Raw genomic sequence first — 57671 nt, forward strand, 5'->3', positions numbered from 1 at the left:
CCCGCCAGGCGCATCTGGGCGTTGAGCAACTGCTGCTGAATGCTCAACACATCCAGGTAGTTGCCAAGGCCGCCGTGATAGCGCTGCATGGACAACTCATAAGCCTGCTGCGCGGTCTGGATCGCTTCTTTTTGTTGGGTTACTTGCCGGGCCAGCGATTGCAGCGCGCTGATTTGGGCTGCTACTTCGTGCATGGCGTTGACCAGCGACTGGTTGTATTGCGCTACCGCCAGATCATATTGGGCGTCTTTGGCCGACAAATTGGCGCGCAAGCGGCCGCCATCAAAGATCGGCAAAGTCAGTGCCGGACCAAGTTGACCGTAACGGCTATCCCACTCGGCCAGATTGCCCAGACCCAATGAGGCCAGACCAATCGCGGCGGTCAGGTTGAAATCGGGATAGAACTTGGTTTGCGCAGTTTTGATCTCTTTGCTGGCACTTTCGACGCGCCATTTGGCTGCGACGATATCGGCACGACGGCCTACCAGCTCAGCGGGCAGCACGCTCGGCAATGCCAGTGCCGACGGTTGCAGCACTTGCGGGCGTGCCAGTTGCTGACCCCGATCCGGGCCTGCGCCTAGCAATGCCGCCAGCGCCAGTTGGCTGTCGTCAATTTGCTGCTGGGTGGATTCCAGTTGCTGGCGCGCGGCTGGCAACGCGGATTGCGCCTGCTTGAGTTGCACCTGGCTATCAATCCCCGCATCTACACGCTGTTGCACCAGCTTGAGCTGGTCTTGTGCGCGTTGCAGGTCAGCCTTGGCGATGTCTTGCAATTGCCAGGCGTAACCGAGCTGTGCGTAAGTGCGGGCCAGGTTGCCAGACAAGGTAATGCGGGCTTGCTGGCCATCGATCTCGGTGGCACGGCTTTGGCCGACTGCGGCTTCCCACGCGGCGCGCTGCCCGCCCCACAGATCAAAGTCGTAGCTGAACTTGAGCGAAACCATCTTGAGCGCGGCGTAACCATCGCCGAACGGCGCAGGCAATACCGTGCCCGGAATACGGATGCCCGAATACGCGGCAGCGGCATCGACACGCGGCATACGCGCGGCATCGGCTTGGCCAGCTTGCGCCAGTGCGACACGGGTACGGGCGTCGGCAACTTCCAGCGTCGGATTATTCTTGAGCGCTTCATCAATCAGTGACGACAGCTGCGCGTCACCCAGTGCGGTCCACCAGTTCTGCTGTGGCCAGACGCTGGCATCGACGCGCGCGCCACTCAGCGACTTGCTGGCGCCCAGCGTGTTGGCATCTAGCACCTTGCCTTGCGGGCTCAATCCTTCCCAATTGGCACAACCCGCCAGCAGCGCCGTGACCAGCACGCTAAGCAGCAGTTGGCTTTTACGCGGCGATACTTGCCGCCGCAAAGTTTTTGTTATCACTGCGGGGTCTCCAGGGTATTACGGACACGTTTCAGTAGAGAAATCAGGGTGTCTTGCTCGTCTTGTGAAAGATCGATCAACGCTTGTTCCATCGAGTCTTCACCGCAGGTTTGCATGGTTGCCCACAGTGCCAGACCAGCTTCGGTCAGCGTGATTTGCAAGGCGCGGCGGTCTTCCAGGTGCGGTTGGCGGCGCAGATAACCTTTCTCTTCCAGCTTGTCCAAAAGCCGCGTCATGGCACCCGCATCGTGGTCTATGGCCCGGGCCAGCTCGGTCGCGGTTTGCGCGCCGTGATAGGCCAAACGCTTGAGTACCAGAAACTGGCTCAGGTTCAGCTCAAGGCCACTGGCAGCAAGTTTGCGTTCAAACAGTTGAAACAGACCATCGCGAACCTGGCGGACCAGAACCCCGAGGTTTTCTTCGGGAGCTTGGATGTGAGACATGACAGAGCCTTGGTAAAGGGTAAATTTGTGGCGATATTAGGTTTCTTTTGTGATAGTTGTCAAAGCAAAGGTATGGATGCGAATAATCGATGTGGGCTAGGGTTTTTTCGATAAAACACTGATTTTGATTATCATTTTGAGATAACTAGCCGACCGGTCGGTTGATTGTTCGTTGCGCTAGACAAACAATTCGCGATTTACTCTCTAAATATCGAGATTTAGACCAAGGTCGAGTGCCGTCAGCTGTGCTGACTTGGGGCAGGGCGTGAGGGGCGTTAGTACCCCTCTGGGTGAGCCAACGGGATGCGCAAAACAAAAAGGCATACCGTGAGGTATGCCTTTTCAAGAATGTTGCAGCGCTACGAGATTAGCCGACTTGTTCGCCGCCCAGTGCTTCCAGCAATTCCGGCACCAGAGTGCGCAATTCGCCAACCAGCAACGCCAGACCCGAATCAAACAGCGCGGCGCGATCTTCAGCGTCAGCGTTCTTGAAGTCGTCTTGCAGCGCATCAAGCATGGCGACGCGCTTGAGTTCCATTTTCTCGGTCAGTTGCAGGGCAATACGGTCTTGCCAGGACAGGGCCATCTTGCTGACCAGCTTGCCGGACGACAAATGCTGCTGGATTTCCTCGCCCATCAAGGGTTGTTTGACCAAGCGGGCGATGGGGCCGTCTTCACCCGGTGCGCGTAGTTCTACATCCTGACCCAGATCGAACACGCCAGCGTCAGCCGATTCCAGCCACACGGTCATGGCGGTTTGCGGTGTGGTATTGGTCTGGATCAAACGGGTAGGCAGGCTGCCCAGGCTTTCGCGCAGCAGTGACAACAATTGTTCGGCTTTGCCCGCGCTGGCGCTTTCCACCAGGACCAGGTTATTACGTAGATCAATCAAGGCGCGTTGTGTACGCGAACGGGTAAAGGCGCGCGGCAACAATTCTTCGGTGACGCGCTCGCGCAGTTCCTTGATCTCGCGCTTGCCCACTTTGCGGTTTTCGCGGGCTTCGATTTCGGCAACGCGAGAGTCAGCCGTTTGCTTGATGACCGAGCCGGGCAGCAGCTTTTCTTCGGTCTTGAGCATGACCAGCACGGCATCCTGAAACGGATAAGCCATCACTTCGGGCATGTGCGCGGCAGGAGCGATCCAGCCTTGCGTCATCAAGTCCTGACTGCCGCAGCCAAAGAAAGGGCGCTTGGCCAGGCTGGCGCTGATGCCATCGGCGGTCAGCGTGTGATCAGGGGAAAGGCGGTAAATCTGGATATTGCGAAACCAGAGCATGGGTGCGGCGCTCGTTAGCTTTGATAAGGTGCGCGATTGTACCGGCTGCCCGACCTGACGCAAACCGCCATTTTTTGCCTTGGTGGCATTCGCCGCACCCGTAATGAAGGTGCTTGCCGCCAGACGGTAAAAGCGGCGAATATTCCACCTGAATGAGGTCCACCCGTTTCAGCCCTATTTCAGGAAGAAATCGATGCAAATTGCCTGCCCGCACTGCCATACCCAGAACCGGGTTGAACCCGAGCGTGTGGCCGATGGCCCGACCTGTGGCGCCTGCCATAAACCGTTATTTACCGGCGCACCTATCGCCGTCAATGCTGAGCAATTTGCCGTGCTGACCAAACAACTGAAGAACCCGGTAGTCGTGGATTGCTGGGCGACGTGGTGCGGCCCGTGCCAGGCATTTGCGCCGTCTTATACGGCTGCAGCGGAATACTTCAGCGGCAAAGCCACCTTTTTGAAGGTGGATACCGACCAGGAACAGGCGCTGGCCACCAGTTTGAAGATCCGCAGCATTCCGACCTTGCTGGTGTTCGAACGTGGCCAGGAACAGGCGCGGCAAAGTGGGGCGATGTCGCTGGGGCAATTCAAGGCGTGGCTGCTGGATTTTTTCTGAGCCCGGCTGACCACACAGGTTAAACTGCGGCCTTACCGGCAATCGCAATCGGGCAGGGCGTTATATGGCAACAAACGGGGCATCACCAGGTTCGAAATCCGCACCCAAAGTACAGATGTATTTGAGCGTGCCTTTCGCGCAAAAAGACGAGGCCAAGCAGTTGGGTGCACGTTGGGATGCGGCCAGCAAAAAGTGGTACGTGCCGCACGGCGTGGATATCAATCCATTCCAGGCTTGGTGGCCTGCTGATTTGCAGGATGCTCCGGTAGTTTCTGCGGTCGCTCCCGCTGCGCGTAAACCATCGCGGCCCGCCACACCGAAAACGACTGAACCCGCCACCGCTTTCACCAGCCGCTCGCAAGCCGTCATTGTGGAATATCCGGATGACGACCCGCCGTGGGAAGAATAAGCGGTTGGCAGATGGCATAAAAAAAGCCCGGTATAGACCGGGCTTTTTGCTGGCTGGCAGACGACGAATCAGTCAGGATTTCGCGCAACCCAACGCTGTAAAGCTTTGGGTGCTGGCGTAGGTTACGGTTGGCATGTAGTTGCCGACCACTGATTGCTCTTGCCCTGGCACTGTCACGTTCTGAATGGCGTTGGCAAATGATGGGTCTGGCAACATGTTGCGCAGAATCAGCAATCCGTCGTTGGGGTGACCTGCGCCATCGCCCGCGTCTGACAACTGGATCCAGCCAAAGCCGCAGGCGGTGGTGGCATTCGCGGGTCGATCAGCTGTGCGGCTGATCGCGATCACGTAATTGCCGTTCGCATCGACCGGTACCTGGGCGTCATACGCGCAGTCAGTGACTTTCTGCGTGTAGAACTCGTTGGTACATATCGACCAGTAGCGCACCTGCGCATCTGCAGCCACCTGGGCGTTCTGGTAAGTCGCCGGGGTTGTCGGCAACTTGCCGCGCAGGACGATCACGTCGCCGTAATCCCGGCTGATCATGCTTTCCAGATAAGCGTTATCCGGATTGCCGTACCAGTTCATGGTGTAGGTCGGTGTTCCGCCGCACGAGAAGAAGAACAGGCACTGCAGATTCCAGGTGCGATTGAACGGGAAGTGCCACACGCCCGGGTTCTGCGACGGGAAGCTATCCGCCACACCCGCCTGGTCGCGCAGCATGGTGTATTGCGCGGTGGTCAGCAGCGTGGGGGTGCTCAGGGTTGGCGCCGGATTGAGCTGCGCGCAGGCCGCATCGCCTTCCAGTGAACTACCATCGGCGTTTTGCAGAACTACATCGGGCAGGCCAGTCGCGCCGGTGATATCGGCACCGTTATCCGGGACATAAACCCGATACCACACTGTGACGGTCGGGTCCGGCGTACCGGTGTAGAGCGTGTTGGCGGCAGGCGTAGCGGGTGCGTTGCCAGCAACCACTTCAACCTGATAATCCCGCGCATCAGCGTAACGTGGATTGCCCGCAATGAACGGATTGGTTGAACCAACTTCGGGCTGGATGCTGTGATCACCCAGTACGTTGACAGGCTGGGCCAGCGAGTTGTAGCTGACGTACGAAATATAGCGGGAGTAGGGGAACTGGCCTTTGAGGAACACTCGGGCGCCAGCAGGGATCGTCAGTGTGGCTGACCAATACGCCGCGCCGGTATCTGGATAAGCAAAATTGCCGTTCGGATTATCGCGAGACAACGGGCCTTTCCACAAACAGGATTGCGTGGCGTGCTGCACGCTGAAAGACGCGGGCAATGGCGTCGGGGTTGGCGTGGGCACCGCAGTGGGTGCCGGGGTCGGCGTTGGGGTTGCGCTGGTTGAACTATCGCCGCCGCCACACGCGGAAAGAATCGCTGCTGATAGCGTAATTGCCAGGCCTTTGGAAATCAGACCAAGGGTTTGGGTACGAAAGACAGACACGGGCTCCTCCTTATATGGGTCGTGTATTACCGGTACTGTTCTGGTTTTGTGCAGGGTCGAACGGATAAAACGGGATATCGCGAGTTGCTATTCGCCAGATGGTGCGGTGGAAGAAACTCGCGAAGAAAACACGATGCCGCCAACAATGTAGTCGCGCAGATAGCGGTCCAGCCGGTCACGACTGGTGGTTTCCAGCGGCCACCAGGCTTCCAGCCCGGCGTCGGGAATCACGTTGAGTACGGTATTGAAGGCAAACAGGATTTTGACGCCAGCGGCCTCTTTGCCCAGTTCCGGCATGGCCGCCAGGGCCAGCGCCGACAAACGCAGCGAAGTCGGGCCCAGCCCTTCGGCCAGCAACTGGCGGCCACGCTGACCGCAGTCGCCCGCCATGCGTGCCATCAGTTGCACCTGGCAACGACCTTGTTCAGAGCTGACCATCCGCACGATTGGCCGGATCATCACTTCAGCCACGTCGGTGAGCGTGAGTTGGCCATCCGCATTGCGTGACTGAGTTGAGATGATCAGTCGATCCATCGACGCAACATAAGCCTGAGCCGATTGGCGTGCCGCTTCAGAGATCAGGTTCCAGACATCGCCAAAGTGGTAGTTGATGGCCGACTGGTTACCCACGCCTGCCTCGCGATTGATGCTGCGCACCGAAGCACCATCTAGCCCGCTTTCGGCAACCAGCCGGGTAGCAGCGTCGATCAACCGTTGGCGGGTACCGCTGCGGGTTTCTTCCGAGGTTTGTGAGGGGCTCATACCTGGCAACTTCCGGTTTCTAATACAAATGTATTAATACAATCGTATTAACCTGGATCATGTAGTCGCTATCAGGTGAACTACCAATAGAGCGGTTTCAAACTGGCAGACTCAACGCCAGAGCGGGGCGCGGTGCCATTTAGACATGAAAAAACCCCGGCTGGCCGGGGTTTTCAAGTGACACGCAGATGAGTGAAAAACGAGACAGATGTCCTCGTTTTAGCTGCGAGCCAAGGCAATCGGGCTGGTTTCCAGCCACTTCTTGACGCGATTGGCATCGCCGATACGGGTGTATTTGCCGTTGGAATCCATCAAGACCATCACCACCGGTGTACCACTGATGGTGGCTTCCATCACCAGGCAATGACCTGCTTCGTTGGTGAAACCGGTTTTGGTCAGGCCGATATCCCACTGATCTTCTTTCACCAGCGGATTGGTGTTGTGGAAAGCCATGGTGCGGCCATTCAGGTTCGACGTGAACTCATATTGCGATGAGGTCGTGAACTGATGGATTTCCGGATACTTGCGCGCGGCTTTAACCATTTGCACCAGATCGCGGGCGTTAGACACGTTTTGTGGTGTCAGACCGCTCGAATCATAAAAGCGTGTGTGGCCCATGCCCAGTTCGGTCGCTTTTTCGTTCATCTTCTGGATGAACAGATCGTGACCACCAGGGTAGGTACGAGCCAGCGCTGCGGCTGCGCGGTTTTCCGACGACATCAAGGCCAGCAACATGACTTCAGCGCGGGTCAGACGAGTGCCCACACGCAAACGCGAACTGCTGTTCTTGAGCGTATCCACATCATCATCAGAGATGGTGATGTATTCGTTCATCGGCAAATGGGCATCGAGCGTGACCATGGCGGTCATCAGCTTGGTGATCGAAGCGATCGGGCCGACGTCATCCGGATTCTTCTGGTAAATCACTTCACCGGAATTCTCGTTCAGAATCAAGACTGAAGCGGATGCCAGACCAGGATTATCCGCAGCAAAACCGGGCACGGCTACAGCGCGGGTAACACGCACGCTGCTGCGGGCATTGGCAATGGCAGTGCGTTTGACGCGGCCATTTTCAATGACGGTGACGGTACGGGCAGATTTGGTAGTGGCAACAGTCTTTGATTTGGCTGTCTTTTTGCTTGCAGTTTGCGAAGCGGCTTTATGCTTGTGGGAACTACTGGCGCTGGCGACTGGCGCAAATGCGATGCAAGCGCTAGTCAGCAGGGCGAAAAAGAGGGGAAATGCGGGACGCATCAATAATCTCCGAGGTGCGGCCATAATTATCAGAACGCTGTAATGTTAATTGAGAAATTACAAAATGTCATGCTAAATCAAGCAGTACGCGAACACTTGCAAAGTGCAACTTTAAAAGATTTCACCGACCTTGCAGGGGCTGGATGTTTTATGTATGTTGTGATGCACCAATTGCACATTTTATTGCGCCAGATCAGTGCGTCATCCCATCCCTTTTCGGAGTGAGAGATAGTGCCGGAATCCCCGCTGTACGAGAGTTTCTTCCAGCAACTAAACACTGCAGGCCAGCAGTGGTGGCAACAATGGGTCAACGCTGTTGCAGCGCCCCAGGATGACGCGCTGCCGCAAATTTTTCCCAAGTTACTCGCCGCGTTCCCTACTTCTTCGCCCGAATGGCAGGCCAGTCAGGCTGAGTACTATCAGCAACAACTCGATTTATGGCTGGGCCTGATCGGGGCCAAACCGGCCGCGTCGGTGATCACGCCAGACAAAGGCGACCGTCGTTTTAACTCCCCGGAATGGGAAGTTCCGCTGTTCTCCTGGATCAAGCAAAACTATCTACTGACCTCGCGCCATTTATTGCAGTGTGTGGACGCCACTGAAGCCGACGAATCCACGCGCGAAAAAGCCGGGTTCTTCGTCAAACAGTTTATTGATGCCATGAGCCCGGCCAATTTTGCGCTCACTAACCCGGAAGTCATGAAGCTGGCTGCCGAAACCAATGGTGAAAGTCTGCAAGAAGGCATGAAGCGCCTGCTGGAAGATATCGGCAAAGGCACCATCACCATGACCGACGAATCGCAGTTTGAGGTCGGGCGCAATCTGGCGGTGACTGCTGGCGCGGTAATCTTTGAAAACGACTTGTTCCAGCTACTGCAATACCAGCCATTGACCGCGCAGGTGAAGGAAGTTCCCTTGTTGATCGTGCCGCCGTGTGTCAACAAGTACTACATCATGGATTTGCAGCCCGAGAACTCCATGGTGCGCTGGTGCGTAGAGCAGGGGCACACTACTTTTCTGATCTCCTGGCGCTCGATTCCACCCCAGATGGGCCATCTGCAATGGGATGACTATATTGAGGACGGCATCATCAAGGCCGCCGAAGTGGTTCGCAAGATCAGCCGCCGCGAACAACTCAATGTGTTGTCGTTCTGCATTGGTGGCGGACTGGTCGCCACGTCTATTCCAGTCATGCAAAGTCGTGGGCAAGGTGACTGGTTCAAATCCATTACCCTGATGACTTCCATGCTCGACCACAGCGAGCCTGGCGATATCAAACACTATATAGACTGGAACCTGATCCGTTCGCGCGAGACCAAGCTGGCCGCAGGCGGCGTGGTGTCCGGCAAAGAACTGGCGCGCACGTTTTCGTCATTGCGCGCCAATGACCTGATCTGGAACTACGTGGTGAATAGCTATCTGAAAGGCAAAACCCCGCCGCCGTTCGATTTGCTCTACTGGAATAACGATTCGGCCAACCTTGCCTTGCCGATGCATACCTTCTTTCTGCGCAATATGTATCTGGAAAACAATCTGGCCAAGCCAGGTTCATTTGCGCTGTGCGGCGTGCCGATTGATCTGACTCAGGTGACCACGCCCACCTACATCTTCGCCGCGCGTGAAGACCATATCGTGCCGTGGACGTCGGCTTATCTGACCACGCGTTTGTTTAAAGGTCCGCTGCGATTTGTGCTCGGTGCGTCCGGCCATATCGCCGGTACCATCAATCACCCGGCGGCCAACAAACGCAACTATTGGGTTAACGAAGCACTCGAATCAGAACCACAAACCTGGTTCGACGGCGCTGAATCCCGTCCCGGGAGCTGGTGGCAGGATTGGGGCGTCTGGCTGGACCAGTTTGCCGGCAAAAAAGTGCCCGCACGCAAAACCTTAGGTGCGGCAGGTTTCAAACCACTGGAACCCGCACCTGGTCGCTACGTGAAAGAAAAGCTCGACTGATTGGTTGATAGAACTAACGATTAAAGCGGTTCTTGCTACGTTTCAGGTTTGACCTTGCGGGTTGATCGGCAGCGCCGGTTCGGGTCTCAAGGATGTTTTGCTGCAGTGCCATGCAGTAGCAGTGCCATAACGAGGAGACCGCATTAAGCAATGCGCTCCCGCTCACGGGCCGTGCACACCGCACGGACGGACTCTTGCATAGCTGGTTTGGAGATTGATGATGAGTGAAATCGTAATCGTTGCTGCCGGGCGCACGGCAATTGGCAGTTTTGGCGGCGCGCTGGCCAAAGTCAGTGCCCCGGAGCTGGGCGCTATTGTGATCAAAGGCTTGCTGGCCAGAAGCGGGCTGGCTGCAGATCAGGTAAGCGAAGTCATTCTGGGCAACGTCCTCACTGCGGGTTTAGGGCAGAACCCCGCCCGCCAGGCGCTGCGCCGGGCTGGTTTGCCCGATGCAGTACCCGGACTGACGATCAACCAGGTCTGTGGTTCCGGCCTGAAAGCGGTGGCTCTGGGTATGCAAGCCATTCTTTCGGGTGAGAGTGACGTGGTGATCGCCGGTGGCCAGGAAAACATGACTGCCGCACCGCACGTATTACCCGGCAGCCGCGATGGTTTTCGCATGGGTAACGCGCAGTTGATCGACAGTATGGTTTATGACGGCTTGACTGATGCTTACCAGCAATACCACATGGGCGTGACTGCCGAGAACATCGCCAAAAAGTACAGCATCAGCCGTACCGAACAAGATGAACTGGCCCTGGCGTCGCAGCAAAAAGCCGCTGCCGCGCAAGCAGCGGGTCGGTTTGCCGAAGAGATCATCCCGGTGCACATTCCGCAACGTAAAGGCGACCCGCTGGTGTTTGATCAGGACGAGTTCATCAAAGGCAATACCACGATGGAATCGCTGGGCAAGCTGCGCGCGGCGTTCGATAAAGAAGGCACGGTGACCGCGGGTAATGCGTCAGGCATCAATGACGGCGCCGCCGCCGTCATGCTGATGACCCGTGAAAAAGCCGACGCACTGGGCCTCAAAGTATTGGCCACCATTCGCGCTGCGGCCTCGGCCGGGGTTGACCCGAGCATTATGGGCATGGGTCCGGTCCCCGCCACCCAACGCGTCCTGGCGCGTACCGGCTGGACGCTGGACAGCTTTGATTTGCTGGAAGGCAACGAGGCCTTTGCCGCGCAAGCGCTGGGCGTGGCGCGAGAGCTGAAATGGGACTGGAACAAGGTTAACGTCAATGGCGGCGCCATTGCGCTGGGCCATCCGATTGGCGCATCTGGCTGCCGCATTCTGGTGACCTTGCTGCATGAAATGGCGCGGCGTGATGCCAAACGGGGCCTGGCCACTTTGTGTATTGGTGGCGGCATGGGGGTTGCGCTGGCTGTTGAACGCTAAAGTCTGACCGTGACCAGACGGATGCCAACACCTCGTTTGTCGGCTGCCGTCCAAATAAAAAAGCGCCGCCTTGCAACGGCGCTTTTTTATTCGCATAAACATGAGGTGCGCCCACTTTCCTGAAACCACGCCCGGTTAAAATCTGGCGGTTTTTAATGCCAATTGCATATCGACGGCAAGAGGGGTTGATGACACACTGCAGCAAAATCGTTTTGCCTTGAACGAATGCGTCGCGCGAACCCCTCTTGCTGGAGTAGCTCCCATGTCCGTATTGATCACCGCCGCCGAACTGGCGACCGAACTGGCTGACCCCAAGCTCATCGTTGTTGATTGCCGTCATGATCTGGCCAACCCGGCAGCGGGGCGCGAAGCCTATTTGCTGGATCACATACCGGGGGCGATTTTCCTGCATCTGGACGATGATCTTTCGGGCACCAAAAATGGCTCCAACGGCCGCCACCCTTTGCCGGACCCGGGCTGGCTGGCTGCACGCTTGGGCGCAGTAGGGATAAATAACGACAGCCGTGTGGTGGCGTACGACGCTTCTGGCGGCATCTACGCCGCGCGCTTGTGGTGGCTGCTGGGCTGGCTGGGTCACGACAACGTGCAGGTGCTTGATGGCGGTTACCAGGCATGGCAAGGATCGCGCCAGCGGATTTCCCATACTGAGCGGACATTGCCGGGCAGTTCATTCGCGCCACATGTGCGCAAAGAGCGCGTGGTGACAGCCGCCGACGTGATGAGAGATTTGCGTGAGTCGTCATTTCAGGTGGTCGATGCGCGCAGCCCGGAACGTTTTCGCGGCGAAGGCGAAACCATAGACCCGGTGGGCGGACACATTCCAGGCGCGATCAACCGCTTCTTTCAAAACAACCTGGCGCCGGGTGGCCGTTTCAAGGAAACGCAACAGCTCCAGCGCGAATGGCGCGATTTTCTGGGCGCTATTCCGTCGGCCGATGTGGTGCATCAATGCGGCTCCGGCGTGACCGCCTGCCACAACCTGCTGGCGCTGGCCGCAGCCGGGCAGAGCGGCGGGCGCTTATATGCCGGATCGTGGAGCGAGTGGTGTGCCGACCCGTTGCGACCAGTGGCGCGCTAGCGCAATCGCCATGCAAAACAAAGGGCTCGAGTGAGCCCTTTGTTTTATCCAAACCTTCAGCCTGTCTCAGCGCCGCAGCAACTCTTCCCACAACTTGCTCAAGCGTTTGAGCGATACCGGATAGGGCGTGCGCAGTTCCTGGGCAAACAAGCTGACGCGCCACTCTTCAATCATCCAGCGCATCGGCAATAGCTTGGCCGTATCGCGGCCTTCGCGTTGCCATTTTTCCAGTTCGCTCTGCCATTTATTCACAAACCCGGTGACTTCCGCCGCACGCTGGCCGTCACGCTGCGGGTTGGCGACGCGTTTGTCCAGGCGCAGTTTAATCGCTTTCAGGTAAACCGGCAGGCGCGGCAGTTGCTCCCACGGTGTGGCGGCCATAAAGCCATTGAATATCAGCTTATCCAGCTGTTCTTTTACGGCATTGCCCAGCGGGCCGGGTTTATTCACCAATGGCGCGATGGCACTGTATTCGTTGGTGATTTCGGTCAAGGCCCGAATGGCGCCGTCGCGCACCGACGGCAGCTTGGCGCGGGCGCGGGTTTTTTGTTCGTCAAAGGCTTTGCGTGAACGCGGCGGTTCGTCGTCACCCAGAAACGCCCGGTTGCAGATGCAATTGACCAGATCGTCCATCAACATGTCGGCGTTGCCCAACGCACGCAGTTGCAGTGCCAGTTGCTGGAAAGTCGGGACCGACTTTTGCAGCTGTTTGACGTGTTCTTTCAGCTCGATGCGCAGCAATTGCACGATGCCTTCACGGTGCGCGGCTGCGGCGGCGTGCTCGGTATCGAACAGCAGAATGGCGCAGCTATCCGGGCCATCCGGCACCAGCGCCGGAAAGCCGGTAATGCTGCGACCCTGACGCTTGAAGGTGAGCTTGGCGGGCAGATCGCCAAAGTCCCATTTCACGATGCCGGTTTTTTCGATCTCGCTGCCGCTGTCATCATCGCCGGATTCGCGGAAGGTAATCTGCGCCGCTTCACCTAATTGGGCGCGGATGGCGACCAGATCACGACCATTGGCCAGTTCTTGGCCGGCATCATCGACCACGCGGAAATTCATTTGCAAATGCAGCGGTAACTCGGTGCCCTGGAAGTCATTCTCGGATACCGGATGACCGATGCCGCGCGTGGCGGCGTGCGCCAGTTGCGGCAACAACGGCGCTTCGTGATCGGCTTTGTCCAGTTCGGTCAGCATGCGCGTGGCGAAGTCCGGCACCGGCACGCACAAGCGGCGAATCGACTTGGGCAGCGATTTGATCAGCAGCGTAACCTTTTCGCGCAGCATGCCAGGCACCAGCCAGTCGAATACGCTGGCGTTGACGCGGTTGAGCTGGTGCAAGGGCAGGGTGAGCGTTACACCGTCCAGCACGTGACCGGGTTCAAAGCGGTAGGACAGTGGCAGGCGCGCTTCAGCCAGCTTGAAATGCGTGGGGAATTGATCTGCTGTGACCATGCCCGCCGCACGGCTCATCAAATCTTCGCGATTCAAAAACAGGATTTTTGGATCGGTTTTTTCCGCGTCTTTGCGCCATGCTTCAAACCCGGCGCCGTTCACAATGCCGGGCGGGATGATGGTGTCAAAACAGCCAAACAGCACTTCGTCATCCACCAGGAAATCCTGGCGGCGCGCTTTGTGTTCCAGTTCTTCGATTTCCACCAGCAAATCAAAGTTGTGTTCGTGGTATTTGGCTTTGGTGTTGTAGTTAAAGCGCACCAGCGCCTCGCGGATGAAAATCTCACGCGCTTCCACCGGGTTGATCTTGCCGTAATGCACGCGGCGGCGCGCCACAATTGGCAAACCGTATAAAGTGACGCGCTCGGACGCGACCACTTGCGCCTGGTCTTTCTCCCAATGCGGATCAAAATACTGGCGATGCACCAGATGCATGGCCAGGCGCTCTACCCAGTCCGATTCAATGGTGGCCACGCAGCGGCCAAATAGCTTGGTGGTTTCGACCAGATCACCGGCCAGCACCCATTTAGGGCGGGCGCGTTTGAGGCCGGAGCCGGGGAAAATCTGGAACTTGATACTGCGCGCGCCCAAGTATTCATCGGCATCGGGTTGTTTCATACCGATATTGCCGAGCAAACCGGTCAACAGTGCTTTGTGAATCTGCTCGTAAGTGCCGGGCTTTTCATTCAGCCGCCATTCCATTTCCTCGGCGATGTCGGCCAACTGGCGGTGCAGATCACGCCATTCACGCAGACGCAGGTAAGACAAAAAGTGGTCATGGCACAGGTTGATCAACTGGCGGTTGGATTGCTTGTTGGCCAACGCTTCTTCAAAGAAGTGCCACAGCTTCAGATAAGACTGGAAGTCGGACTTCTCATCGACAAAGCGAATCTGCGCCCGGTCCGCCGCGTCGCGCGCATCAAACGGCCGTTCGCGCGGGTCTTGCAGGCTCAACGCGCTGGCGATAATCAGGATTTCTTTCAGGCAATGTTCTTGATGCCCGCCCAACAACATGCGGCCCAGCTTGGGATCGACCGGCAGGCGAGACAACTGGCGGCCAGTTTGGGTGAGGCGATCTTCTTCATCCACTGCGCCCAGTTCGCGTAGTTGCTGATAACCATCGGCAATCAATTTGCCTGATGGCGCTTCCAGGAAGGGGAACTCATCCACGCGCCCGAGTTTGAGCGCGGCCATCCGCAAAATGACGGCTGCCAGTGAAGAGCGGACGATTTCCGGGTCGGTAAATTCAGGGCGCCCGTTGAAATCCAGCTCGTCATACAGGCGTACGCAAATACCGGAAGACACCCGACCGCAGCGACCGGCGCGTTGGCGGGCCGAGGCCTGGGAGATCTTCTCTACCAGCAGTTGTTCGACCTTGGCGCGCGGCGAGTAGCGGTTAACCCGTGCATGGCCGGAATCAACCACGTAGCGAATGCCTGGCACCGTGAGCGATGTTTCGGCCACGTTGGTGGCCAGCACCACGCGGCGGCCGTTGGAGGCGCGGAAAATCTTCTGTTGTTCTTCGTTGGACAGCCGCGCCAGCAAGGGCAGCACTTCGGCGTCGCGCAATTTGGCTTTACGAAATTCTTCGGCGGTTTCGCGGATTTCGCGCTCGCCGGGCAAAAACACCAGCACATCGCCCGGACCATCGTGCCGCCACAATTCTTCTACGGCGTTGACGATGGCTTCTTCCATTTCGATTTCGGCATCGTCCTCATCGCGGCTGGTCAGCGGGCGATACCGCACTTCCACCGGAAAGGTGCGGCCAGAGACTTCAATGACTGGCGCGCCGGTAAAGTGACTGGAGAAGCGATCCGCATCAATAGTGGCGGAGGTGACGATAACTTTGAGGTCGGGGCGGCGCGGCAGTAGCTGCTTGAGATACCCAAGCAAGAAATCGATGTTCAAGCTGCGTTCGTGTGCTTCATCGATCAGGATGGTGTCGTAGTTGCTCAGCAGCGGGTCGGACAAGGTTTCGGCCAGCAAAATACCGTCGGTCATCAGCTTGATATAGCTGGCCTCAGATGTCTTGTCGGCAAAGCGCACCTTGTAGCCGACCACGGCGCCCAGATCGGTCTTCAGTTCTTGCGCAATGCGGGCGGCAACCGAACGTGCGGCCAGCCTGCGTGGTTGCGTATGACCGATCAACCCGGAAACGCCACGACCCAGTTCCAGGCAGATTTTCGGCAATTGGGTGGTTTTACCGGACCCCGTTTCACCACAGATGATCACGACCTGGTTTGCGGCGATTGCGGCGCGGATTTCGTCACGCTTCTGGTTGACCGGCAGACTCTCGTCGAACTCCGGCTTGGGCAGATTCTGTTCACGCAGCGCAAACTTGCGCACGCTGGTTTCAATGGCTTGCGTCAGCTCGGCGACGGATCGCTCCACCGGCTTGCCCTGTGCCGCACGGTGCGCCGCAGATTGCAGCTTGGGCTGCAATTGAAAGCGGTCACGAGCGAGGCAGTGGTCAAGCTGCGCGCTCAGTTGGGCAAGGATGTCGGAGGGCATAAACGAAACCGGGCGTAAAAACGCCCGATTCTAGCATGCCCACGCCGCGCGCCCGGCTGCACGTTTGCAGCGGGGCGCGGGCGGAGATCACTTGAGGATACTGCGCCGGTACATGTCAGTGGTTCACGCTGCCAGTCGTGCCAATTGCGTTCAGTTCTGCCAGAACGACATCGGACAAGCGCAAGTCACCCGCCTGCAGGTTTTCCCGCAGATGTTCAAGCGATGAGGTGCCTGGAATCAGCAACAGATTTGGCGAGCGATGGAGCAGCCAGGCCAATGCCACCTGCATCGGCGTTGCCTGAAGCGTTTGGGCAATTTGCGAGAGCGCCGATGACTGAATAGGCGTGAAGCCGCCGAGCGGGAAGAACGGCACGTAAGCAATGCCTTGCTCCGCCAGCGCATCAACCAGCGCGTCATCTGTGCGGTGCACCAGGTTGTATTGGTTTTGCACGCAGACAATCGGGGCAATGCGTTGCGCCTCGGCAATCTGGGTGGGCGTTGCGTTGCTTAGGCCGATATGGCGTACCAGCCCGCGTTGCTGTAACTCGGCCAGCGCAGTGACTTGCCGCTCGATTGATCCTTCTGCGGGCGCGTGGATGTCGCCCATGATGCGGATATTGACGATATCGAGCACATCCAGGCCAAGGTTGCGCAAGTTGTCATGCACGCCACGTTCCAGATCAGCGGGTTCCAGCGCTGCCAGCCACGCGCCTTTGTCGTCACGAATGGCGCCGAGTTTGGTGACGAGCACCAGATCATCGCGATACGGATGAAGCGCTTCGCGGATGATCTGGTTGGTAATGTGCGGGCCGTAGAAGTCGCTGGTATCGATGTGATTGACGCCCGAAACCACGGCTTCACGCAGCACGGCAACGGCTGCGGCACGATCCTTCGGTGGCCCGAAAACGCCAGGCCCGGCCAGTTGCATTGCACCGTAACCCATCCGGCGGACCGGGCGACCGGCAAGTTCAAATGTGTCTGCTGAAGTGAAGTTCGACATGCTGCTTTCCTTGAGGATTGGTGAAGCAAGTATGGGCGCAATTGTGCTGTTCGATAATCCGGTTTAAATTGCACGGGTTGTTTCAAAAAGTGAACAATTGTTATGGAGTTCAACGATCTCGCGGCATTTGTGGCGGTCGCCCAGGCGGGCGGTTTTCGCGATGCTGCGCGCATTAATGGTGTGTCGGCTTCGAGTCTCAGTATCGCCGTACGCCGCCTTGAAACCAGGCTCGGTTTACGGCTGCTGAACCGCACCACGCGAAGCGTCGCACCAACCGAAGCGGGGCTGCGACTGATGGAACGATTAACACCGTTATTCAGTGAGATGGAGGCGTCGCTTGACGTCTTGAACGGGTTTCGCGACAAACCGACGGGTGCGCTTAAGCTCAATGTGCCATCAAGCGCTGCGCACATCGTCTTGCCGGGCGTTATCGCCGCATTCCTGAAAATGTATCCGGATATTCGGGTTGAGGTGGTGGTCGAGGATGGCTTTGTGGACGTGCTGGCCGCTGGCTGCGACGCGGGCATCCGCTACGATGAGCGCCTCGAGCAGGACATGATCGCTGTGCCGATCGGCCCACGCGTACAGCGTTTCGCTACCGCTGCGGCACCAGAGTATCTCGATGTTCATGGCAGGCCCGAACATCCCCGTGATTTATTGGAGCATGCCTGCCTGCGCGGGCAGTTTGCCGGTGGCGCCAAACCGACATGGGATTTCGAACGCGACGGCGAGGTAGTGCGGCTGGACCCATCGGGGCCGCTATTGGTGCGGCCGAGCGCTGCTATCGACCTTGCGGTCAGCACCGCCTTGGCCGGGGTTGGCGTAATCCACTTGTTTGAGGAGATGCTGCGCCCGTATCTGGATAGTGGCGCGCTGGAACCGATTCTTGAACCCTGGTGGCAGCGCTTTTCCGGGCCGTTTCTGTATTACCCAGGCCGCCGCCATTTACCGGCACCGCTGCGCGCGTTTATTGATTTTCTGAAAACACGTGAGGAGACTGGGGCGTTGCTGCCGATGCGCTGAATCAACGGTGCGACCGAACGCATATGCACGCCGACCTGCCGGGAACTCAAGTGAGATGCCCGGAGTCTGCGCGGGAGTGTTGGGGAGTGTGTAACTTAGTGCAGAACCAGCAAGGTACGGCTTTTATCGTCGACGCCGATTTGCTGAATGCTGCAGGTGTGAGACTTCTGATCGCGGCTGTAGACCAGTTGGTGAGAAGCCTCCGGGCACGATTCAGCCAACAATTGTTCGCTATTGGCGGTGATCGCTTCCAGTGGACGGCCCAGCAAGTCGGTGGGTGGTGTGTTCAGCCGTTCGCACATCGGGTTGTTAACGAACTCGATAATGCCCTTGCGCACCAGCATGAACGGAACCGGCAAGGCATCGGCCACACCTTCAGATAACGGATCAGAAGACGCCATCATCGCCTCGGCGGCTTTTACGTGAGTAATGTCGATAGCAATCGACAATATATATACGTCGCCGTCGCGGACCAGTGGTTGCTTGGTGATATCGAACCAGTGGGTGCGCCCGTTAGGCAGTGTCCAGTGATCAACAATGCGCACGGTCTCGCCCAGTTCCAGTACGTCGGTATCGCCCAGCGTGAAGGGCAGGCGGGTGTCATGCACGGCCAGATGTGATTGCACCAGCAATTCGTGGCCCAGCGTGGTTTGCGTCGCCCGGTTCACCAGCAAGAAGCGGCCATGCTTGTCGCGCACAAAAATCAGGTTGGGGCTGGAATCAATGATCTGGTGCACAAACAGCTGCTGATTGAAGAGAGCTTCTTCAGTGGCCTTCATCTGTGTGATATCGCGGATCACCGCCAGGCATTCGCCAGCAGACAAAGGTAGCAGGCGGGCCTCAAAGACACGTTGGCTGTCTTCGGCGCCGTTACCCAGGCGGTATTCAAACTGTTGCAGTGTCTGGGCGCTTTGTACAGAAATGAGCGCTTCCAGATACTGGCGCGAGACGCGAGCTGGAAACAAACCGGACAAACGCTCGTTGCCGCCATGCGCGGTAGGGTGGTGCGTGGCGCCAGCCTGGTTGAGCGGCGTTACGGTACGGTTGGCGTAGTCGATGCGCCAGACCAGATCCGGTAAGCAATGAGCAATAGGCGTCGCTGCTTCATCAACGGCCTGTTGCAGCATGCTGTCGGGCTCGGTTGCGGGCTGCGGCTTGTTGCTGGTGGCCATCAATGCCAGCCAGATCGTTCCGGCAACCAGCCATGCTTCGATGACCCACAGCGGCATGCCAGGCTTTACGCCGCCCCACAGGTGCAATGCGCATATGCCGCCCACGCTCACCAACAGAGCAATACCAAGCGGTACTGGGCGGGGATTCACACTAAGAGTTCGTGGAGCAAGCGGCATGGACATGGTCAGCAGATGATTTCTGACGAATTTGCGCTAGAGCAAGGGGTAGGTCAAGCAGAGCTTGGGATTTAAGCGACGGGCGTGGAAACAAGCCGTTAAATGTTGCCGAATCGCCACGCGATGCGTGATTATTCTTACTTGTTGTGTAATTTTTATTGATTTAATACTAGAGAAATACTGCTGAACAACTGAGGCGAACTTGACTGCAACAAGAGTGTTGCTGGCGGAGCGGACGGGACTCGAACCCGCGACCCCCGGCGTGACAGGCCGGTATTCTAACCAACTGAACTACCGCTCCGCAGCGGTTTGGTGGGTGATGACGGGATCGAACCGCCGACATTCTGCGTGTAAGGCAGACGCTCTACCATCTGAGCTAATCACCCGTCTCTCGTCGAGAGGTGCGCATTAGAGCATGGGGGTTTAGGGCTGTCAAATACTTTTTTGCGGGGAAGTAGCAAAACCGTAAAAATCGATAAATAAAGTGTCTCCCTCCAGGTTTCGCCCATTGCGCATGTAGTCATGCGGCCATCGCATTTGGTATAAATTGCCTCCAGATCAGACAAGAACAAAACATCCTCAGTGAAAGTCTCCAAATTCCTTATATCAGACAAGACCCGCTGGATTGCAGCGCTGGATTTGTTGCTGATCGTTGTACTTGCCTGGGTGTGCGCCGGCTTTTTCTGGCAACTGTTCGCGCCGCATTCGCCGCAGGTGCGTTTAACACCGTCGGTACAGGCGCCACGTAGCGCGTCCATGCAGTGGAGCGGCGCGCGCACCTGGTTCGGTTCTGGGGCGAGTAATGCGGGTGCGAGTAACCTGTCCGCTCAATTGATTGCAGTGATTGCCGGTGGCGATGATTACAGTGCGGCGATCTTTACCGGTCTGGATGCGTCCATGCCCACCGCTGTCAAAGTGGGGCAAGAATTAAAACCCGGTATAAAACTCACGCGCGTGGAGCGTGATCATGTAGAACTGCTGGAGCACGGTACGACCTCGCGCCTGCTGCTACAGGGAGCTAATGCTTCGGCAGTCGCCATTGCCGGTGCGGTGCCAGGTGGCGTGAATGGTGGTCGTGCAACTGGTGGCATGGCTGCGCCACCCCAAGCGCCGCCAGGTGATGGCGCTGCGACCGAAGGGCCATCGTCTACCTTGACGCGCGGACAACTGGCTTCAGCCATGCAGAACGCGAATATTTCGGATTGGGCCAAAGGGATCAGTACAGCGTCCGTTGGCGGCATCCAGATTGATAATCCATCCCAGCAGCCGTTTGCCGGGCCGCTCGGGTTGCAAAGTGGTGATGTGCTCAAGAGCGTCAATGGCGCCAATCTGGCACAGAACACCGATATTTCTACGTTGTACACCGCGTTTAGTCAGCAGTCCCAGGTGCAGCTTGTGCTTATTCGGCACGGCAACCTGTTGCGCCTGCGTTATCAGATTCAGCCTTGACGGATTGCAATGAAACCTCGTTTTCGCCCTTTATTGATTGCCTGTTTGCTCGCCAGCCAGCTCGTTGGCGCCGTAGACAACACAGTCATGCTCAACTTTGTGAATGCCGATCTTGAATCAACCATCAAGGCAGTTGGTCTGATCAGTGGCAAGAATTTCGTGATCGATCCGCGGGTAAAGGGAACGGTCAATATCGTTTCTGCAGAACCCGTGGCGCGCGATGCGGTTTATCCGATTCTGCTGTCGGCATTGCGCCAGCAAGGTTTCACCGCGCTGGAAGCCAATGGCGTGGTCAAGGTTATGCCTGAGGCTGACGCCAAGCAAAATTTCAGCGCCACCGGCCAGCGTGGCATGAAACTCAGTGGCGATCACATCGTTACCCAGGTGTATCCACTCAAGTTTGAATCTGCCACGCAGCTGGTACCGATCTTGCGCCCGTTGGTATCGCCCAATAATACGGTGGCTGCTTACCCGGCTGGCAATACGCTGGTGATTACCGACTACGCAGACAACGTGCGTCGCCTGAACCGGATTATCGACAGCATTGACCAGCCCGCATCGTCAGATATTTTCCCGATTCAGCTGAAGTACGCTTCGGCGCTGGATGTGGCGCAGACGCTGGCCAAGCTGATGCCGGAAATCTCCATGCAGGGGGTTACGCCGACCAATAATCCGGGTGAGGGCATTCGCCGCAGCACGGTGGTGCCGGATGTGCGCAGCAATGCCTTGCTGGTGCGTTCGGAAAACGTCGCGACGGCCCAGCAGATCAAACGCATTGTCGAAACACTGGATCAGCCCGGCGCAGCTGGCGGCAATATCCATGTGATTTACCTGCGCAACGCTGAGTCATCCAAACTGGCCAGCACCATCAAGGGGATTCTGAGCGGTCAGGACTCGGGCAACACGGGTTCGCAATCGACCAGCCTGGCATCTTCGGCCAGCCAAAGTAACAGTTCAAACGGTAGTACCGGATCCAGCACCGGCTTGTCTGGCATGAGCAGTTCCACTTCGCCGTCGACGACAACCAGCACCAGCAACACCCAGCCAACTTCCACCAGCGTTCAGGTGGGTGGCACCAATGTATTGATCACAGCCGACCCGATGACCAACTCGTTGATCATTACCGCGCCGGACAATATCTATAACAACTTGCGTGAAGTGGTAGACAAGCTTGATGTGCGCCGCGCGCAGGTTTATGTCGAAGCCATCATTGCCGAAGTAAACGCTTCCAAGCTCAGCGAACTGGGCGTGCAATGGCTGCTGGCAGGCGATAACGCCAGCGCGTCGGCGATCGGTTTGTCGTCGCTGGCAACCGGTGTCGGCACACTGAACAATTCGCTGGGCAACATCATTTCCAGCATCGCGACCAGAACCTTTTCCAGCACCCCCGGTGGCTTTAACGTGGGCGTGGTGAATGGCTCGGCGCAAGGCAATGGCAGTACCCCGACGGTGGGTGCTTTGCTGTCGGCGTTGCAGAACACTGGCGATGCCAACGTGCTGTCCACGCCAAATCTGGTGACGCTGGATAACGAAGAAGCCAAGATCATGGTCGGTCAGAACATCCCGATCCTGACCGGGCAGACCGCATCCACTGGCTCCAACCAGAACCCGTTCAACACCTATACCCGCCAGGATATCGGTATTACCCTGGCGGTGCGCCCGCAAGTGTCGGAAGGCGGCACCATCACCATGCAGGTTTACCAGGAAGTGTCAGATGTTGATACCACGGTGAACACCAACGGCGGCGGCATTGCTACCAAAAAGCGCACGATTGATTCCAAGGTGCTGGTCGACAACGGGCAGACCATCGTGCTGGGCGGCTTGCTGCAGGATCAGTCTTCCAATGGCGAAAACAAAGTGCCATTGCTGGGCGACATTCCTTATATCGGCGCCTTGTTCCGCTACCAGAGCCGCAACTGGAGCAAGACCGACCTGATGGTGTTCCTGCGCCCGGTCATTTTGTATGACGCCAAAGATACCGATCGCCTCTCGGCAGATCGTTACCAGTATCTGCGCAAGGTGCAGCAAGAATTCAAGATGTCGGATAGCTTCGTCTTGCCTGCGGTGCCAACCGTGGTGATGCCTGAAATGAAAGACCGGCCAGATGCACCTACCACCGGCTCACGTTACGGTGTTCCGCAAAGCAAGGCCGCGCCAGCACCCGCTGCCGCACCGGCTGTACCCAAGGCCGATGCCAGCGCCCCGGCAGCCGCTGAGGGTGTAGCCAAGTGAGTGCCCGGCTGGTTCCTTACCACTTTGCCCGTGATTTCGGGGTGGTCGACGTAGAACAACATGAGAACTCCGTTCATGTGCTGATGCGGCGTGGCGCTGATCTTTCGGCACTCAACGAATTGCGTCGGGTGGCTGGCAAGCCGCTGGATGTCGAACTGCTGGATGTCGAAACCTTCGAAGCGCGCTTGTCCAGCTTGTTCAGCAATGCCGGCAGCGCCTCATCCAGCGTGGCGGATGATCTCGAGAGCAACATTGATCTCTCGCGGCTGGCGCAAGAACTGCCAGAAATCGAAGATTTGCTGGAAAGCGAAGGCGACGCGCCCATTATTCGCTTGATCAACGCACTGCTGACCGAAGCGCTGCGCGAAAACGCGTCCGATCTGCACCTGGAGCCTTTCGAAACGCGCTCCGTGGTGCGCTTCCGGGTCGATGGTCAACTGCGTGACATCCTTGAACCCAAGCGCGCGCTGCATGCTGCGCTGGTATCGCGGATCAAGGTTATGGCCGGGCTGGATATCGCTGAAAAGCGCATGCCGCAAGATGGCCGTATCACCCTGCGTATTGCCGGTCGTCCGGTAGACGTGCGCGTGTCCACGCTGCCTACTGGCCACGGCGAACGCGCGGTGCTGCGTTTGCTGGATAAATCGGCCGGGCGGCTGGATCTGGAAAAGCTCGGCATGGGCAAGGACACGCTCGATCTGCTGCAGTCCATGCTCAATGAGCCACACGGTATTGTGCTGGTTACCGGGCCAACCGGCTCCGGCAAGACCACGACCTTGTACGCCGCCCTGGCGCGCATGGATGCCAAGACCAGCAACATCATGACCGTGGAAGACCCGATCGAGTATGACCTTGATGGCGTGGGTCAGACCCAGGTGAATCCACGAATCGACATGAGCTTTGCCCGGGCCTTGCGCGCTATTTTGCGACAGGATCCGGACGTCATCATGATTGGTGAAATCCGCGATCTGGAAACCGCGCAAATTGCCGTGCAAGCCTCGCTCACCGGCCATCTGGTGCTGGCAACTTTGCACACCAATGATGCGATCAGCGCCATCACCCGGCTGACCGACATGGGTATAGAACCGTTTCTGCTGGCGTCGTCATTATTGGGGGTGCTGGCGCAACGGTTGGCGCGCAAGTTGTGCCCGACCTGTCGCCGTCCGGATGAGCCCACGGCAGAGGAGCGCGCGGCATTTGAGGGCAAGCCAGTGCCAGCGGTGTTCCGTTCGGCCGGTTGCCCGGATTGCGGCGGGCTTGGTTATCGCGGGCGCACCGGTTTGTATGAACTGCTGAAAGTCGATGAAGCTTTGCGTGGCATGATCCATGCCCGCATGCCGGAGCAGCAACTCAAGGACTACGCGCTGGCCCATGGCATGTTGACCTTGCGCCAGGACGGATTGCGGCGCGTGTTGCGTGGCGAGACCAGCCTGGAAGAGGTCTGGCGCGTCACTCGCGAAGGCTGAGTTCTGCTGAGTCAGCTTTGGGCCGCACCGCGTATTGCGGCCCGGTTGCCGAGATTGCTGCACCGCCTGAATTGGCAGTGCAGCAAATCGGGTATCACCGTCTACCATTACTCCTGAAGCTGGTAATGCGCTTGGCATATTATGGCGCGACCCTAAATGGCTTGATCAGGAGAAACTGCATGCGCCAAAACATCCTCTTCGCCAGCCTGGCGAGCCTGTTGCTGGTGTGGACGAGCATGGCCAGTGCGGCCGATGCTGCTGCCAGCGCGGTGGAAGCCCACGTTGAAAAAGCCGGACAGACCGTCAAGCTCGATAGCGAATTCACCGTACCGGTGTCTCGCGAAATCGCCTGGCAAGTCCTCACGGATTTTGAGCACATGGCTTCATTTGTGCCGAATCTGACCAGCAGTCAGGTACTGGAACGCACGCCCAAATCGCTCAAGGTTGAGCAAAAAGGCTCAGTACCGTTCGGACCGTTTCACGTCGCTTATGATTCGATCCGCGAAGTGGAGTTGACGCCGATGTCCGAAATCCACGCCAAGGCAGTGGGTGGCGATTCGGGAGCCATGACCAGTGTCAGTACCCTATCCGAAAAGAACGGCCAGACCGTGGTAAGCTACCGCGCCGAATGGACGCCGACGTCCAAACTGGTGGGTAGCTTCGGCACCGGTGCCGCACGTGATCAATTGCTGCATCAATTCTCTGCCATGGAGCAGGAAATGCTGAGGCGCGGCGGGCATAAAGGCAAAGCTGCGGACGCCTCGGCCGCTGATGCCACTGCTCAATAGCCACTCACTTTTCAATTCATCCGATAGATTCCGTTCCAGACCCATATGCGATTGCTAGCGCTCAAAATTGATGTCGATACCTTTCGTGGCACCCGAATCGGTGTGCCGCGCCTTGTAGATGCGCTGCAGCGGCATCAAGCCAACGCCACCTTTTTATGGAGTCTGGGGCCGGATCATACGGGTCGGGCGATCAAGCGGGTGTTTCGTCCCGGTTTTATGAAAAAAGTCTCGCGCACCTCGGTGGTCGAGCACTACGGTATCAAGACCCTGCTGTACGGCACGCTGTTGCCGGGGCCGGATATCGGCAAGCGCTGTGCTGAGCTGATGCGCGGTGTGGCGGCGGCGGGTTTCGAGAACGGCATTCACACTTGGGACCACATCCGCTGGCAAGACGGCGTGGCCAGTGCCGAGGCAGACTGGACTCGCGCCGAGATGAATCTGGCTGCAGAGCGTTACAAAACCGTGTTTGGCGAACCAGCCAGAACCCACGGCGCTGCGGGCTGGCAAATGAACGAACACGCCTATCGCTATGAACAGCAACTGGGTTTGCGTTATGCAGCCGATACGCGCGGTACCCATCCGTTCTGGCCCGTAGTGAAGGGCGAACTGGTGCGTTGCGCCCAATTGCCGGGGACTTTGCCGACGCTGGATGAACTGATTGGGCTGGATGGCCTGACTGCAGACAACGTTCATGAACACATCTTGCGGCTGACTGAACAAGAACAGCCGTATGGCCACGTGTTTACCCTGCACGCCGAACTGGAAGGCATGAAGTTGCTGCCGGTGTTTGAACGCTTGCTCGAAGGCTGGACTGCCCAGGGTTACAAGCTGGTGTCGTGCGGTGATCTGTACGACGCGCTTGATCCGGCCACCTTGCCATATCACCATGTCGAGATGGCGGAGATAGAAGGTCGGAGTGGCGTGTTGGCGATACAGGGCGCAGTTTTTCCCTGATATCGAGGTGGCGCTACCGAGCGGCGCACCCTGCGAACTGGTTGTTCTAGCGGCCAAATCCCGCCAGCACCCGATGCAACACGCGATATTCCACGCCATCGGGTGTCGATACTGACTCGTACAAACTCAACTGGTTTGCATGCCAGATTACGGGTTGTGGCAGGCGCTCTGGCGGGCAGGTGGCTTTGCGCAATAGCGTGACGTGCGGGCTAAACGGCCGATCTTCAAAGTTGAAACCCGCTGTCCGTAAACCATGCCCCAGGCGCTGCGCCAATCCATCCAGCGCGATATGGCGAGCGGGTAGTCCAAGCCATACCACTTGCGCTTTGGTGAAGCAGCCATACTGGTTGAGTTGTAAATCCAGCGGCATGAAGCCTGATCGATCAATCAGCTGCGTCAGTTCTTCCAGTCGCGTGCGCGGTGTTTGCCCCAGAAATGCCAGCGTGAGATGCAGATTGCTGTCGGCGACCGGTTTGCCGCTCACACGCAAATGAATGACATCACGCGCCGCCGCCAGTTGCTTGCGCACGTCCGGCGGCGGGGTGAGGGCGATGAAGAGGCGGGCATGGGCGTCCATGCCCTGCATGTTAGCCGATCGTCATCAAGCTGGCGTTACCGCCCGCTGCAGCAGTATTAACCGACAAAGCACGCTCGATCAGCAGGCGCTCCAGCGCAAAGTGTTCGCCACCCGATGCCAGTCCTTGCGCACTGATAATCGGGCCGTCGCGCTGTGCCAGGGTTTCGCTCAAGATACGCAATTGATCGGAATCGCCATGATGCAACACCGCGTCGATCTCCATTTCTGTAATGGCTTGCGTGGCAGGGACCAGAGTGATGCGCGCTTGCACTGGCTTGGGTAGTTGCTGCACCAGGCGAGTAGCGCTGTCGGTGGTCTGGAGAACCGCCGTTGCACCCACCGCGAGTACGGTAGCGATTTGCCTTAGCAGATTGCCCGCATTGCTATCGAGCCCGCTGACGCAAAGTACGCGTTCACGTGGCAACAGGGTATAGGTATTGCGCTCTCCGGTCGGGCCAGACAGCGTCACGGCAGCGCCGATCACGGTAGCGGCCAGCAGTTTGTCACACAGCAGCGCCAGTTCCGGCGCGTGGCTCTGCGCCCAGCCATGCAACGCGTTAAACGGTGCGAGCAATTGCTCGCGGGCCGGTGTACTGAGCATGGTTTCGCTGCTATCAGTCTGGCGCAGGTTCTGACGCAGTGCGGTTTGCGGGCAGACGGCCAGCAAGCGCTGCAGATAGAGCGGGCCGCCCGCCTTAGGGCCGGTGCCCGACAATCCTTCACCACCAAATGGCTGAACGCCGACCACCGCGCCAACAATATTGCGGTTCACATACAGATTGCCAACGCGAGCGCGTTCAACAATGTGTGCGATGGTTTCATCAATGCGCGTGTGGATGCCCAGCGTCAGGCCATAACCGGTCGCGTTGATCTGGTTGAGCAGTTGATCCAGCCCTTGATTTTCCGCCGTGCGTTGCCAACGCACCACGTGCAATACCGGGCCAAATACCTCTCGTTCCAGCTCATCAATGCTGGCCAGTTCAATGACAGTTGGTGGCACAAAAGTACCATTACGGCAGGACTCGGGCTCGCTGACCTGATGGACTTTTCTGCCCTTGGCATAAAACGCGTCGATATGGGCCTGGATACCAGCTTGCGCTTCGTCATCAATCACCGGCCCGACATCGGTGGTGAGCCGGTCCGGGTTGCCCAAAGTCAGCTCGGCCATGCCACCTTTAAGCATGATCAGTACGCGGTCGGCGATGTCTTCTTGCAGGCAAAGAACGCGCAGCGCAGAACAACGCTGCCCGGCGCTATCAAATGCGGACGACAGTACATCTGCGACCACTTGCTCAGCCAGGGCCGATGAATCGACGATCATTGCGTTCTGGCCGCCGGTTTCGGCAATCAGCGGAATCGGCGAGCCGTTGGCATCGAGCCTGCCGGCCAGCGCCCGCTGCAGAATCCGCGCTACCTCGGTAGAACCGGTAAACATCACGCCTTTGACGCGAGCATCGTTGACCAAAGCAGCGCCGACCGTTTCGCCGCGACCGGGCAACAGTTGTACTGCACCAGCCGGAATTCCCGCTTCACGCAGAATCTGGATCGCCTGCGCGGCAATCAGCGGGGTTTGTTCCGCAGGTTTGGCCAGTACCGGGTTGCCAGCGGCCAATGCGGCGCTGACCTGACCGGTGAAGATCGCCAGCGGGAAGTTCCACGGGCTGATACACACCACGGGGCCCAGCGGGCGATGGGTGTCGTTGGAAAAGCCGCTGCGAATCTGGCTGGCGTAATAGCGCAGGAAATCCACGGCTTCGCGCACCTCGGCAATTGCATTTGGCAGCGACTTGCCCGCTTCGCGCACGATCAGCCCCATCAGTTGCTGCATGCGGCCTTCCATCAAGTCGGCGGCGCGCTCCAGCAAGGCGGCACGGCTTTGTGGCTGGGTGGCTTGCCAGATCGGCGCTTCACGTACCGCCGCCTGCAAGGCCAGATCGACATCATCAACGCTGGCTTCGATCACATGCCCGACCACGTCGTGATGGTCCGCCGGGTTCAGCACAGCAACGCCGCCACTGGCTGGCGGTGTTACCCCATCAATCAGCGGCGTCGCCTGCCAGGGGGTGGCGCCGCTCGATAGCAATGCGGCAGACAACGAAGCCAGCCGTTGTTCATTGGATAAATCCAGCCCGGCCGAATTGGCACGCGCCGCGCCATACAAAGCAACGGGAAGGGGAATGCGCGGGTGGGGGAGTCCCAACTCACCTTCGCTGGCGTGCATCGCCTCAACGGTCGCAACCGGATCAGCTACCAGTTCGGCCAGCGAGATCGACTCATCGCCAATGCGGTTTACAAACGAGGTGTTGGCGCCGTTTTCCAGCAGGCGACGTACCAGGTATGCCAGCAGCGTTTCGTGGGTGCCGACCGGCGCGTAAATACGGCAAGGGCGATTGAGTTTGCCGTCGCCCAGCTTGCCAACCACGTATTCATACAGCGGTTCACCCATGCCATGCAGGCACTGGAATTCGTACTGGCCTGGATAATAATTGTGGCCCGCCAGATGATAAATCGCCGCCAGTGTATGACCGTTGTGCGTGGCAAATTGCGGGTAGACGGCTTCTGGCGCGTGCAGCAGTTTGCGGGCGCAGGCCAGATAGGACACATCGGTATAAACCTTGCGGGTATAGACAGGATAACCTTCCAGCCCGTCTACCTGGGCGCGCTTGATCTCGCTATCCCAGTAAGCGCCTTTGACCAGTCGGATCATTAAGCGGTGACGGCTGCGACGCGCCAGATCAATCACATAATCAAGTACATACGGGCAGCGTTTCTGATAAGCCTGCACCACAAAGCCGATGCCGTTCCAGCCAGCCAGTTCGGGTTCGAAACACAAACGTTCCAGCAGATCGAGCGAAATTTCCAGGCGGTCAGCTTCTTCGGCATCAATGTTGATGCCTATATCAAACTGGCGTGCCAACACGGTCAGCGATTTGAGGCGCGGATAGAGTTCGCTCATCATGCGGTCATGTTGAGCGCGGCTGTAGCGCGGGTGCAGGGCCGACAATTTGATCGAAATGCCCGGCCCCTCATAAATGCCGCGACCTTGCGAGGCTTGGCCGATGGCGCGGATGGCTTGTTCATATGAAGCCAGATAACGCTGGGCATCGGCCTCGGTCATCGCCGCTTCACCCAGCATGTCGTATGAATAGCGGAACCCTTCGGCTTCGAACTTGCGGGCATTGGCCAACGCCTCGGAGATCGTCTCGCCGGTGACAAACTGCTCACCCATCAAGCGCATGGCCATGTCCACGCCTTTGCGTACCAGTGGTTCGCCACCTTTGCCGATAATGCGGGTGAGTGCGCTGGAAAGGCCGGATTCGGTGTGCGTGGCGACCAACTTGCCGGTCAGCAACAATCCCCAGGTGGCCGCGTTTACAAACAGCGACGGGCTTTGGCCCACGTGGGAATGCCAATTGCCCCGGGCGATCTTGTCGCGAATCAGTGCATCACGGGTGGCTTTATCTGGAATACGCAGCAGCGCTTCAGCCAGACACATCAGCGCCACGCCTTCTTGCGAAGACAGCGAGAACTCCTGAATCAAACCTTGAACCAGTCCTTCACGACCCGTGCCGACTTTCTGGTTGCGCAACTTGCTGGCCAGATCGGTGGCCAGCTGTTGTGTGCTGGCTGCCAGAGTGGCGGGCAAGCGGGCTTGTTCCAGCAAGGCAGGCAGACATTCACTTTCCGGGCGGCGGTAGGCGGCGGTGATGGCGGCGCGCAAGACGGACTGCGGTTGCACGCTTTGCGCGAACTCCAGAAAGGGTTGCGCTGCGCTGTGCTCGTCGGGTGCAACCTCGCTGTGAGCGGATGGATAGTGTTCATCATGCAGCCCGGGCGCGATGAACGACTGACCGTGTTCGATCTGGTCCAGTGCGGTAAAAATGGCCTGCTTGATCAGCCAGTGCGGGGTGCGATCCAGCTTGTGCGCGGCTTGTTTAAGGCGCTCGCGCGTGGCTTCGTCGAGTTTTACGCCAAGGGTAGTGGTGCTCATGGTGCGCTTCCTGATCAAGGCTGGTTGGCATTATTACCAAGGATTCTGCGCGCAGCTTAAGCAAGGTGCAACCGGTAAGCAATTGCGGTTGCACCTTATGGTGCAACCCGTGGTGGGAGTGTGCCAGCGAGAGTCGAACGGAAAGCGAAGTCAGGGGCGACGCGAGGCGGCCGGAATGTTCAAACGTGATCGGTGCGCAGCAGGAAGTCTGCGGTGACCAAGCCGGCATCCCAGGTAAACCGGGTCAGATTGGGGACAATGGCAGAGGCGTCGAGCAGTTGAAAACCTGCTACTTCACCGTCGGTATTGTGCGGGGTGAAATCGTCAGGTACCGCAAGATCGTAGCAGTACAGGATTTCGTCATGCGTGCCGTCAATTTCGTTGCGGCAGGTGCGAATCTCGCTAGTGGCGATGGCGGTGCTGGCCAGGGCGGCAGGCACGCCAGCTTCTTCCCACAATTCGCGAACGGTGCATTCAAAGGCGTTCTCGCCCGCAGACATGCCGCCCGCAGCGATGTTGTCCAGCCGGTCAGGGTCCACCGCTTTGCTGGCAGCGCGCTGGCCTATCCACAACTGGCCATCGGCCCGCCAGCCGTTGATATGCACCGCCAGACTGGTCATGCCAAAGCGCCGGAATGCGCCGCGCTCCAGTTGAAACAACGGTTGGGCAACGTCGGGGGTGCCGTCGCTAGCGGGGGCGAGCACGGTGTAAAGCTCGTCGCGCCAACCTTTGATCAAGCCATTGGCGCGCATGGCCACGGCCGCGTCGGTCAGCACTGCGCTAGCCATTGCCGGATCGGCAGCACTCACCAGCAAGCGCTGTTCAGCCACGACAAAGGCCGGGGAGTGCGCTTGCAAAAACGTGACCGTTTGCGGTTCGACCCAACCCAGATCCAGCCCCAATACCTGCAAACGCAGCAAGCCAGCCGGATTAAATCGTGGCTGCGTGGCCAGATAGCTTTCGAGGTGTGCGCGTAACGACATCAGATGGCTTCAGGTTCAAACAGCAGTTGCACCGCATCACCGGCAAATCGGGTGATGCCGTATTCGATGGGTACGCCCCCGGCGTCGACGTACACGCTCTCAACATACAAAATCGGCTGACTCTTGGGTTGCCCCAATTGCTGTGCACATTCAGCCTCTGGCAGGCGTGTGCTGATGCGACTGAGCTTGCGGCTGTATTCTGTGATATCCATCTGGCCCAGCGCGGTGGCAACTGAACCACAGGCTTTGTAGATGACATCGAAGCCATGAAAGCGCGGCAGCGGAAAATACTGCGTGCATACACCAATAACGCGGCCATCGACCACATCAAGTGCGTCTACCTGCAACACCGGCGTGCCCGCAGCGACCTGCAACATGGCGCAGACTTCATCGCGTGGCACCGCTTCGCGTGAGCGTTGTACCTGGCTGGTGCCAGCCAATTGCTGTTTTTCCAGACTGTGCGAAAAACGACTGCGTTTGCCCAGTTTGTAGTCGATGAACTCTTCCTGCACAAACGTGCCACGGCCTTGTTCGATCCGCACCAAGCCGCGCGCTTCCAGTGCCTGCACGGCACGGCGGATGGTGTGGCGATTCACGCCGAAGCGCGCGGCCAGATCGGTTTCGTTAGGTAGGCGTTCACGCAACAACTTGCGGGAGATTTCCCCCGCCAGCGTTTCTTCAATTTGCCGCCACAACGAAATACCGGAACCGCGCTCTACAGTCATGTTCATCGTTATTGTCCTGAAAGAAATAGTGGCCAGAGCCACCGGCGATTGGACGTATCTTACCGGATGAATGTTTCGTCTAGATGATTACACTACCGACCGATTGGTTTATTCGGCGCAGTGTTGCCACTAAGCCAGGATGGGCTGCTGGCTTGGCTGGATCGAATGTTAACAACAGTCCGCCCGCAAGCTGGTTACCGAAATGAAACCGTGGCCACACAGGTCAGGACGATCGTTTTTAGCCGGCCGCCTGCCGCAAAAATCCAAACAAGACTTTCGAATCTGCATGCGCCACATTGAAGCGTAGCCAAGGAGTGGCGCGCTGGTCGGGCCGAAACAAATAGCCTGGCGCCAGCAAAATGCCTTGCCGGGCGGCGGCGTCGGCCAGCCTTTGCATGTCGGTTTGTTCCGGCATGCCCGCCCATACAAACATCCCGCCAGTGGGGCGATGAAACAGCTGCAAGCCGCAACCGGTTAAGGCATCGCAGACGCTTTGCTGAGCCTCGGCGAGCTTGCCGCGCAGGCGGGCCAGATGCGAGCGGTGATTACCCTCGACCAGCACGGCATGCACCAGTTGTTCATTGATCTCGGATGTCGTGAGCCCTTGCGCCATCTTGGCGAACACCAGTTTTTCTGCCAGCCCCGCATGACAGGCGATAAACCCCACGCGCAGGCTGGGCGAGATGGTCTTGGAAAAACTGCCGATATGGATCACCCGCTGCAACTGGTCCAGGCTGGCCATACTGTGTGCCGCAGCGGGCTGCAGATCGGCAAAGATATCGTCTTCGACCACCAGAAAATCAAACTGGCTGGCCAGTTGCAAAATGCGAAAGGCGGTGGCGGGTGAACAACTGGCTCCCGTCGGGTTTTGTAGATTGGTGTTGGTAAAAAACGCTTTGGGTCGATGACGTTCTGCCGCCAGCGTAAGCGCCTCGGTATTGGGGCCTTGCGGGGTGAATTCGATACCGACAATGTTCACGCCCATTTGCCGCAAAGTAGGCAGCAGATTGCAATAGCCGGGGTCATCCACCAATACGGTATCGCCGGGCTGCAACAACACGCGGGCGACCAGATCCAGCGCGTGGCTGGCACCGTGGGTGAGGATGATCTGCTCCGGCGCGGCGTCAATATTGCGTGCGGCCAGTTGTGTCTGGATTTGCTGACGTAGCGGCGTGTAGCCATAGGCATGACCGTAGCGGGCAAATGCGCCAGGCTGGCGGCGGGCCAGCGTAGCCAGGCCGTGTTTGATGCCGTCGGTAAACAATAAGCTGTCGGGTAGCCAGCCACTGCCAGGTTTGACGGTGAGCGAGTCATCGCCGTACACGCGTTGCAGAAGCAATAACGAATCAATCGATAACGGTGTTTGCGCCGGTTTGGCCGCAGTTTTGGCGACCGGTTTGCTTTGCACAAAATAGCCGCTCGCACGCCGCGCCTCGACATAGCCTTCTGCCACCAACCGGTTGTAGGCGTTGGTTGCGGTGAGCGTGCTGATACTGCAATCCTTGGCCAGCGTGCGCACCGAAGGCAAACGCGTGCCCGGCTGCCACAAGCCGCGATCAATCTGGCTGGCAATGGCGTCGTGCAATTGCGTTACCAATGGCGTAGCACTAGCCGGATCAATATGAATGGGTAAAGCGGCGGGGTGGCTGGCGGGCATGGCAGCAGGCTCTTGGCGGGTTATTGCCGCAATCATATACCGTGTATATACAGTGCGGCGAGTTCTGTTGCCGAGGCAGGAAGGCCTTGATTTACCTGGCCGCAGAGGCAAAAAAAACGACTGTAGCGGTAGCGGGATATAGACAGTCTTAGCGTGCACTTGGTTATCTGTATATATACGTTGGTGCTCGAGTTGCATACATTGGCTAGCATATCTACATCACCCGTTGCACCTGGAGCCCACATGAACGCCAAGCACTCCGAGCAGATCGCCAACGCGCAAGTCAATGCCGAACCGTACTGGATGCCATTCACCGGTAATCGCGCCTTCAAGGCCAACGCGGAGCCACGTACGCTGGTGTCGGCCAAAGGCGCGTATTACCAGACGGCGGATGGGCAGAAGCTGTTTGATTGCTTGTCTGGCCTGTGGTGTACCGGGCTGGGCCATGGTCACCCAAAGATTGTTGAAGCTCTCAAACGCCAGGCCGAAACCCTGGATTACGCCACGGCCTTTCAGCTGAGCAACCCGCAAACGCTGCGCCTGGCGGAGCGCATCGCCAATCTGGCACCGGCGGGTCTGGATCATGTGTTTTTCTGCAATTCCGGTTCGGAGTCGGTGGATACCGCACTCAAGATCGCCATTGGCTATCACCGCTTGCGTGGCGAAGCCACCCGTACCCGCATGATCGGTCGCGAGCGCGGCTACCACGGTGTGGGCATGGGCGGGATTTCTGTCGGCGGCATGGTGGCCAATCGCAAGATGTTTGCCCCGCTGATGCTCAACGGCGTGGACCATCTACCGCACACCTACAACCTCTCGGAAATGGCCTTCAGCCGTGGCCAGCCCAAATGGGGCGCGCATCTCGCGGATGAACTGGAACGCCTGGTGGCCTTGCACGATGCTTCGACCATTGCCGCCGTGATCGTCGAGCCGATGGCGGGTTCTACCGGCGTGCTGGTGCCGCCCGAAGGCTATCTGCAACGCCTGCGCGACCTTTGTACCAAACACGGCATTCTGCTGATTTTTGATGAAGTGATTTGCGGCTTGGGCCGCCTTGGTGAATGGTTCGGCGCGCAACGTTTTGGCGTGACACCCGACATGATCACCTTTGCCAAATGCATTACCAACGGCGTGGTGCCGATGGGCGGCGTCATTGTGCGTTCGGACATCTATCAAACCTTTATGACTGGCCCGGCCCACGCGGTTGAATTCATGCACGGTTATACCTATTCCGGCCACCCGCTTGCGGCAGCCGTCGGCAATACCGTGCTGGATATCATCGAAGAAGAAGGCCTGCTGCAGCGCGCACGTGAACTGGAGCCAGTGCTGGAAGAGGCCGTGCACGACCTGAAGGGCGAGCCTGGCGTGCTGGACGTGCGCAATATTGGTCTTTCTGCAGCTGTGGATCTGGCACCGATTGCCGGTCAGCCTGGTTTGCGGGCATACAAGCTGTTTGAAGCAGGCCTGGCCGATGGGCATTTGTTCCGGGTGACTGGTGACACGGTAGCGATGGGGCCACCGTTTATTGCTACGCCGGACGAGATTGGCGGGATGGTAGAGAGTTTGCGCAGGTGTATTCGGGCAGTGTCAAACCTCTGATCGTGGGGGGCATTGCTTTGGTGGGGTTTTAAAAGCTTGTTTGGTTAGTGCCTTCAGCACTTTGTAAAAGCGTTTGATACCCCGGGGTGCCGGGGCGCACGTTAGTGCGGCCGTAAAGCCTTATCGTGCAACTTGCTTCGCCAAAAGAAAGTAACCAAAAGTCCCGCAGAGCGGGATAGTCAAAAGGCGACCCCGCTGCCGCAAGGGGGCCCGAAGTCAAAAGCCAAAACACACCGTCTGCTGGCCAGGATGTAGCCCGGATGGAGCGGAGCGGGAATCCGGGGTTGCAATGCATCAATGAACAACCGGCATTTGAATTTAGTCATATCGCCCCCGGATTCTCGCTAACGCTTCATCCGGGCTACGTCCTACGTGCTTTTAAACGCCCTGCCACCAGCGCCAGGAACGCAACAAAACATCGCGCCACACGCGCTACAAACGATTTGATATTTGATATCTACTGGAACAACGACCATGACTGCCAATCAAGACCTCAAACAACTCACTACCACCGCGCACTGGATCAGTGGCCAGCCGGTAGCGGGCACTTCAGACCGCTTCAGTGAAGTCTTCAATCCCAGCAAAGGCGAAGTCAGTGGCCGTGTTGCGCTGGCAACGGGGGCCGAAGTCGATACTGCCGTTGCCGCGGCCAAGGCAGCGTTTCCGGCGTGGGCTGCCACTCCGCCGTTGCGCCGGGCGCGGGTCATGTTCCGGTTTTTGCGCTTGATGGAAGAAAACCTGGAAACGCTGGCTACGCTGATCTCGCAAGAGCATGGCAAGGTGCATGCCGATGCGCTGGGTGAACTGCAGCGCGGGCTGGAAGTGGTCGAGTTTGCCAGCGGCATTCCGCAATTGCTGAAAAGTGAAATGACCGAGAACGTCGGCACTGAAGTCGACAGCTTCTCGCTGCGCCAGCCACTGGGTGTGGTGGCCGGGATTACGCCGTTCAACTTCCCGGCCATGGTGCCGATGTGGATGTTCCCGGTGGCGCTGGCTTGCGGTAACTGTTTTATCCTCAAGCCGTCCGAGCGGGTGCCGGGCGCGTCGCTCATGATTGCGCGCTTGTTGAAAGAAGCCGGTTTGCCGGATGGCGTATTCAACGTGGTGCAGGGCGACAAAGTGGCGGTTGATGCGCTGCTCGATCACCCGGATGTACACGCTCTGAGCTTTGTTGGTTCGACACCGATTGCCCGTTATATCTATCAGCGCGGCACGGCCAACGGCAAGCGGGTGCAGGCGCTCGGTGGTGCCAAGAATCATATGGTAGTGATGCCCGATGCCGATCTGGATCAAGCCGCCGACGCACTGATGGGCGCGGCCTACGGCGCGGCGGGTGAGCGCTGCATGGCGATTTCGGTGGTGGTGCCGGTGGGCGAGGCCACGGCCAATGCGCTGCGCGAGAAATTGGTCGCACGACTGGCAACGCTCAAAGTGTCGCATTCGCTGGATCAAACTGCCGAGATGGGGCCGCTGGTGACGGCGATTCATCGTGACAAGGTCAAAGGTTATGTCGACGCTGGCGTAGCCGAAGGCGCGGAACTGGTCGTCGATGGCCGCGACTTCAAACTGGCCGGATACGAGAACGGTTTCTTCCTTGGCGGTTGTCTGTTTGACCACGTCACGCCGGAGATGAAAATCTACCGTGAAGAGATTTTTGGCCCGGTGCTGGCAATGACCCGCGTGCCGGATTACGCCACTGCGGTGAAACTGGTTAACGAACACGAGTTCGGTAACGGCGCGGCCATCTTCACCCGGGATGGCGGCACCGCGCGGCATTTCACGGCATCGGTGCAGATTGGCATGGTTGGCGTGAATGTGCCGATTCCGGTGCCGATGGCATTCCACAGCTTTGGCGGCTGGAAAGCCTCGCTGTTTGGCGACCACCACATGCACGGCCCGGAAGGGGTGCGGTTTTACACCAAACTGAAAACAATCACGCAACGCTGGCCTGGCAATGCTCGGGCAGGGGCGGAATTTGTCATGCCGAATATGAAATAACGACACAAATTTTTGTGCGTCACCAGAAAAACCCCGGTCATAGCCGGGGTTTTTTCATTGCGGCAAGGCTCACTACATGGCGCTCGGCGGCGGAAAAATTTAAGGGTTGTAGCCGTATGTAGCGAGATTGGCACCTGTGCGACCACCGTTTATCTGACCACGTTTCCACAGCATGTTTTGCTCACCCGCGGAAACGCTGCTATATCAGCATTTCTTTCTATACAAGAAATTTTATTGTATTTGTATTATGTTTTACCGAAAGTTACTGTGATTTGTGCAGTGCAACGAATTTGATCATTTCAGAGGCAGGACCAATGACCAGGCTTCTCTTTGTACTTATTCTGATTAGTGTCAGCTGCTCCGCTTTTGCCCAGATGCTGCTCAAGCGCGGCATGGTGGATGCCAGCGTGCAGGACGCACTGCGCACCATGAATTTGCCCGCGCTGGCGACGGGCGTAGCGCTCAACCCATGGGTGCTAAGTGGCCTGGCGCTGTACTTTGGCGGCGCCGTGGTGTGGCTGGGCGTACTGGCCCGGGTTGATGTCAGCACAGCGTATCCCTTCGTGGCACTCGGTTTGATCGTGACCGTGGTGCTGGGTGGGCTGGTGTTTAACGAGCAAATTACCGCCTGGAAAATCGCGGGCAGTTGCCTGGTGGCTCTTGGCGTTTATCTGGTGGGGGCAAAATGACAACCAATCCTTCTCCTGTAGAGCGCCCGCGTTATCTGTTTGTAGATCTCGATGGCACGCTGGTGCATACCGATATGCTGGTCGAGTCGATGCTGTTTCAGATCAAGCGCTCGGTCTGGACATTCTTTCGCGTAATTTTGTGGCTGTTTGGCGGCAAAGCCGAACTCAAGCAAAAGCTGGCCAACGGTTTTGAATTCAATCCGGCCTTGCTGCCTTACGACGCTGCAGTCATCAAATACGTGACCGAGTGCCGCGCGGCAGGCGTACAAGTCTGGCTGGCTACCGCCTCAGATGAGCGCATTGCAGCGGCGGTGGCTAAACATCTGAACCTGTTCGACGGTGTGCTGGCCTCTGGCAACGGTGTGAATGTCTCCAGTACGCGCAAGCTGGATGCCATTCAAAAAGTGGTCGGACAGCGCGGGTTTGAATACATTGGCAATAGTCGCGACGACGTTGCAATCTGGGCGGTAGCAGAGCGGGCGCAATGTGTGCGCCCGGACGGTGCCGCCCGCGCCTGGTTCATGCGCACCAAAGGCGAAGTGCTGGAAATGCTGGATGGCCTGCCGCATCGCACGATGTGGCAATCGTTTGTGCGGGCTGCGCGCGTGCATCAGTGGCTGAAAAACGTGCTGGTGTTTGTGCCGCTGCTGGTATCGCACCGTTTGCTGGATTTGCATTCGGTTGCCGCTGGCGTAGTGACCTTTGTTGCGTTTGGCCTTTGCGCATCGTCCATTTACCTGGTCAACGACTTGCTGGATCTGGAATCCGACCGTTTGCACCCACGCAAGCGTAATCGTCCGTTTGCCTCGGGTGAGTTGCCGTTGTGGATAGGTTTTGCAGCGGTGCCGGTGTTGTTGTTCATCGGTCTGGTGGCCGGGGCCATCATCTCGCCAGCATTGCTCGGCGTATTGCTGGGTTACCTCGTGTTGACCAGTGCGTATTCGTTCAGCTTCAAAGGCAAGATGGCGGTGGACGTGGTGCTGCTGGCCAGTCTTTACACGATCCGGATCATTGCCGGCGCGGCAGCCATCGGCGTGCAACCTTCGTTCTGGTTGCTGGCGTTTTCCATGTTCATCTTTCTGGGGCTGGCGCTGGTCAAGCGCTACTCGGAATTGCTGGCGCTGGAAGAGGCCGGGCGCGACAAGGTATCCGGACGCAATTATCTGGTCGCCGATCGCATGGTGGTGATGGCCATGGGGGTAGGCAGTTGTCTGTTGAGCGTGCTGGTGCTGGCGTTGTATATCAATAGCCCGGAGGTCGCACCGTTGTACGCAACGCCGCAGATTCTGTGGGGACTTTGCCCGCTACTTATGTTCTGGGTTTGCCGACTCTGGTTGATGGCTAATCGTGGCCTGGTGCATGACGACCCGGTGGTGTTTGCCGTGCGCGACCGGGTGAGTCAGCTGACCGTGCTGACGGGTTCAATCATCATTGCGGTCGGTGCATTCCACTAACCGGCACTGGCCTGTGGAACCGGCTGGCAGAACCAGACAACCTTCAACCATCAATAAAAGCAACAACAAAGGGGGCAATGTCGTGCTAAAGAACACTGCCGTGCTCGGCTCGGTGCCGGCAAATCCATTGCGCTCGATGTGGCGTACGGTCAGCACTGCGCTGGCCGGGTTGCCAGTGTTGCTGCTGTTTTTCGTGTGCTCCGCCGCCGCGTACAGCAGTTTCTTCGCCAAATGGGGATTCTGCGGTACCACCGAAAGTGGCGATTGCATGCTGCAGCAAATGATCGAAGGTACAGCCCGCCGTCCGTGGGTTTACCGTCGTTTACTGCCGGAGCTGGCAAGCTGGCTGGATAGCCATATGCCCGGGTCCATTCATGGTTACCTGTTGCAGGCACTGCAAAACGGTAATCTCGGTTTGCACTATGCCTCGCCCATTGCGGCAACAGCAGAAGCCCCGGAGATGCTGCTGACGTTTTACTGCATCTACGTATTGTCTTTGCTGGCTTTTTTTGGCGCGGCCTTGTTGCTGTGGCGCATTGGCACGCATCTGACGTCAGATAAGGTGGCTTCGGCTCTGGCGGCCCTGATCTTTGTGCTCGCTTTCCCGATATTCCTCACCGTGGGCGGCAACTTCTACGATTTTACCGAGTTGTTTTTCTTTGCTCTGGCCAGCTGGATCGCATTAACCCAGATGCCGTACTGGCTGATCTTGCTGGCACCGGTAGCTACGTATAACAAAGAGTCATTCTTCTTTTTTCTGGTCACGCTTTATCCGGTGCTGGTGGCGCGCTTTGGCTGGCGCCGCTCGGCAGGCTGGTTGAGTGTGGCAGTGCTGGCCAGCGGCGTTGCGTACTGGTGGGTGAAGTCACGTTATATCGGCAATCCTGGCGGCATGGTGGAGTTTCATCTGAGCGACCATATCGAGTATTTCCGGCGTTTCCGCCATTACGGACAGTTTGAATTCCAGTACGGCATGCTGGCGCCGCGTGGCTTCAATATCATCAATATCCTGTTGGTGGTGTTGCTGGTGCGTAGCGGCTTCAAGCGTTTGCCTACGGCTATGCGCCGACAAATCCAGCTGGCGCTGGTTATCAACGTGCCGCTGTTTTTGCTGTTCTGCTACCCGGGCGAGTTGCGCAATCTGAGCATGCTTTACCTGGGACTGGTGGCAATGCTGGCCTGTGCACTGTCACATTGGTTGAGCGGATTTTATCGATCCCGCCCGCCAACGCCATTGAATGGCGGATGACAGTCTGCGGTAGACTGCACGGCATCTTTTTTGCCCGAGTTTGCCGCCATGCAGGACTACACTTCTAATCCGACTCAATCCGGCCAGCGGCGCTTGGCCGGGCTGCTGAAGCTGGGCGCACTGGTGCTGCTGGTAGCGGCGATTGTGCTGGCCGGTCGGCAATACCAGTTTTTGCAAGGCTCGGTGACTACCCAAGGCAAGGTGGTGCAATTGCTGGAGCAAAACCGCAGCCAGAGCACGGCCAACGCCGGTACCCGCAAATCCTCCGTGTATACACCCGAAGTCTCCTTTACAACGCCCAGCGGAGCGGTGGTTCATTTTGTGTCGCTGGTGGCGTCAGATTCACCGCAATTGCAAGCCGGGCAGGCCGTTACCGTACGGTATTGGGCCGATAACCCGTCGCATGCGCAGCTGGACCGCTTTGTCGATCAGTGGCTGGCCGCATTGTTGTGTGTTGTAGGGGCAATTGTGCTCGGGCTCCTGAGCTGGTCACTGCGGGGCGGGCGTTCGCGCTGAGTGCCTGCCGGGCGCGCCGTGTTGCCTGGCGAATCCGGTTGCACCCGTCGCTGCCTGCGGTACGATGCAAGGCTACGCAACCAATTTATCGGGGCTGCCATGCTGCAATCCATCCGTTCTTTTGAACCCGAATTGATCGAAATCCGCCGCACCATTCATCGCCATCCGGAACTGGGCTTTGAAGAAGTGCAAACCAGTGATCTGGTTGCCAGCAAGCTGGCCAGCTGGGGCTACGAGGTGCATCGCGGCCTGGCTAAAACCGGCGTAGTGGGCGTGCTCAAGGCCGGTACCGGCAGCAAGACACTGGGCTTGCGCGCCGATATGGATGCCTTGCCGATTCATGAAGCGACGGCTAAACCGTGGTCCAGTCAGGTGCCAAACCGCATGCATGCCTGTGGTCATGATGGCCACACCACCATGTTGCTCGGCGCCGCCCGTTATCTGGCGCAAACCCGCGCATTCAACGGCACGCTCAATCTGATCTTCCAGCCCGCAGAAGAAGCACTGGGCGGGGCAGAGACCATGGTCCAGGCTGGCCTGTTTGTCCGGTTTCCGTGCGATGCGCTATTTGGCATGCACAACATGCCCGGTTTGCCGGTGGGCCAGTTTTACTTTCGCAGCGGCGCCTTCATGGCCTCGGCCGACAGTTTGCTGGTTACCATCACCGGGCGCGGCGGCCATGGCGCTTTGCCGCACACCACGGTTGATCCGGTGGTGGTGGCGGCCAGTATTACGCTTGCGCTGCAAACCATTGTGTCGCGCAATATCGATACCCAGCAGGCGGCGGTCATTACCGTGGGGTCGATCCAGGCGGGCGATGTGGCCAATGTGATTCCCGGCCAGGCGATCATGAAACTGAGCGTGCGGGCGCTGGATCGCCAGGTCCGCAAAACCTTGCTGGAACGGATTGGCGATGTGGTGCGCTTGCAGGCGCAAAGTTTTGGTGCAACGGCCAGCATAGAGACGCAGCACGGCACACCCGTGTTGATCAACGACGAAACCCAGACGCGCTTTGCCCACGGTGTGGCCGCCAGCATGTTTGGCGACGAGGCCGCGCATTACGGTGCCCGGCCATTGATGGGCAGCGAAGACTTTGCCTATATGCTCGAAGCCAACCCCAATGGCTGTTATTTCTTTATCGGGAACGGCGATGGCGCCGGGTCGTGCATGATCCACAATCCGGGGTATGACTTTAACGATGGGTGCCTGACACCTGGCGCGACCATGTGGGCGGCGCTGGCCGAGGCTTACCTGAAGTAAAACGCTGTGTTTATCTGTTTCTGATGACAAAACCCCGGCCCGCCGGGGTTTTGTTTTTTGGACGACGCAACTGTGGGGATCGGCAGGAAATTTGTAGCTCAAGGTATCCGCAGCATGCCCTGAAACCGGCGGCTACAAAGGTCGCCCGCTGCTACAAACACCAATACACAGCCATTCATTTACCGCTAAACCACCATGCTATTGTCAGCGCCTCTTCACCATTTGGGTGACAGACACTGCGCAGGAGTAGTGGTTTATGGGGAACAAACAACGCATACCCGCGCTGGCTTTGGCGGTGGTTTTTTCTGGCTTGGCCCTGATGGCGTGGGCGGCTGACGGTGTACCGCCACCTTCTTTGCTGGACACAGACTTGAGCGCTTCGGCACCGTCTGGCCAGTGCAGCGCGCGACCGGGGCAGGCCGGTGAGCAAGGCAGCGGTAATGGGCACAAGCAACATCGACGGCCGCCACCCGCGATGGATAGTGACAATGGCGACGGCCCTCCGGATGGTCCGCCGCCGGGTGGTAAAGAGGGCCATCGCCCGCCCCCGCGTGACGGCTCCGCACCGCAAGGCGTGCCACCTTCGGGTTGTGGCGTGCAGTAACTTTGTGACTCGGCTTTTGTTTGAGTCAATGTCAGGACAAACGACTTACCCGATTTTTTGTTGGACCGTGCGTACTGTTGGCCGCACGTTGCGTACTTCCCTGGGAACTGGTGTTGTAGTGTGACGCCTCAGGCCGCAAGCGGGTTGCTGACCCTCGCTGCGGTCTTTTTTTTGCGCTTGGGCATGCCGACTGAGTTCAATCAGCCGACAGTGCCTCACGCAGGGCACGCATGCCAATCAGCTTGAAACCGCGTTCGTCAATGGCGCTACGCAATGCCGCACTGCCCAGTAGCTCGCGATCCGCCACACGGGTGCGGAAGTCCCGGGCGGCAATGGTGCGCAGCTCTGGCGTATCGTCGGCGGGATGGCAAACCAGCACGTGCACGCCTGGGCCACGGCTATCGAGCCAGTCGCAGGCAAATGCCAGTCGTTCTGAATGCTCAAGCTGCTTGTTGAACGGCAAGCCCATCACGCTGGCGACCAACACAACTTTGCCTGTCGCCGCCGCCGCCCGGTATTGAGCGACCACCTCTGCCGCTTCTTCCAGCGGAATCACGCACATCTGGGCAACCTGCCCGGCATCGATATCCGCAATCAGCGGTGGCACGCCATTTTGGGCGGCTAGTTCCAGGTAGATCGGCATCAGTTTGGGGTGATACAACGTCAGCATGTGGCTATCCACATGCGTGATATCGATCCCGAAAGCGGCGGCACGCTCGATTTGCGCGGTCAGTTCTTTGCGTGCGGCATCTACGTTGGCCGACTGGTGGGTCGGGCGCGCCAGCGAATGCAGATAACCGTGAGCATCCAGCAAGCCACTGGCTGGATCGCTGGTGGTGAGCGCACTCCAGCGATAGTCAGTCCACTCGCAATTGAGCGTCAGATGCACACCCAGATCGGCGGCCGCACCCAGCTCTTTGGCCGTGCGGGCCGCATATGGAAACCAGCTACAAGGCACCATGGTCGAGGCGGAAGTCAGGGTGCCGATCTCTACCAGCGAGCGCCATGCGCTGACGGTAGCCTGGCACATGCCGATATCGTCCGCGTGCGTAACCAATAGACGGTCACTGGCTTGAAAACCGAGGCGTTCTTGCAAGGTAGGCATGGTGCTTTCCTGTTTCTGGTTTGGATGGGCCGAGCCAGTATAGGCCTGGCGCATTGATCGCTGACGTTACGCCAGTGCAAGCGCGCAATGTCGGCAAACTCTGTTCCTGCCAAGGCATTTGGCGCGAATGTCGCAGCGGCCGATCATGGCGTAGAACCCTGATTGACATGCCATTGCCATCTCTCTACATTGCCCTCAGCTCTGACAGCTGCGCAGGAGAGACCACCGCTGGTGGCGCCGAAGGGGTATCGCCCTGAAAACTCTCAGGCAAAAGAACTGTGCTGCCATAGGGCTCTCTGGAGAGTGGGTCGCATGACCCCGCCGAAGGAAGCAAGGCGCCCATAGTGGGTGCCGCAATCTCTCAGGCACCAAGGACAGAGGGGGCAACATCCGGCTGGATACGGATGGGCTCTTGCTTTGGTGCCATTGCGCTTTGCGCGCCACAATCCCACCGCTCCCGCCGCCCGATTCAGCACAGTACGCTGGCCTGACGATTAGCCCGGCCAGTCAGAGAAGGTGCTTATGGCAATCAGCGTGTTCGACCTCTTCAAAGTGGGCATCGGCCCATCCAGTTCACACACGGTTGGCCCCATGCGCGCAGCCCGGCAATTTGCGCTGCGGCTGGCCAAAGATGGTGTGCTCGACCAGGTGACTAGCGTGCGCGCCGAACTGTTCGGCTCACTCGGCGCAACCGGCAAAGGTCACGGTTCGGATATTGCCGTGCTACTGGGCTTGAGCGGCGCCGAGCCGGATACAGTGGATGTCGATCAGGTCGCCGCGCAGGTAGCGGCGATTCGCAGCAGCCAGCAACTGCTGGTGTTGGGCACGCACGCGGTGGCTTTTCGCGAACCCGAGCATCTGACGCTGCACAAGCGCAAAACACTGCCATTTCATCCAAACGGCATGATCTTCGAAGCTTCCGACGTCGCTGGGCAGGTGTTGTCGCGGCGCGCGTATTTTTCGGTGGGTGGTGGTTTTGTGGTTGATGAAGCGGCCATTGATGCCGGTTTTGCGCCACCTGACGTAACCCACATGCGCCACCGTTTTGCCACTGCCGCCGAGTTGCTGGCACTGTGCGAATCGGAGCAAAAGTCGATCAGCCAGATCATGCTGGAAAACGAACTCACCTGGCGCGACGAGGCCACCGTGCGCCACGACTTGCTGAATATCTGGCAAGTGATGCAAGCCTGTGTGCGCCGTGGCTGCGAGCGCGAAGGCATCCTGCCCGGAGGGATGAAAGTCAAACGCCGCGCCGCCGAACTGCAACGCAAGCTGCTGGCTACGCCTGAGGCTGGTCTGCGCGACCCACTTACGGTTATGGATTGGGTCAACCTGTACGCGCTGGCGGTGAATGAAGAAAACGCCGCCGGTGGCCGGGTGGTAACGGCCCCCACCAACGGCGCCGCCGGCATCATCCCCGCAGTCATGCATTACTACATACGCTTTGTGCCCGGCGCGAATGAAGATGGCATCGTGCGTTTTATGCTGACGGCGGGAGCGATTGGCATTTTGTTCAAGCTGAATGCGTCCATTTCCGGGGCCGAAGTGGGTTGTCAGGGTGAGGTGGGTTCTGCCTGTTCTATGGCCGCTGGCGCTTTGGCTGAAGTGCTGGGAGGTACGCCGCAGCAGGTTGAAAACGCCGCCGAGATTGGTATGGAACACAACTTGGGACTGACTTGCGACCCGGTGGGCGGACTGGTGCAGGTGCCATGCATTGAGCGCAACGCCATGGCGTCAATCAAAGCCATTAACGCGGCACGGATGGCATTGCGCGGGGATGGCAGTCACTTTATTTCGCTGGATCGGGTGATCCGCACCATGCGCGATACCGGGCGGGATATGAATACCAAGTACAAGGAAACGGCGAGAGGTGGGTTGGCGATCAATATTGTTGAGGTGCCGGTGAATGTGGTGGAGTGTTGAGGTTGTTTTTGGCTGGCGATTTGGAAGGGGATTTGGCGCGGGGCGATTATCCACCGTGGCAGCAGTTGCGATGAGACGCGTTTTTGTAAGGCGGGTGCAACCCGCCGTTGCGGATTGGGTTTCAGCTTCAAAAGCTTGTTTTGTTTGTGCCTACGGCGCGAGTGAAAAGCGTTTGATACCCGGTGGTGATCGGGGGCACGTTTCATATGCAAAAGACACTTATCGTGCAACTTGCGTCGCCAAAGAAAGGTAACCCAAAGTCCCGCAGAGCGGGATAGCAAAAGGCGACCCGGGCGCGAGCGTCGGCGGGGCCCAAAGTCAAAAGCCGTGCCCATCGGGGGCACCCCCACAACGATGCAAAATGCTTCGAATGCGGTTGCAGGGGGAAGAACCGTCTGTTTGCCAAGATGGTCTACGCGCACCCTGCGTGCCCTCGGTCGGCCCGGAGCCTGGGTCTCCGGCTCTCGGTCGGCGTGGTGAGCATGGATGATGAGCCTGGAAGTAACGGCGATGCGATGCCCCTCTTTTCCAAAGAGGGGTTAGGGGAGATTGGGTTTTGGGTGGATTTGGCAGCGGTGGTGAACTCCATATTGCAGCCATCTCCCCCCGCCCCTCTTCCAAAAGAGGGGAGCTAAGAGCAACAGCAGATACCTTCGGCATCAATACTACCTCGTCATTCCCGGCCTGGGCGGCCCCCTTGGCGGGAATCCAGCGGCTACGTTCGCCATCGCTCCCTTGGCAGGAATTCAGTGCAATGGCGATTTACAACTGCGAAAGAACATAAACAGAAGCAATTCGCAAACAAACGATGTGCTTTTCAATTCACCTTTCACCACCGGGCCGAAGGCACTGACGCTCTGGGCATCACATCTCCCCACCCACCAACGCCTGTGCCAACCCACTCGCCCGTTTTGTCTTGCGGGCAACAGCGGTTTCAAACGCCTGCTGCCCCGGTGTTACCAACGTAAAGCGCTCGCGGGCGCGGGTGATGCCGGTGTAGACCAGCTCGCGGGTCAGGATCTGGCCACCGTCGACGGGTAGTACCAGCACGGTGTGTTCAAATTCGGAGCCCTGCGATTTGTGTACGGTCATGGCAAATGCGGTCTCGACATCTGCCAAGCGGCTGGCGAGGACTGAGCGCACGGTGTCGCCATCCATAAAATACACGCGCAGCGCACTTTGGCCGGCGGGTGGCGGCAGGGCGATGCCGATGTCGCCGTTGAAGACGTTGGTGCTGTAGTCATTGCGGGTCACCATCACCGGACGGCCGGCGTACCATTCACCGGTTTTGCGCAGTAGCTTTTCTTCTGCCAGCGCCTGTTCAATGGCGCGATTCAACCCGGCAACGCCCCAATCGCCGTCGCGTAAAGCGCACAGGATGCGGAAGCGATCAAACGCGGTGAGCACTTGTTTGACCCAGACATCGTGACTAGCGGCGTCGCTCAATTGCGGTGATGCAACGAGCTCCAGATAACTGCGATAGCCACCGGGTGCACCTTCGCGGCCGCACAGTGCCAGCGCGACAATATCCTGAGGATGGGCGCGATTGAGCCATTGCAAGTCCGGCCCGACGGGCGTCTGCAGTGTCGTCAATGCCTGGGTGATATCGCCAGAATTCACGGCTAGCGCCAATTGACCAATCGGCCCGCCAAAGCGGCGGCTGACGCGCAGCATCACCGTTTGCTGGGCCAGCGCGTTGCCGGGCTCGATATATTTCGCGGGCAAGGTTTCGCCGGTGGCAGCGGTTACGAATGTGGCGGTGTCTGTCGTGTAATGGCCTGCTTCAGCATCGCGGCACAAATCGCCCATTACCGCGCCAGCCTCAACCGAGGCCAGTTGATCTTTATCGCCCAACAAAATGACGCGTGCGTGAGCGGGCAGGGCGTCCAGTAACGCCGCCATCATTTCCAGATGGATCATTGAGGCTTCGTCGACGATCAACACATCAATGTCGAGTGGATTACCCGCGTGATGTTTGAGCTTGCGGGTATCCGGGCGAGCGCCGAGCAAGCCATGCAGCGTTCGGGCCGCACCCATGCGGTCGGCCAGCGTTTTAAGCGGTAGCTCGTCGCCCAGATTTTGCTGCAAACCGTCCAGTGCTTTGTCGATAGATTGCTTGAGCCGCGCCGCCGCCTTGCCCGTGGGCGCGGCCAGCGCGATGCGCAGCTTGTCGGCATCGTCGGCGGTGGCAAACAACAGGGCCAGCAGGCGCGCCACGGTGTAGGTCTTGCCGGTGCCAGGCCCGCCAGTGATGATTGCCAATTGCCCGCGCGTGGCCACGGCACAAGCCACCTTTTGCCAATCGGGTTCGTGCTGACCGGCTGCGGGAGTAACAAACAAGCGATCCAGCCAACTGCGCAAGCGCGTGCTGTCCACTGCGGCCAGGCTTTGGGTGCGGCTGCGAATGCTGCTGGCAACACGACGTTCGTAATCGAAATAGCGGCGCAGATACAAGCGGCAGCCGACCAGCAGCAATGGTGCGTTATCCGCGCCCAGCGCTTGGGCAACCAGATTGCTGCCGTTTAAGCTAGCCTGCCATTGCGCCAGGCTGGCCGGCAGGCTGTGCAGCACCCCATCGATCTCCGCCAGCGCCGTGGCAGGCCAGCCGAGCAAAGTGGCAGGGTCGGCGAGTAGCTCATCCAGCAACAGACAAGTATGGCCGCGACCTTCCATATGCGCGGCGAGCGCGGCAGCCAGCAAGGTGATGTTGCTGGTGGCGGGTTCCAGCTCGCTCAAGAAGCGGGCGAAGGCGGCATCCAGCCGTCGTAGCCAGCCTTGTTCCGCCCAGGCATCCAGTCGCTGGAGCAAATCGGCCTGGCTGAGCGTGGCGGCGTGCTGCGTGGCTGGCGTATCGGCAAACAGATCACCACTCAAGGTATCAGTGTGGCGGCTCATGCGTGCACCTCGCCCAAAGCGGCATCCAGCGCATCCAGCAGGGCGATATTGGGCGGGACCACATAACAACCGCGTTCCGGCCCTTTAATGCCGCGCAGAAACAGATAAATGGCCCCACCCAGATGTTGCGCCGGGTTGTAGTTCACCCCAAGCCGCTGACGCAGTAAGCGATGCAGTGCCAGCATGTAGATCGCCGCCTGCACGTCGTAACGATGCGTCGCCATGGCCTGTTGCAACGCAGTGGCGTGGTAGTCGGCATCGCCCGCGCCCAGCGCGTTGGATTTGTAGTCGAGCACCCAGTAACGCCCGTCCTGTTCGAACACCAAATCGGCATAACCTTTGACCATGCCATGCAGCTCGCGCTCGGCCAGCTTGGGCCGTGGTGCGTGGTCTAGCAGATGCTCGCGGCACAAGGCGTCGACCGTGCTGCTGGCCAGTTGCTCGCTAGGGAACCAGAACTCCATTTCCGGCATGATCTGGTCCAGTTCCAGCAGCGGTACGTTAATTGGAAGCAGCGGCGTGAGCGTGGTTTCTTTGAGCCAGGCGATCACGTCCTCTTTGCGATTGGCCCAACCCAGCCGTTCGCAGCGGCGGCCCAGCCGTTGGGCAAAGTTGTCACTCAAGACGAGATCAAAGCCTTCACTGGCCAGCCATTCCAGTTGGTCATGCAGCAGCGTGCCGGGCAGCGCGCCACGTGGAAAGCGATGCCACGGCGCGTCGTCGACCTGCGTGGCGGGGGCTTCGTCCGGCGCTTCGCTCAGTGTTTCGGCTTGCGCGGTTTCTGCTGCCGGGATGGTGGCGTGCTGCCAGCTTTGCAGGTCACGAATCAGCGACGAGAAACTGGCGATATTCCAGTTCGTATCAAACTGGCCGTGATAGTGCGGTGCTTGCGGCAACTCGGTAATCTCGGCCCGTTGTTGCAGGATGGTGCGCGGCAAAGCGGTATCCGTATCGGGCACAGTTTGCAGGGCCAGGTCGGCGCACTCGGCTTTCAGTTCCGCCAGTTTCGCCGCCAGATCGGTCTCTGCCAGCATTTGCCCGCCCGCGATCAGATAGCCCAGCGCGCTTTTATCCAGTTGCGATTTCTTGCCATTGCCAACCACCAACGCGCTGGTGCCTAGCCACAAAGCATGGCGGGCGCGGGTAACGGCCACATAAAACAGGCGCAGATCTTCTTGCAGGCGGGCTTCTTCTGCGCGCTGCATGGCTTCGTCGCCCAAGGAGAAATCTACCTGGCGCTGGCCCAGATCATCCACATATTCCACCAGCGTACGGTTGCGCTTGTCGACCTGGCGGAAAGTACACGCAAACGGCAGAAACACCAGCGGGTATTCCAGCCCCTTGGATTTATGCACGGTGACGACCTTGACCAGTTCGGCATCGCTTTCCAGCCGCACAATACGTTCGTCGCCGCCTTCGCCCAGCCCGGCAATCTGCTCGGCCAGCCAGCGGATCAACGCTTGTTCGCCTTCTACCAACTGGCTGGCGGTTTGCAGCAACTCGGCCAGATGCAGCAGATTGGTTAGCCGCCGCTCACCACCAATTTCACCCAACAATCGTGCCGGTAAATCCAGCTGATGCAAGGTCTGGCGCAACATGGCCAGCACACCTTGGCGTTGCCAGGTCAGCTTGAGCGCCTTGAGTTCTTCAACGCGGGTTTCCCAGGCGATGTCGTCCACTGCCAGTTGCGACAACTCGGCCAGCGACAACCCGGCTGTGGGCGTGGCATAAGCGGCGCGGGCGCTGCGGCCATCCAGTGGGTTGGCAACCGCAGCCAGCCAGCGCAGCAAATCAGCCGCTTCGCCACTTTCGAATACCGAGTCTTTATCCGACAGATAAACGCTAGGGACGCCACGCATTTGCAAGGCGCGGCGGACAACGGCGGCTTCTTTGCCGGTGCGTACCAGAATGGCAATGTCGGCGGGCTGCAGGCGTTGCAAGCCGTTGGCGGCGGCGAACCCGGCTTGTGGGTCATTCAACAGGCCCACGATGTGCTCGGCGGTCAGTTCAGCAAAATGGCGTTGGTAGGCCGTGCCATTGAGTAGCTGCTGACCATGCCAAAGCGTGAGCGCGGATGCTGCACCGGCGCCCGTCACAAACTGGTCGCTACGGCCTTGTGCGCCTACTGCCTCAAACGGCACCGGATTAGCGCCGTTCTGGCGATAACGAAACGCGCCAGCCAGTTGCGGGTTTTGCTCCGCATGCAAAAACAAACGGTTGGCCGCGCGGACTAGCGCTTTGGTCGAACGGTAATTGGTGGTCAGCACATAGTGCCGTCCGGCGGTGGCGGTGCGGGCGGCCAGGTAGCTGTAAATATCCGCGCCGCGAAAGCCGTAAATAGATTGCTTGGGGTCGCCAATCAGAAACAAACCGCTGGCCGGGTCGTTGGCTGCGGTGTGATAAAGCTGGTCAAAAATCCGGTACTGGATGGGCGAGGTGTCCTGGAATTCGTCCACCATCGCCACCGGATATTGCGTGACGATGCGTTCGCGCAGCGCTGCACCGTTGGGGTCAGACAATGCGTGGTCCAGCCGTTGCAGCATATCGGCAAAGCCGAATACCCCAGCCTGTTGTTTCAGATGCGCTAGCCGTAGCTCCACCCATTGCGTGGCATGCAGGATCAAATCGGCGCGAGTGGCGGCGAATTTATCGGCGGCGTCGAGCCAATCCAGAATGCGATTTGCCACCGGATGAGTCAGCCGCCTTGGGCCATCAATCTCGCCCGCTTTGGTGAATGCCCAGCCATCCGGCGTAAACAACCGCAGCCATTTGCGCAGGTCTTTATGGGTTTGCTTGCCGTTGCTTGCCCAGTCGCGGATCACTTGCAGCCGCTGCGTAAATGGCGTGTTGGCGTGGTTGTAACGCGCCTTGTTGAGCCAGCCCGCTTCAAACGCACCCAGCCAGCTTTGTTCGAGGTTGGTTAGATGATTGCGCCAGGATTCGCGGGCGGCATTTTCGAGCTGCTGCAAGGCATGGGCTGCGGTTTCCAGTTGCGCGAAGAAGTCTGTAGGTGGAGTGGGGCGACTTTCCAGTGCGAGTACACTACGCAGCTTGTCGGCCAATCCTTGCGGCGAGGCCGCGACCGACAGCACAGCTTCAACGCCTGCCTGGCCAAGCTGGTAAACGTGCTCGCGCCAGTAATCGCGCGTGGCTTCCAGTCGCAATTCATCTTCGTTCTGCACCAGTTCTTCATTGAACAGATTGCCGCTATCAAAGGCGTGCTCGCGCAACATGCGCTGGCACCAGGCGTCAATGGTGTGCACTGCGGCTTCATCCATCATTTCTGCGGCGGTGGCCAGGCGTAACGCGGCGCGGCTGCGAGCGGTGTCATCGACATAATCTGCCAGCACTTCGCGCAAAAAATCATCGTGCGCGGCAGGTTGTTGTTCTCCACGAAAACAGCGGGCGGCTTCCAGCAAGCGGGCACGGATACGGTCAGACAACTCGCGCGTAGCGGCGCGGGTAAAGGTCATGACCAGGATTTCGGAGGGCAACAATGGCCGGGCAAAAGCGTTGCCCGCGCCATGCCCCAGCACCAGCCGCACGTATAGTGCGGCGATGGTCCAGGTCTTGCCGGTACCCGCGCTGGCTTCAATGAGGCGGCTGCCCCACAGCGGGAAAGAGAGGGCTTGCAGCGGCGTCGGGTTACTCATCAGCGGTCTCCTCATCGGTGGCGCTGGCATCATGCGTGACGGCGCCGACTTGTTCGGTGATCCATTGCTGCAGAGGCGCAAACAACGCCGTGGCCAGAGTGGCAAAACGGCCATCGGCAATCAGGCTTTCATAATCGGGCCAGGTGCGTGCCAGGCAAGGTTCGTCGCGCTCGGCGGGAGAGAACATGCCACCCTCATAAACTTGCCACGGCTTGCCATTTTCCGAGACTGCGGCCAGCGCGGTTTTACCGGCAAACGGTAGCGGTTCAGCCATGCCTTGTTGCCAGGCAGCGAGGATGTGCTCAAGGGTATCGATAGCGTCTTGTTGTTCTGGCTGGCCCAGTGTCAGCACAGCATCGCGACTGACAATGATGCCGGTAATGGCTTCACCGCAAGCGGCAGCCACCAGTTGTCGTACCCACGGCAGGATCAGTTTTTCGGCACGCGGCTGGTCGTCTTTGCAAAGCACGCCAGGGTCGAGTTGCAACCAGGCGCGGGCATGGCCTTGCTGACGCAAACCGTCAAGCCAGTCTTCGACTTGCAAGCCAGCATGTTCAAAATGCAGCCGGACTTTTTCCCCGGCGGCAGGCCACGCCTCAAGTTGCAGCAACCATTGCTGCCAGGCCGGGGTGACTTGTGCCGCTAGTGCGTCGCGGGTGCGTTTGCCCATGGGGCCAATCGGCAAGCGACCGGTGCGGGTAATGCGTTCGGCATGGTTGTCGATCAACGCGGCTAGATGCGGCGCATCGCCCAGATCTGCCGTGTCGGCGGAGGCCAACATGGTTTGCACCAGTTGATATTGTTCCAGCCCATTCAGCACAAAGGGTTCTTCGTCTTCCTGCGCGATATCGAGCTGGTCAAACACCACATTGAGGCGCTGGCGGAAGAACGTTTTCACCGGATTGCGCAAAAATTCGGCCAGCAGCGGCAGGGTTAACCGGAACTCGGGCGTGGGATCAAATGGCGCCAGGGTTTGATGGTGCCGTGGCATAACGGTTTGATGCGCAGCACGCCATTCGCGGGCGTAAGTCAGTAGCTCACCACCTTCAAAATAGCGGCGGCTGAAGGGTTGCAGCGGGTGTTCAGTGGTCAGGCGTTCAATCACACCATCTTGCCAGCCGGCCCGCAGATAATCGCGCAATTGCGAAACCAATACCGATGGCGGCTGCTCGCTGTTATCGCGCGCATTGCGGCCAGTCCAGCTGATGTAGAGCGTATGACGGGCGGCCAGCACAGCTTCCAGCATCAGATAACGGTCATCATCGCGCCGCGAGCGATCACCGGGCCGGTATTGGCCGGGCTGGCTGATCAAGTCAAAATCGGTGCGATTGGCCTGACGCGGGTAATCGCCATCGTTCATGCCCAACAGGCACACCACTTTGAACGGAATGGCGCGCATTGGCATCAGCGTGCAGAAGGTAACGCCACCTGCCAGAAAACGCTGGTTTAGCGTGGGTTCGTCGACATTACCCAGCCAGGCTTCGCGCAGCACGGCCAGTGGCACGGCGTCGGTAAATTGCGCGGTATCGCACGCTTCCAGCCAGCGCTGCAGGGCGCTTTCCAGCGCGATGAGGGTGAGGCGATCCGCTTCGTTATCAGGTGCGAAAAAGTCGGCCAGCAGCGCCCGGCCAGTATCGCTCCATTGGTCAGGCGTCAGTGCCTGGGTAAGTGCGCTGCTCCATTTGAGCAACGCGGCGACCAGCGTGGCGAGAGACCCGGCCAGCGCGGCATCCAGCCCGCCGACTTCGGCATACGGTTCTATTCCGGCAAAGGTGGCGTCGTTACCGCTGGCATAACCGAGCAACATGCGGCGCAGCCCGAACAGCCAGCTGTTTTGCTCGCCACAGGCAGCCAGATCCAGCTGTGCGCGTTGCCCGGCGGACAAACCCCAGCGCACGCCCGCGCCACTGCTCCATTGGGCCAGGCGCGCCAGATCGGACTCGGCCAGGCCAAAGCGCTCGGCCAGTGCCGGTACGTCCAGCAGATCGCGAATCTCGCTCAGGCGGCAGCGTTGCTCGGGCAGGCGCAGCAGCCACTCCATGGCCTTGAGTACCGGATTGATACCGCGATTTTTCTGGTCGGCAATCAGCCACGGAATAGTGCGTTCGTCGCGATTGCCATATTGACCAAACACGGCGCGGATTGCCGGGGCAAAGGTTTCGATATCCGGCACCATCACCACCACATCGCGCGGCGATAGCGGTTGCGCGGGAGTGGCGGCGGCGAACAGTTTCAACAACTGGTCGTGCAGGATTTCCACTTCGCGCTGGGCGCTGTGGGCAATGTGAAAAACGATGGAACGATCATCCGCTGCGACCGCCAGCCGATCCTGCGGTTGCGGCAACGGTTCCAGATCGCGCACTTGCGCTTGTAGTTGCGCCAGGATGGTTTGGCCGGTTTCGTCATCAAACAGGTCAATGCGCGGCGCATTGAAACGCTCGCGGGCAGCGGCGGCATCGTCGAATTCATCCAGCATGCGCACAAAGTCCCGGCCCTGACGCCCCCAACTGGCCAGCAGCGGGTTGCTGTGCACGTGCATGGTATCCAGATCAATCAGCCCCAGATCACGGCCATCGCGTAAGGGATGACGGCGGCGGGCTGCGCGCAACAACTCGCGGCCATCCATGATGTCGCCCCAGTGAAACTGGCACGGATTGGGCACCGCCAGAATCACCTGGCATTGTTGCGACAGCGCAGCGAGTGCTTCCAGCGTTTGCATTGGCAGGGTGGACACGCCAAACAGCACCACGCGGCGCGGCAACGGTACGGCAGGGGCGACGCCCGCCTCCAGCAAACTGACAAACTGGCGGTGAATGGCATCGCGACTGGTGGCACGGGTTTCTTCAGGCACGTCGGCCAGAATTGCCCGCCATAACGCGGCTTGCCAGCGTTGGTCGTCGGTCAAAGTGTCGATCTGGCCGTTGGCGCGGCGCAGCGTGTCTTTGCCCGCAGCCCAATCGGCCAGCCAATCCGCGCGGTAGACCTGATATTGGTCATACAAATCAGCCAGTTTTTCGGCGAGTTGCCAGCGCCGGGCCGGATCACCATCTTGCATAAAGCGTTGCAACGGCGCGAAGCTTGGCTCAAGCGGCAGGGCGGGCAAAATGCGCATCAAACGCCACGCCAGCGGCGCTTTGTCTAGTGGCGACACGGGCGGCACGGCCTGCTTGCCCAGCATCTGCCGATATCCCTGCCACAGAAAGCGCGCTGGCAATTGCACCGCTGCTGCTGCGCAAATCCCCGTTTGCTCAGCCAGCGACATCTTCAGCCACTCGGCGATGCTGTTGCTCTGCACGAGGAAGATGGCTTCTTCCAGCGGGTTGAGCGGCTGCTGGCTGATCCACTGAAAAACGGCATCACGCAGCAGTTCGAGGCGATTGCCGTGTAGAACCAGCAGGCCGGGGGGAATGGGGTGGGTCATGGATGGAATTCGGGTTTCCGGTGGCAGCAGCAAGGTAGGGGGTAGTTTAACAAGGGAATGGGAGGAGGGGGGCGAGACCGGTGTGGCAGCTTCAACTTCAAGTGCTTTATGAGTGCCGCAGGCGTTGTCACGCACGCAAAAAAAAAGCCCCGCAAATGCGGAGCTTTCAAATTGTGGACTTCCAGACTGGAGAGATGAGTACTCTGAAAAAAGTAATCAGGGCGCAATTTAGCCTGGCTTTGTTACACCAACATGAATCCTCGATTTGCAACTGTTTCAAAGGCAGGCTTAACACCCAAGGTCGCTTAAACCGGGATGATCGTCCGGGCGGCGGCCCAGCGGCCAGTGAAATTGCCGTTCACTTTCTTCAATGGCGGCGTCGTTAATGCTGGCGTGGCGATGGGTCATCAGGCCGGCGGCGTTGAATTCCCAATTTTCATTGCCGTAGCTGCGAAACCACTGGCCGGAATCGTCATGCCATTCATAGGCAAAGCGCACGGCGATGCGTGGGCCGCCAAAGGCCCAGACTTCCTTGATCAAGCGGTAATCCAGTTCTCGTGCCCACTTGCGTTCCAGCAAAGCTTGCGCAGCGGCGCGGCCAACGAGGAATTCGTTACGGTTGCGCCAGCGGGTGTCTTCGCTGTACGCCAGTACCACGCGCTGCGGGTCGCGACTGTTCCAGCCATCTTCGGCAAGCCGCACTTTGGCGATGGCGGTTTCCAGGGTGAACGGCGGCAGGGGTGGGCGATTTTCCATGAGAATTCCTTGGCGATGAATTGAGGCATACAATTTTGTAGACAGGTCTGTCTACATGATTGCAACTCTAGACGGTGTAGACAGACTTGTCTACACTCGCCAGCTATGGATACGCTCAACAACACTGACATTGTCACGATGCTGGCACCCGTTGCGGCGGCAGAGCGCGAAGCGCTACCCGCCAAAGAACGCATCTTGCTCACGGCTTATGCCTTGTTTTACCAAGAGGGCATCAGAGCCACCGGCATTGATCGGGTCATCGCGGAATCCGGCGTCACCAAGGTGACGTTCTACCGGCACTATCCCAGCAAGAATGAGCTGAT

40 protein-coding genes, 2 tRNA genes and 1 riboswitch (2 of these 43 only partly in view) are annotated in these 57671 nt (G+C 58.6%); of the genes, 21 read left to right on the forward strand and 21 right to left on the reverse strand.

Features of this window, described 5'->3' with window-relative positions:
- From P4L78_RS03100 to P4L78_RS03110, 3 genes are all read right to left on the reverse strand, one after another.
- A protein-coding gene (locus P4L78_RS03100; RefSeq protein WP_309326912.1) for an efflux transporter outer membrane subunit crosses the window boundary here: on the reverse strand, nt 1–1379 show its 5' portion. The gene continues 121 nt to the left of window position 1, outside the view; the window shows 1379 of its 1500 coding nt (coding positions 1–1379); the start codon lies at nt 1377–1379; its stop codon lies beyond the left edge, outside the window.
- Complete coding sequence (locus P4L78_RS03105; protein ID WP_283148713.1) at nt 1376–1822, reverse strand: MarR family winged helix-turn-helix transcriptional regulator; 447 nt, start codon at nt 1820–1822, stop codon at nt 1376–1378. Before P4L78_RS03105 ends, P4L78_RS03100 begins: the two co-directional genes overlap by 4 nt.
- A gap of 367 nt (nt 1823–2189) precedes the next feature.
- Nucleotides 2190–3098 carry a recombination-associated protein RdgC gene (locus tag P4L78_RS03110; RefSeq protein ID WP_309326913.1) on the reverse strand — a complete coding sequence of 303 codons (909 nt, stop codon included), beginning with the start codon at nt 3096–3098 and terminating at the stop codon, nt 2190–2192.
- Between the two features lie 193 nt (nt 3099–3291).
- On the opposite strand from P4L78_RS03110, the gene trxC reads away from it, so the two are divergent.
- Together trxC and P4L78_RS03120 are read left to right on the forward strand one after the other, a co-directional pair.
- Nucleotides 3292–3714: a thioredoxin TrxC gene (gene trxC / locus P4L78_RS03115; protein WP_283148715.1), complete on the forward strand. Its 423-nt coding sequence runs from the start codon at nt 3292–3294 to the stop codon at nt 3712–3714.
- Between the two features lie 64 nt (nt 3715–3778).
- Nucleotides 3779–4123 (forward strand): DUF5710 domain-containing protein, encoded by a 345-nt coding sequence (locus tag P4L78_RS03120; RefSeq protein ID WP_309326914.1) that lies wholly within the window; start codon nt 3779–3781, stop codon nt 4121–4123.
- 72 nt (nt 4124–4195) lie between these two features.
- On the opposite strand, the gene P4L78_RS03125 is transcribed toward P4L78_RS03120, so the two are convergent.
- The 3 genes from P4L78_RS03125 to pbpG all read right to left on the reverse strand — a co-directional run bounded on the left by P4L78_RS03125 (nt 4196) and on the right by pbpG (nt 7609).
- Nucleotides 4196–5593, reverse strand: a complete 1398-nt coding sequence (locus tag P4L78_RS03125) for a hypothetical protein (RefSeq protein ID WP_309326915.1) — start codon at nt 5591–5593, stop codon at nt 4196–4198.
- An 87-nt stretch (nt 5594–5680) separates the two neighbouring features.
- Nucleotides 5681–6355: a TetR/AcrR family transcriptional regulator gene (locus P4L78_RS03130; RefSeq protein ID WP_309326916.1), complete on the reverse strand. Its 675-nt coding sequence runs from the start codon at nt 6353–6355 to the stop codon at nt 5681–5683.
- A gap of 219 nt (nt 6356–6574) precedes the next feature.
- Entirely contained in the window at nt 6575–7609 is a 1035-nt protein-coding gene (gene pbpG / locus P4L78_RS03135) for a D-alanyl-D-alanine endopeptidase (RefSeq protein WP_283148719.1), read from the reverse strand.
- 231 nt (nt 7610–7840) lie between these two features.
- Here pbpG and phaC point away from each other — a divergent pair, with 231 nt between their 5' ends.
- The 3 genes from phaC to P4L78_RS03150 all read left to right on the forward strand — a co-directional run bounded on the left by phaC (nt 7841) and on the right by P4L78_RS03150 (nt 12066).
- Nucleotides 7841–9568 carry a class I poly(R)-hydroxyalkanoic acid synthase gene (gene phaC, locus P4L78_RS03140; RefSeq protein ID WP_309326917.1) on the forward strand — a complete coding sequence of 576 codons (1728 nt, stop codon included), beginning with the start codon at nt 7841–7843 and terminating at the stop codon, nt 9566–9568.
- A gap of 220 nt (nt 9569–9788) precedes the next feature.
- Nucleotides 9789–10967 (forward strand): acetyl-CoA C-acetyltransferase, encoded by a 1179-nt coding sequence (locus P4L78_RS03145; protein WP_283148721.1) that lies wholly within the window; start codon nt 9789–9791, stop codon nt 10965–10967.
- A gap of 262 nt (nt 10968–11229) precedes the next feature.
- Nucleotides 11230–12066 (forward strand): sulfurtransferase, encoded by an 837-nt coding sequence (locus P4L78_RS03150; RefSeq protein WP_283148722.1) that lies wholly within the window; start codon nt 11230–11232, stop codon nt 12064–12066.
- A gap of 66 nt (nt 12067–12132) precedes the next feature.
- On the opposite strand, the gene hrpA is transcribed toward P4L78_RS03150, so the two are convergent.
- Complete coding sequence (gene hrpA / locus P4L78_RS03155) at nt 12133–16032, reverse strand: ATP-dependent RNA helicase HrpA (RefSeq protein WP_309326918.1); 3900 nt, start codon at nt 16030–16032, stop codon at nt 12133–12135.
- Between the two features lie 115 nt (nt 16033–16147).
- A complete protein-coding gene (locus tag P4L78_RS03160; protein WP_309326919.1) occupies nt 16148–17032 on the reverse strand; it encodes an aldo/keto reductase family oxidoreductase in 885 nt (294 codons plus the stop codon).
- 102 nt (nt 17033–17134) lie between these two features.
- Here P4L78_RS03160 and P4L78_RS03165 point away from each other — a divergent pair, with 102 nt between their 5' ends.
- Nucleotides 17135–18055: a LysR family transcriptional regulator gene (locus P4L78_RS03165; protein ID WP_309326920.1), complete on the forward strand. Its 921-nt coding sequence runs from the start codon at nt 17135–17137 to the stop codon at nt 18053–18055.
- 95 nt (nt 18056–18150) lie between these two features.
- Here P4L78_RS03165 and P4L78_RS03170 read toward each other — a convergent pair whose 3' ends face one another.
- From P4L78_RS03170 to P4L78_RS03180, 3 genes are all read right to left on the reverse strand, one after another.
- A complete protein-coding gene (locus P4L78_RS03170) occupies nt 18151–19377 on the reverse strand; it encodes a PAS domain-containing protein (protein WP_309326921.1) in 1227 nt (408 codons plus the stop codon).
- Between the two features lie 251 nt (nt 19378–19628).
- Nucleotides 19629–19705: transfer RNA gene (locus tag P4L78_RS03175), tRNA-Asp, on the reverse strand.
- 9 nt (nt 19706–19714) lie between these two features.
- Nucleotides 19715–19790, reverse strand: a tRNA-Val gene (locus P4L78_RS03180).
- A 196-nt stretch (nt 19791–19986) separates the two neighbouring features.
- On the opposite strand from P4L78_RS03180, the gene P4L78_RS03185 reads away from it, so the two are divergent.
- The 5 genes from P4L78_RS03185 to P4L78_RS03205 all read left to right on the forward strand — a co-directional run bounded on the left by P4L78_RS03185 (nt 19987) and on the right by P4L78_RS03205 (nt 26293).
- Complete coding sequence (locus P4L78_RS03185; RefSeq protein ID WP_283148727.1) at nt 19987–20853, forward strand: type II secretion system protein N; 867 nt, start codon at nt 19987–19989, stop codon at nt 20851–20853.
- Nucleotides 20854–20862: 9 nt separating this feature from the next.
- Nucleotides 20863–23085 (forward strand): type II secretion system secretin GspD, encoded by a 2223-nt coding sequence (gene gspD, locus P4L78_RS03190; RefSeq protein ID WP_283148728.1) that lies wholly within the window; start codon nt 20863–20865, stop codon nt 23083–23085.
- Nucleotides 23082–24551 (forward strand): type II secretion system ATPase GspE, encoded by a 1470-nt coding sequence (gene gspE / locus P4L78_RS03195; RefSeq protein WP_309326922.1) that lies wholly within the window; start codon nt 23082–23084, stop codon nt 24549–24551. Before gspD ends, gspE begins: the two co-directional genes overlap by 4 nt.
- A gap of 179 nt (nt 24552–24730) precedes the next feature.
- The gene (locus tag P4L78_RS03200; RefSeq protein ID WP_309326923.1) at nt 24731–25339 is read left to right on the forward strand and encodes an SRPBCC family protein; all 609 of its coding nucleotides are present in this window, start codon (nt 24731–24733) and stop codon (nt 25337–25339) included.
- Nucleotides 25340–25384: 45 nt separating this feature from the next.
- Nucleotides 25385–26293, forward strand: coding sequence for a polysaccharide deacetylase family protein (locus tag P4L78_RS03205; protein ID WP_309326924.1), 909 nt, complete (start codon nt 25385–25387; stop codon nt 26291–26293).
- Between the two features lie 46 nt (nt 26294–26339).
- On the opposite strand, the gene thpR is transcribed toward P4L78_RS03205, so the two are convergent.
- The 5 genes from thpR to P4L78_RS03230 all read right to left on the reverse strand — a co-directional run bounded on the left by thpR (nt 26340) and on the right by P4L78_RS03230 (nt 34226).
- Nucleotides 26340–26879 carry an RNA 2',3'-cyclic phosphodiesterase gene (gene thpR / locus P4L78_RS03210; protein ID WP_309326925.1) on the reverse strand — a complete coding sequence of 180 codons (540 nt, stop codon included), beginning with the start codon at nt 26877–26879 and terminating at the stop codon, nt 26340–26342.
- A gap of 1 nt (nt 26880) precedes the next feature.
- A complete protein-coding gene (gene putA, locus P4L78_RS03215; RefSeq protein WP_309326926.1) occupies nt 26881–30861 on the reverse strand; it encodes a trifunctional transcriptional regulator/proline dehydrogenase/L-glutamate gamma-semialdehyde dehydrogenase in 3981 nt (1326 codons plus the stop codon).
- A gap of 179 nt (nt 30862–31040) precedes the next feature.
- Nucleotides 31041–31844: a DUF4743 domain-containing protein gene (locus P4L78_RS03220; protein WP_309326927.1), complete on the reverse strand. Its 804-nt coding sequence runs from the start codon at nt 31842–31844 to the stop codon at nt 31041–31043.
- Complete coding sequence (phnF, locus tag P4L78_RS03225; RefSeq protein WP_309326928.1) at nt 31844–32575, reverse strand: phosphonate metabolism transcriptional regulator PhnF; 732 nt, start codon at nt 32573–32575, stop codon at nt 31844–31846. Before phnF ends, P4L78_RS03220 begins: the two co-directional genes overlap by 1 nt.
- A gap of 232 nt (nt 32576–32807) precedes the next feature.
- A complete protein-coding gene (locus P4L78_RS03230; protein ID WP_309326929.1) occupies nt 32808–34226 on the reverse strand; it encodes a PLP-dependent aminotransferase family protein in 1419 nt (472 codons plus the stop codon).
- A 243-nt stretch (nt 34227–34469) separates the two neighbouring features.
- Here P4L78_RS03230 and P4L78_RS03235 point away from each other — a divergent pair, with 243 nt between their 5' ends.
- The 8 genes from P4L78_RS03235 (at nt 34470) to P4L78_RS03270 (ending at nt 43595) form a co-directional block, all read left to right on the forward strand.
- Nucleotides 34470–35825, forward strand: a complete 1356-nt coding sequence (locus P4L78_RS03235) for an aspartate aminotransferase family protein (protein WP_309326930.1) — start codon at nt 34470–34472, stop codon at nt 35823–35825.
- Nucleotides 35826–36299: 474 nt separating this feature from the next.
- A complete protein-coding gene (locus P4L78_RS03240) occupies nt 36300–37823 on the forward strand; it encodes a CoA-acylating methylmalonate-semialdehyde dehydrogenase (protein WP_309326931.1) in 1524 nt (507 codons plus the stop codon).
- 314 nt (nt 37824–38137) lie between these two features.
- Nucleotides 38138–38512 (forward strand): EamA family transporter, encoded by a 375-nt coding sequence (locus tag P4L78_RS03245; protein ID WP_283148739.1) that lies wholly within the window; start codon nt 38138–38140, stop codon nt 38510–38512.
- Nucleotides 38509–39966, forward strand: a complete 1458-nt coding sequence (locus tag P4L78_RS03250) for a UbiA family prenyltransferase (protein ID WP_283148740.1) — start codon at nt 38509–38511, stop codon at nt 39964–39966. Before P4L78_RS03245 ends, P4L78_RS03250 begins: the two co-directional genes overlap by 4 nt.
- A gap of 82 nt (nt 39967–40048) precedes the next feature.
- The gene (locus P4L78_RS03255; RefSeq protein ID WP_309326932.1) at nt 40049–41215 is read left to right on the forward strand and encodes a hypothetical protein; all 1167 of its coding nucleotides are present in this window, start codon (nt 40049–40051) and stop codon (nt 41213–41215) included.
- Nucleotides 41216–41263: 48 nt separating this feature from the next.
- Complete coding sequence (locus P4L78_RS03260) at nt 41264–41731, forward strand: DUF3592 domain-containing protein (RefSeq protein WP_309326933.1); 468 nt, start codon at nt 41264–41266, stop codon at nt 41729–41731.
- Between the two features lie 99 nt (nt 41732–41830).
- Nucleotides 41831–42991, forward strand: coding sequence for a M20 aminoacylase family protein (locus tag P4L78_RS03265; protein WP_309326934.1), 1161 nt, complete (start codon nt 41831–41833; stop codon nt 42989–42991).
- 256 nt (nt 42992–43247) lie between these two features.
- Nucleotides 43248–43595: a hypothetical protein gene (locus tag P4L78_RS03270; RefSeq protein ID WP_309326935.1), complete on the forward strand. Its 348-nt coding sequence runs from the start codon at nt 43248–43250 to the stop codon at nt 43593–43595.
- 196 nt (nt 43596–43791) lie between these two features.
- On the opposite strand, the gene P4L78_RS03275 is transcribed toward P4L78_RS03270, so the two are convergent.
- Nucleotides 43792–44700, reverse strand: a complete 909-nt coding sequence (locus P4L78_RS03275) for a ChbG/HpnK family deacetylase (RefSeq protein WP_309326936.1) — start codon at nt 44698–44700, stop codon at nt 43792–43794.
- A gap of 203 nt (nt 44701–44903) precedes the next feature.
- Nucleotides 44904–44989, forward strand: a riboswitch (glycine riboswitch).
- A gap of 233 nt (nt 44990–45222) precedes the next feature.
- On the opposite strand from P4L78_RS03275, the gene P4L78_RS03280 reads away from it, so the two are divergent.
- On the forward strand, nt 45223–46623 hold the full coding sequence (locus P4L78_RS03280; protein ID WP_309326937.1) for an L-serine ammonia-lyase: 1401 nt from the start codon (nt 45223–45225) through the stop codon (nt 46621–46623).
- An 864-nt stretch (nt 46624–47487) separates the two neighbouring features.
- Here the strand turns inward: P4L78_RS03280 and recD are convergent.
- The 4 genes from recD to P4L78_RS03300 form a co-directional block, all read right to left on the reverse strand.
- Nucleotides 47488–49518, reverse strand: a complete 2031-nt coding sequence (gene recD / locus P4L78_RS03285; protein WP_309326938.1) for an exodeoxyribonuclease V subunit alpha — start codon at nt 49516–49518, stop codon at nt 47488–47490.
- Nucleotides 49515–53171, reverse strand: coding sequence for an exodeoxyribonuclease V subunit beta (recB, locus tag P4L78_RS03290; RefSeq protein ID WP_309326939.1), 3657 nt, complete (start codon nt 53169–53171; stop codon nt 49515–49517). Before recB ends, recD begins: the two co-directional genes overlap by 4 nt.
- Nucleotides 53164–56592 (reverse strand): exodeoxyribonuclease V subunit gamma, encoded by a 3429-nt coding sequence (gene recC, locus P4L78_RS03295; protein WP_309326940.1) that lies wholly within the window; start codon nt 56590–56592, stop codon nt 53164–53166. The genes recB and recC overlap by 8 nt, the downstream gene beginning before the upstream one ends.
- A 288-nt stretch (nt 56593–56880) precedes the next feature.
- A complete protein-coding gene (locus P4L78_RS03300; RefSeq protein ID WP_309326941.1) occupies nt 56881–57348 on the reverse strand; it encodes a nuclear transport factor 2 family protein in 468 nt (155 codons plus the stop codon).
- A gap of 138 nt (nt 57349–57486) precedes the next feature.
- On the opposite strand from P4L78_RS03300, the gene P4L78_RS03305 reads away from it, so the two are divergent.
- Nucleotides 57487–57671, forward strand: the 5' end (the start) of a protein-coding gene (locus P4L78_RS03305) for a helix-turn-helix domain-containing protein (RefSeq protein ID WP_309326942.1). 391 nt of this gene lie beyond the right edge of the window; only the first 185 of its 576 coding nucleotides appear in the window; the start codon lies at nt 57487–57489; its stop codon lies beyond the right edge, outside the window.

The organism is Silvimonas sp. (genome assembly GCF_031291215.1).
In the GTDB taxonomy this organism is placed as follows: domain Bacteria; phylum Pseudomonadota; class Gammaproteobacteria; order Burkholderiales; family Chitinibacteraceae; genus Silvimonas; species Silvimonas soli.

What these genes read in the sequence shown, in the direction of transcription:
- P4L78_RS03160 (WP_309326919.1), bottom strand. Translation starts at nt 17,032, where the DNA reads ATGTCGAACTTCACTTCAGCAGACACATTTGAACTTGCCGGTCGCCCG.
- P4L78_RS03220 (WP_309326927.1), bottom strand. Translation starts at nt 31,844, where the DNA reads ATGTCGTTACGCGCACACCTCGAAAGCTATCTGGCCACGCAGCCACGA.
- P4L78_RS03110 (WP_309326913.1), bottom strand. Translation starts at nt 3,098, where the DNA reads ATGCTCTGGTTTCGCAATATCCAGATTTACCGCCTTTCCCCTGATCAC.
- recB (WP_309326939.1), bottom strand. Translation starts at nt 53,171, where the DNA reads ATGAGTAACCCGACGCCGCTGCAAGCCCTCTCTTTCCCGCTGTGGGGC.
- hrpA (WP_309326918.1), bottom strand. Translation starts at nt 16,032, where the DNA reads ATGCCCTCCGACATCCTTGCCCAACTGAGCGCGCAGCTTGACCACTGC.
- recD (WP_309326938.1), bottom strand. Translation starts at nt 49,518, where the DNA reads ATGAGCCGCCACACTGATACCTTGAGTGGTGATCTGTTTGCCGATACG.
- trxC (WP_283148715.1), top strand. Translation starts at nt 3,292, where the DNA reads ATGCAAATTGCCTGCCCGCACTGCCATACCCAGAACCGGGTTGAACCC.
- recC (WP_309326940.1), bottom strand. Translation starts at nt 56,592, where the DNA reads ATGACCCACCCCATTCCCCCCGGCCTGCTGGTTCTACACGGCAATCGC.
- P4L78_RS03165 (WP_309326920.1), top strand. Translation starts at nt 17,135, where the DNA reads ATGGAGTTCAACGATCTCGCGGCATTTGTGGCGGTCGCCCAGGCGGGC.
- P4L78_RS03265 (WP_309326934.1), top strand. Translation starts at nt 41,831, where the DNA reads ATGCTGCAATCCATCCGTTCTTTTGAACCCGAATTGATCGAAATCCGC.
- P4L78_RS03245 (WP_283148739.1), top strand. Translation starts at nt 38,138, where the DNA reads ATGACCAGGCTTCTCTTTGTACTTATTCTGATTAGTGTCAGCTGCTCC.
- P4L78_RS03260 (WP_309326933.1), top strand. Translation starts at nt 41,264, where the DNA reads ATGCAGGACTACACTTCTAATCCGACTCAATCCGGCCAGCGGCGCTTG.
- P4L78_RS03150 (WP_283148722.1), top strand. Translation starts at nt 11,230, where the DNA reads ATGTCCGTATTGATCACCGCCGCCGAACTGGCGACCGAACTGGCTGAC.
- P4L78_RS03275 (WP_309326936.1), bottom strand. Translation starts at nt 44,700, where the DNA reads ATGCCTACCTTGCAAGAACGCCTCGGTTTTCAAGCCAGTGACCGTCTA.
- P4L78_RS03200 (WP_309326923.1), top strand. Translation starts at nt 24,731, where the DNA reads ATGCGCCAAAACATCCTCTTCGCCAGCCTGGCGAGCCTGTTGCTGGTG.
- pbpG (WP_283148719.1), bottom strand. Translation starts at nt 7,609, where the DNA reads ATGCGTCCCGCATTTCCCCTCTTTTTCGCCCTGCTGACTAGCGCTTGC.
- phnF (WP_309326928.1), bottom strand. Translation starts at nt 32,575, where the DNA reads ATGAACATGACTGTAGAGCGCGGTTCCGGTATTTCGTTGTGGCGGCAA.
- P4L78_RS03250 (WP_283148740.1), top strand. Translation starts at nt 38,509, where the DNA reads ATGACAACCAATCCTTCTCCTGTAGAGCGCCCGCGTTATCTGTTTGTA.
- P4L78_RS03145 (WP_283148721.1), top strand. Translation starts at nt 9,789, where the DNA reads ATGAGTGAAATCGTAATCGTTGCTGCCGGGCGCACGGCAATTGGCAGT.
- gspD (WP_283148728.1), top strand. Translation starts at nt 20,863, where the DNA reads ATGAAACCTCGTTTTCGCCCTTTATTGATTGCCTGTTTGCTCGCCAGC.
- P4L78_RS03230 (WP_309326929.1), bottom strand. Translation starts at nt 34,226, where the DNA reads ATGCCCGCCAGCCACCCCGCCGCTTTACCCATTCATATTGATCCGGCT.
- P4L78_RS03270 (WP_309326935.1), top strand. Translation starts at nt 43,248, where the DNA reads ATGGGGAACAAACAACGCATACCCGCGCTGGCTTTGGCGGTGGTTTTT.
- P4L78_RS03205 (WP_309326924.1), top strand. Translation starts at nt 25,385, where the DNA reads ATGCGATTGCTAGCGCTCAAAATTGATGTCGATACCTTTCGTGGCACC.
- P4L78_RS03120 (WP_309326914.1), top strand. Translation starts at nt 3,779, where the DNA reads ATGGCAACAAACGGGGCATCACCAGGTTCGAAATCCGCACCCAAAGTA.
- P4L78_RS03280 (WP_309326937.1), top strand. Translation starts at nt 45,223, where the DNA reads ATGGCAATCAGCGTGTTCGACCTCTTCAAAGTGGGCATCGGCCCATCC.
- P4L78_RS03235 (WP_309326930.1), top strand. Translation starts at nt 34,470, where the DNA reads ATGAACGCCAAGCACTCCGAGCAGATCGCCAACGCGCAAGTCAATGCC.
- thpR (WP_309326925.1), bottom strand. Translation starts at nt 26,879, where the DNA reads ATGCAGGGCATGGACGCCCATGCCCGCCTCTTCATCGCCCTCACCCCG.
- P4L78_RS03300 (WP_309326941.1), bottom strand. Translation starts at nt 57,348, where the DNA reads ATGGAAAATCGCCCACCCCTGCCGCCGTTCACCCTGGAAACCGCCATC.
- putA (WP_309326926.1), bottom strand. Translation starts at nt 30,861, where the DNA reads ATGAGCACCACTACCCTTGGCGTAAAACTCGACGAAGCCACGCGCGAG.
- P4L78_RS03240 (WP_309326931.1), top strand. Translation starts at nt 36,300, where the DNA reads ATGACTGCCAATCAAGACCTCAAACAACTCACTACCACCGCGCACTGG.
- P4L78_RS03130 (WP_309326916.1), bottom strand. Translation starts at nt 6,355, where the DNA reads ATGAGCCCCTCACAAACCTCGGAAGAAACCCGCAGCGGTACCCGCCAA.
- P4L78_RS03105 (WP_283148713.1), bottom strand. Translation starts at nt 1,822, where the DNA reads ATGTCTCACATCCAAGCTCCCGAAGAAAACCTCGGGGTTCTGGTCCGC.